The 57,671-nt window shown below is 60.7% G+C and carries 38 protein-coding genes and 1 pseudogene (1 of these 39 running past the window's edge); 20 read left to right on the top strand and 19 right to left on the bottom strand.

The window, feature by feature from the left end; translation table 11 throughout:
* The 3 genes from ACA058_RS16275 to ACA058_RS16265 all read right to left on the bottom strand — a co-directional run.
* On the bottom strand, positions 1 to 1,229 hold the 5' portion of the coding sequence (locus tag ACA058_RS16275) for an ATP-binding protein (protein WP_497634942.1). 442 nt of this gene lie to the left of the window's left edge; 1,229 of the gene's 1,671 nt are visible here — the first part of the coding sequence; the start codon lies at positions 1,227 to 1,229; the stop codon falls past the left edge of the window.
* The gene (locus ACA058_RS16270) at positions 1,226 to 2,728 is read right to left on the bottom strand and encodes an ATPase domain-containing protein (protein ID WP_497634941.1); all 1,503 of its coding nucleotides are present in this window, start codon (positions 2,726 to 2,728) and stop codon (positions 1,226 to 1,228) included. The genes ACA058_RS16275 and ACA058_RS16270 overlap by 4 nt, the downstream gene beginning before the upstream one ends.
* A gap of 267 nt (positions 2,729 to 2,995) precedes the next feature.
* Complete coding sequence (locus ACA058_RS16265) at positions 2,996 to 4,051, bottom strand: tetratricopeptide repeat protein (protein ID WP_497634940.1); 1,056 nt, start codon at positions 4,049 to 4,051, stop codon at positions 2,996 to 2,998.
* Between the two features lie 103 nt (positions 4,052 to 4,154).
* Between ACA058_RS16265 and ACA058_RS16260 the strand changes: the two are divergent.
* Positions 4,155 to 4,301: pseudogene (locus tag ACA058_RS16260) on the top strand (HlyD family secretion protein); the annotation flags it as partial.
* 207 nt (positions 4,302 to 4,508) lie between these two features.
* On the opposite strand, the gene ACA058_RS16255 reads toward ACA058_RS16260, so the two are convergent.
* The 4 genes from ACA058_RS16255 to ACA058_RS16240 form a co-directional block, all read right to left on the bottom strand.
* Entirely contained in the window at positions 4,509 to 5,930 is a 1,422-nt protein-coding gene (locus ACA058_RS16255) for an efflux transporter outer membrane subunit (protein ID WP_497634939.1), read from the bottom strand.
* Positions 5,927 to 9,118 (bottom strand): efflux RND transporter permease subunit, encoded by a 3,192-nt coding sequence (locus ACA058_RS16250; protein WP_497634938.1) that lies wholly within the window; start codon positions 9,116 to 9,118, stop codon positions 5,927 to 5,929. Before ACA058_RS16250 ends, ACA058_RS16255 begins: the two co-directional genes overlap by 4 nt.
* A gap of 15 nt (positions 9,119 to 9,133) precedes the next feature.
* The gene (gene mexE, locus ACA058_RS16245; protein ID WP_497634937.1) at positions 9,134 to 10,387 is read right to left on the bottom strand and encodes a multidrug efflux RND transporter periplasmic adaptor subunit MexE; all 1,254 of its coding nucleotides are present in this window, start codon (positions 10,385 to 10,387) and stop codon (positions 9,134 to 9,136) included.
* A gap of 288 nt (positions 10,388 to 10,675) precedes the next feature.
* The gene (locus tag ACA058_RS16240) at positions 10,676 to 11,311 is read right to left on the bottom strand and encodes a response regulator (RefSeq protein ID WP_497634936.1); all 636 of its coding nucleotides are present in this window, start codon (positions 11,309 to 11,311) and stop codon (positions 10,676 to 10,678) included.
* A gap of 169 nt (positions 11,312 to 11,480) precedes the next feature.
* Between ACA058_RS16240 and ACA058_RS16235 the strand changes: the two genes are divergently transcribed.
* Both ACA058_RS16235 and ACA058_RS16230 read left to right on the top strand, forming a co-directional pair.
* Entirely contained in the window at positions 11,481 to 12,065 is a 585-nt protein-coding gene (locus ACA058_RS16235; RefSeq protein ID WP_497634935.1) for an OmpA family protein, read from the top strand.
* 30 nt (positions 12,066 to 12,095) lie between these two features.
* The gene (locus ACA058_RS16230) at positions 12,096 to 12,473 is read left to right on the top strand and encodes a DUF4280 domain-containing protein (protein ID WP_497634934.1); all 378 of its coding nucleotides are present in this window, start codon (positions 12,096 to 12,098) and stop codon (positions 12,471 to 12,473) included.
* Between the two features lie 16 nt (positions 12,474 to 12,489).
* On the opposite strand, the gene ACA058_RS16225 is transcribed toward ACA058_RS16230, so the two are convergent.
* Genes ACA058_RS16225 through tssF form a run of 6 tightly spaced genes read right to left on the bottom strand, consistent with a single transcriptional unit; the run spans position 12,490 to position 22,208 of the window.
* Positions 12,490 to 13,983, bottom strand: coding sequence for a hypothetical protein (locus ACA058_RS16225; RefSeq protein ID WP_497634933.1), 1,494 nt, complete (start codon positions 13,981 to 13,983; stop codon positions 12,490 to 12,492).
* A gap of 8 nt (positions 13,984 to 13,991) precedes the next feature.
* Complete coding sequence (locus tag ACA058_RS16220; RefSeq protein ID WP_497634932.1) at positions 13,992 to 14,531, bottom strand: DUF4123 domain-containing protein; 540 nt, start codon at positions 14,529 to 14,531, stop codon at positions 13,992 to 13,994.
* Between the two features lie 11 nt (positions 14,532 to 14,542).
* Positions 14,543 to 16,699, bottom strand: a complete 2,157-nt coding sequence (locus tag ACA058_RS16215; protein WP_497634931.1) for a type VI secretion system Vgr family protein — start codon at positions 16,697 to 16,699, stop codon at positions 14,543 to 14,545.
* 16 nt (positions 16,700 to 16,715) lie between these two features.
* Complete coding sequence (tssH, locus tag ACA058_RS16210) at positions 16,716 to 19,361, bottom strand: type VI secretion system ATPase TssH (RefSeq protein ID WP_497639945.1); 2,646 nt, start codon at positions 19,359 to 19,361, stop codon at positions 16,716 to 16,718.
* A complete protein-coding gene (gene tssG, locus ACA058_RS16205; protein ID WP_497634930.1) occupies positions 19,358 to 20,368 on the bottom strand; it encodes a type VI secretion system baseplate subunit TssG in 1,011 nt (336 codons plus the stop codon). The genes tssH and tssG overlap by 4 nt, the downstream gene beginning before the upstream one ends.
* 4 nt (positions 20,369 to 20,372) lie before the next feature.
* Positions 20,373 to 22,208, bottom strand: a complete 1,836-nt coding sequence (tssF, locus tag ACA058_RS16200; RefSeq protein ID WP_497634929.1) for a type VI secretion system baseplate subunit TssF — start codon at positions 22,206 to 22,208, stop codon at positions 20,373 to 20,375.
* A gap of 301 nt (positions 22,209 to 22,509) precedes the next feature.
* Here tssF and ACA058_RS16195 point away from each other — a divergent pair, with 301 nt between their 5' ends.
* The 7 genes from ACA058_RS16195 to ACA058_RS16165 all read left to right on the top strand — a co-directional run bounded on the left by ACA058_RS16195 (position 22,510) and on the right by ACA058_RS16165 (position 28,861).
* Positions 22,510 to 24,504 carry an ATP-binding response regulator gene (locus tag ACA058_RS16195; protein ID WP_497634928.1) on the top strand — a complete coding sequence of 665 codons (1,995 nt, stop codon included), beginning with the start codon at positions 22,510 to 22,512 and terminating at the stop codon, positions 24,502 to 24,504.
* A 151-nt stretch (positions 24,505 to 24,655) separates the two neighbouring features.
* Positions 24,656 to 25,174, top strand: coding sequence for a type VI secretion system contractile sheath small subunit (tssB, locus tag ACA058_RS16190; protein WP_497634927.1), 519 nt, complete (start codon positions 24,656 to 24,658; stop codon positions 25,172 to 25,174).
* A 50-nt stretch (positions 25,175 to 25,224) separates the two neighbouring features.
* Positions 25,225 to 26,715 carry a type VI secretion system contractile sheath large subunit gene (gene tssC, locus ACA058_RS16185; RefSeq protein ID WP_497634926.1) on the top strand — a complete coding sequence of 497 codons (1,491 nt, stop codon included), beginning with the start codon at positions 25,225 to 25,227 and terminating at the stop codon, positions 26,713 to 26,715.
* Positions 26,716 to 26,729: 14 nt separating this feature from the next.
* On the top strand, positions 26,730 to 27,167 hold the full coding sequence (tssE, locus tag ACA058_RS16180; protein ID WP_497634925.1) for a type VI secretion system baseplate subunit TssE: 438 nt from the start codon (positions 26,730 to 26,732) through the stop codon (positions 27,165 to 27,167).
* A gap of 168 nt (positions 27,168 to 27,335) precedes the next feature.
* Positions 27,336 to 27,830: an Hcp family type VI secretion system effector gene (locus ACA058_RS16175; protein WP_497634924.1), complete on the top strand. Its 495-nt coding sequence runs from the start codon at positions 27,336 to 27,338 to the stop codon at positions 27,828 to 27,830.
* Between the two features lie 86 nt (positions 27,831 to 27,916).
* Positions 27,917 to 28,330, top strand: coding sequence for a hypothetical protein (locus tag ACA058_RS16170; RefSeq protein WP_497634923.1), 414 nt, complete (start codon positions 27,917 to 27,919; stop codon positions 28,328 to 28,330).
* Positions 28,331 to 28,408: 78 nt separating this feature from the next.
* The gene (locus ACA058_RS16165) at positions 28,409 to 28,861 is read left to right on the top strand and encodes a hypothetical protein (RefSeq protein WP_497634922.1); all 453 of its coding nucleotides are present in this window, start codon (positions 28,409 to 28,411) and stop codon (positions 28,859 to 28,861) included.
* Between the two features lie 87 nt (positions 28,862 to 28,948).
* On the opposite strand, the gene tssA is transcribed toward ACA058_RS16165, so the two are convergent.
* The 5 genes from tssA to ACA058_RS16140 are packed head-to-tail and all read right to left on the bottom strand — an operon-like array spanning position 28,949 to position 37,381.
* Positions 28,949 to 30,031, bottom strand: coding sequence for a type VI secretion system protein TssA (gene tssA / locus ACA058_RS16160; RefSeq protein ID WP_497634921.1), 1,083 nt, complete (start codon positions 30,029 to 30,031; stop codon positions 28,949 to 28,951).
* Between the two features lie 7 nt (positions 30,032 to 30,038).
* Positions 30,039 to 33,599 (bottom strand): type VI secretion protein IcmF/TssM N-terminal domain-containing protein, encoded by a 3,561-nt coding sequence (locus ACA058_RS16155; protein WP_497634920.1) that lies wholly within the window; start codon positions 33,597 to 33,599, stop codon positions 30,039 to 30,041.
* 7 nt (positions 33,600 to 33,606) lie between these two features.
* On the bottom strand, positions 33,607 to 34,950 hold the full coding sequence (locus ACA058_RS16150) for a DotU family type IV/VI secretion system protein (RefSeq protein WP_497634919.1): 1,344 nt from the start codon (positions 34,948 to 34,950) through the stop codon (positions 33,607 to 33,609).
* A 2-nt stretch (positions 34,951 to 34,952) separates the two neighbouring features.
* A complete protein-coding gene (gene tssK / locus ACA058_RS16145) occupies positions 34,953 to 36,383 on the bottom strand; it encodes a type VI secretion system baseplate subunit TssK (protein WP_497634917.1) in 1,431 nt (476 codons plus the stop codon).
* A 14-nt stretch (positions 36,384 to 36,397) separates the two neighbouring features.
* Positions 36,398 to 37,381: a TraB/GumN family protein gene (locus tag ACA058_RS16140; RefSeq protein WP_497634916.1), complete on the bottom strand. Its 984-nt coding sequence runs from the start codon at positions 37,379 to 37,381 to the stop codon at positions 36,398 to 36,400.
* A 150-nt stretch (positions 37,382 to 37,531) separates the two neighbouring features.
* On the opposite strand from ACA058_RS16140, the gene ACA058_RS16135 reads away from it, so the two are divergent.
* The 6 genes from ACA058_RS16135 (at position 37,532) to ACA058_RS16110 (ending at position 50,032) form a co-directional block, all read left to right on the top strand.
* Positions 37,532 to 38,191: a LuxR C-terminal-related transcriptional regulator gene (locus ACA058_RS16135; RefSeq protein WP_497634914.1), complete on the top strand. Its 660-nt coding sequence runs from the start codon at positions 37,532 to 37,534 to the stop codon at positions 38,189 to 38,191.
* A 172-nt stretch (positions 38,192 to 38,363) separates the two neighbouring features.
* Positions 38,364 to 40,472 (top strand): CHAT domain-containing protein, encoded by a 2,109-nt coding sequence (locus ACA058_RS16130; RefSeq protein WP_497634913.1) that lies wholly within the window; start codon positions 38,364 to 38,366, stop codon positions 40,470 to 40,472.
* Between the two features lies 1 nt (position 40,473).
* Positions 40,474 to 42,225 (top strand): ShlB/FhaC/HecB family hemolysin secretion/activation protein, encoded by a 1,752-nt coding sequence (locus ACA058_RS16125; RefSeq protein WP_497634911.1) that lies wholly within the window; start codon positions 40,474 to 40,476, stop codon positions 42,223 to 42,225.
* 14 nt (positions 42,226 to 42,239) lie between these two features.
* Positions 42,240 to 48,254 carry a beta strand repeat-containing protein gene (locus tag ACA058_RS16120; protein ID WP_497634909.1) on the top strand — a complete coding sequence of 2,005 codons (6,015 nt, stop codon included), beginning with the start codon at positions 42,240 to 42,242 and terminating at the stop codon, positions 48,252 to 48,254.
* 208 nt (positions 48,255 to 48,462) lie between these two features.
* Positions 48,463 to 48,780, top strand: coding sequence for a helix-turn-helix domain-containing protein (locus ACA058_RS16115; RefSeq protein WP_497634908.1), 318 nt, complete (start codon positions 48,463 to 48,465; stop codon positions 48,778 to 48,780).
* On the top strand, positions 48,773 to 50,032 hold the full coding sequence (locus tag ACA058_RS16110; RefSeq protein WP_497634906.1) for a type II toxin-antitoxin system HipA family toxin: 1,260 nt from the start codon (positions 48,773 to 48,775) through the stop codon (positions 50,030 to 50,032). Before ACA058_RS16115 ends, ACA058_RS16110 begins: the two co-directional genes overlap by 8 nt.
* A gap of 80 nt (positions 50,033 to 50,112) precedes the next feature.
* Here the strand turns inward: ACA058_RS16110 and ACA058_RS16105 are convergent, their stop codons facing one another.
* Positions 50,113 to 51,027, bottom strand: coding sequence for a LysR family transcriptional regulator (locus ACA058_RS16105; protein ID WP_497634904.1), 915 nt, complete (start codon positions 51,025 to 51,027; stop codon positions 50,113 to 50,115).
* A 269-nt stretch (positions 51,028 to 51,296) separates the two neighbouring features.
* On the opposite strand from ACA058_RS16105, the gene ACA058_RS16100 reads away from it, so the two are divergent.
* The 4 genes from ACA058_RS16100 to pgm all read left to right on the top strand — a co-directional run bounded on the left by ACA058_RS16100 (position 51,297) and on the right by pgm (position 57,600).
* Positions 51,297 to 52,319 carry a zinc-dependent alcohol dehydrogenase family protein gene (locus ACA058_RS16100; protein WP_497634903.1) on the top strand — a complete coding sequence of 341 codons (1,023 nt, stop codon included), beginning with the start codon at positions 51,297 to 51,299 and terminating at the stop codon, positions 52,317 to 52,319.
* Between the two features lie 567 nt (positions 52,320 to 52,886).
* Positions 52,887 to 54,365 carry a hypothetical protein gene (locus ACA058_RS16095; protein ID WP_497634901.1) on the top strand — a complete coding sequence of 493 codons (1,479 nt, stop codon included), beginning with the start codon at positions 52,887 to 52,889 and terminating at the stop codon, positions 54,363 to 54,365.
* Between the two features lie 67 nt (positions 54,366 to 54,432).
* Entirely contained in the window at positions 54,433 to 55,833 is a 1,401-nt protein-coding gene (locus ACA058_RS16090; protein ID WP_497634900.1) for an aminotransferase-like domain-containing protein, read from the top strand.
* A gap of 120 nt (positions 55,834 to 55,953) precedes the next feature.
* Positions 55,954 to 57,600: a phosphoglucomutase (alpha-D-glucose-1,6-bisphosphate-dependent) gene (gene pgm / locus ACA058_RS16085; protein WP_497634899.1), complete on the top strand. Its 1,647-nt coding sequence runs from the start codon at positions 55,954 to 55,956 to the stop codon at positions 57,598 to 57,600.
* Positions 57,601 to 57,671: the final 71 nt, after the last annotated feature.

The following is a 57,671-nucleotide window of genomic DNA, read 5'->3' as shown; positions in this document are numbered from 1 at the left end:
TTCACCGTGGTGCCTTCGCCGACTTCGCTCTGAATGGCGACATGCCCGCCCGATTGTTTGCTGAAGCCATAGATCATCGATAACCCGAGGCCGGTGCCCTGGCCGATGGGTTTGGTGGTAAAGAACGGGTCGAAGGCTCGATTGATCGTGCTTTGCGGCATGCCGCAGCCATCGTCGGTGACGCTCAGTACCACGTAGTCGCCTGGTTCGAGGTTGCCGTAGGGCCTGGTGAAGTCGGCGTCCAGATGCTGGTTCGAGGTCTGCACCAGCAGTTTTCCTCCATCAGGCATGGCGTCGCGGGCGTTGATGACCAGGTTGAGCAGGGCGCTTTCCAGTTGATTGGGGTCGGCTTCGGCGACCCACAGCTGCTCGCTCAACTGCATGTCCAGATGAATGCTTTCGTTGATGCTGCGTTGCAACAGTTCACCCATGGAGATCACCAGGTTATTCATCTCCACGGGCTTGGAGTCGAGCGACTGGCGACGGGAAAACGCCAGCAGACGGTGAGTCAGGCTTGCCGCGCGATTGGCGGATGTCACGCCGAGGTCGATCAGGCTGTCCAGATCCTCTGTGCGCCCACGGGCCAGTCGCCGGCGCAACAACTCCAGGCTGCCGATGATGCCGGTCAGCATGTTGTTGAAGTCATGGGCAATGCCACCGGTGAGTTGGCCGACCGCTTCCATTTTTTGCGACTGACGCAGTGCCTCCTCGTTGTGACGCAGTTGCGCGGTGCGCTCTTCGACCTGTTGCTCGAGGGTCTCGAGGGTGTTTTGCAGGCGCAGTTCACTCTGGCTCAAGTCGACCAGCCGATCCCTGGCTTCATACTGTCGTCGGCGACCGCGCAGGGCGGTGGCGACCAGGCTGATCAAGGTTTCCGGGTGGAAGGGGCGTTCGAGGAACGTGACATTGCCCAACAGGGGGCCAAAGCGTGACGCCGGATTATGTTCCGGGCCACCATGGTGAGTCAGCAGCACGATCGGCAAATCGGACCATGCCGGTTGCTGCTGAATCAGGTCCAGCAGCGGCTCAAGATCGCTGTGCAGCGAGGCTTCGCTGGACATGAGCAACAAGCCGGCGCCTTGCTCCAGTTCGTGGCAAAGCCCCGGAAGGTCCGTACTGACGACCCCGCCGAAACCCGCTTCATTGAGCAGCATCAAGGCGATCTGACTGTCCCGCCCCAACGGTGCAAGAATGATCGCACGCTCGGACGTCGCTTCATTGACTGTCACGGTATTTCATCCCCAAGCAGGGGATTGCTGGCGCCCAGGTAAGTCGGGACACCGCGCAATACGCCCTGGAAGGTTTCCAGCGGCTCGCCGATGGTCATGCCGCTGGCGCTGATTTTGTATTCGCGGATGGTCGATTCATGGCTGCCGGTGCGTTTCTTGATGATCGAAATGGCTCGGCGTACCTTGCCCACGGCTTCGAAGTAGCGCAACAGAACGACCGTATCGGCCAGGTAGGTGATGTCCACCGGGGCCTGCATGTCACCGACCAGGCCATGCTGGGCGACCGTCATGAACGTCGCCGCCCCTTTGCGATTGAGGTACAGCAGCAACTCGTGCATGTGCAGCACCAGGGCGTTTTCTTCCGGCATCGCCGCTTGATAGCCGTTGATGCTGTCGATCACCACGGTCTTGATGTCGCCCTCATCGACGCAGCGACGAACCCGGTGGGAAAACTCGCCGGGGGAGAGTTCAGCGGCGTCCACTTGCTCGATCAGCAAATTGCCGCTGTCTTGCAGCACACTCAAGTCGATCCCGATGTTTTTCATGCGTGCGAACAGCAGGCCAAGCTCTTCATCGAAGATGAACAGTGCCGCTTTTTCGCCTCGGACCACAGCAGCGGCGGCGAAAATCATCGAGATCAGCGACTTGCCAGTGCCGGCCGGGCCGAGGATCAGCGTGCTTGAGCCCGTCTCGATACCGCCGCCGAGCAACGCATCCATTTCGCGGATGCCGCTGGTCAACTGTTGTCGCAGGTAGTCCCCACGGTGCTCGGCCGCCACCAGGCGCGGGAACACGTGTACGCCGTCGCCCATGATGGTGAAATCATGAAAACCGCCGCGGTATTTCTGGCCACGGTATTTCACCACACGAACGCGTCGGCGCTCGGCGCCATAGTTGGGCGTCAGTTCCTCCAGGCGAATTACCCCGTGGGCCACGCTGTGCACGGTCTTGTCCAGGGATTCGGTGGTCAGGTCGTCGAGCAGCAACACCGTGGCCTCGTAGCGCACGAAGTAGTGCTTGATGGCGAGGATCTGCCGACGGTAGCGCAGCGAGCTTTGCGCCAGCAGGCGAATCTCGGAGAGACTATCGAGCACCACGCGGGTCGGCCTGACGCGTTCGACTGCTTCAAAAATCTGTTTGGTGGCCTCGCCCAGTTCCAGGTCGGAGGAGTACAGCAGTGATTGCTGGTGCTCGGCGGTCAGCAGGCTTTCGGGGGGCGTGAGTTCGAAGATATGGATGTTATCGTCCAGCTCCCAGCCATGGGAGCGCGCACCCTGGCGCAATTCGCGTTCGGTTTCGGACAGGGTGATGTACAAGGAGCGCTCGCCGACTTGGGCGCCCGCCAACAAAAAGTGCAAGGCGACCGTGGTTTTGCCGGTCCCGGGTTCTCCCTCAAGCAAAAACACATGGCCGCGGGACAGTCCGCCATTGAGGATGTCATCGAGACCATCAATCCCTGTGGCGGCTTTTACGCTGATCAACTCGTTGGATGTAGACAAAAAATGCCCTCTCATGACTAGGGGAAGCGAGGCAGCTGGCGACGCGTGACGGGCTGCCTGTTCACTTGACCTTGGGCCGAGATGAGCGTTCACTTTTTGTAGGGGGGCAATCTCAATGACGCCATCGCTGCGATGCTGCGTCCCCTGTAGGAGCGAGCATGCTCGCGATGGACCTGAGAACACCGCGGGGTGTCAGGTGCCCAGCGTTATCGTTGACGACCATCGTCGGAACGCCGCCCGGAGCATGCTCGCTCCTACAGGGATCTGTTAAAGCCCTTGCTGCAACGCGGGATCATCCGGATTCATTTGTTCGAGCTGCGCCAACAGAATCTGCACGTTCTGTAGCTGTCCGCTTTCTTTCCAGTAATTGATCAGCAACACCCGTGCCCGACGATCGTTCGGGTGGCGCTGAACGATTTCCTGCAGCTGTTTCTGCGCCGCTTCCAGTTCCTGTTCGCCATGCAGCGTGGTGGCCAGGTCGTAGCGGTAATCCTTGTTGTTCGGCTCAAGCTCCACGGCCTTGGACAAACCGAGCAGGGCGAACTCGCTTTGACCGTGATGCAGCAACCAAAGCCCCAGCGCATGTTGCAGATAGGCCGAATCGGGTTGGGCTTTCAGTTGTTTGGCCAACAGTTGTCGGGCGGCGTCGCTCTGGCCCAGTTTGTCCAGTACATCAATCTGCATCACCAATGCCGGTAGATTGCCAGGGGCCAGGCGCAATGAGTGTTCGAGCGCCTGTTGCGCCTCTTTCAATTGGGCGTTGTGCAGATGCAGCCGCGCCAGCTGAAAGTAGTTGTCGGCGCTTTCAGGCGCGTTTTTCAGAACCAGCTGCCAGGTGTCGATGGCCTGCTCCAGCGCGCCGAAATACAGGCCAAGATCATCGGGCGACAAGCCTAACAGCGCATTGACGGCGGCCAAGCGCACGTTCTGCTCGCCGTCATCGAGCAACGGCCCCAGCAACAGGCTGCGCTGGCCGCTGGGCACCAACCCGCTGATGCTTTTGATCGCCGCGATACGGACCTCGGGCACCTCATGCTGCAAGTCCGCATCCGCCAGTTTCAGCGCCACGGAGCTGGGGTAGTTGGGTAGTTCGGCATGCAGCCAGACGCGCCGCTTGGACGAAATGTCAGGGCGAGCCAATTGCTGGTAGAGCACCCGCGCGGCCCCCGGTTGGCCGTTTCGGGCCGCCGTCAGTGCTTCGCTATAACCGCGCTTGATCGCTTCGGGCACCACAGGGGTGCTGCTGCGCAGGAACATCCAGGCAAGGCCGATGGCAAACAGGACACAGAGGCTGATGAGCAGGTAGCGGCGGGACTGGGGCATGCAGAATCCGGAAGCTGGCAGGCTTTGGCAAAGCTGTCAGCTTCGGTCAGGCAGGGCCTGGAGTCAAACCCTGACTGCGATACTCAAACCTGTCCAGACCCCGCTGCCGGCGAACATCAACCCTGGCTACACCTGGGTGAAATTGGCGCAGCGGGTGCCGGTACGGATCAGGATCGACGACGACTACGCCGGTAAAGACAAATTGAGGGCCGGAACCACGGCTACAGTAACCGTCAAAGAACACCGCTAACCCTGTAGGAGCGAGCATGCTCGCGATGGTCGTGAACGATAACGCGTTAAACCAGATGCCCCGCGGCGCCCTCGGGTTTTTCGCGAGCAGGCTCGCTCCTACAGGGGGTTCGTTGTTTTTAAGAAAAAAAAGCCCCGCGACCGAATGGGGCGCGGGGCAAAGAATTGGTTGGTTGCGGCCAACCAAAGGAGCTCTGTAAAAAACGTTTTATTTGCTCGCGACCGTCTCTGGCTGCCAGCCGCCACCGAGGGCCTTGTAGATCGCGACGATGCCGCGATACAGGTCGACTTCGGCCTGGGCCTGGGTATCTTCGGCTGCCAGGCGCTCACGCTGGGCATCGAGCAGCACGAGGAAGTCGGCGGTGCCTTCGCGGTAGCGGATCTCGGCGAGGTCGGCAGCAGAGCGGCTCGATTCGCTCTGACGAATCAGCGAAATCACCCGTTGCTGGCGTTTGCCGTAGTCGCTGAAGGCGTTTTCCGATTCTTCCAGGGCCAGCAACACTTGCTGCTCGTAGGTCGCGAGGGCGCCTTCGGCATCGGCGTCCGCGCCGCGTATACGGGCTTTTACGCTACCCAGGTCGAACGCGGCCCAGGTGATGCTCGGGCCCAGTGCCCAGGCGTTGGCCGCCGAGGAACCGATCTGCGAACCACGTCCGGCGGTCCAGCCGAGGAAGCCGCTGAGGCTCACCCGTGGAAACAAGTCAGCCTTGGCCACGCCAATGCGCGCCGTGGCCGACGCCAGTTGGCGTTCGGCACTGCGAATGTCCGGACGGCGTTGCAGCAGCTCGGCGGGATCACCAATCGGCAATGCCTTGGCAATCGCCGGCAAGTCTTTCGGGCTCAGGTCCACGGTCAACTTGTCCGGGCGCTCACCGAGCAGGGTGGCGATGCGATTTTTCTGCCGGACCTGTTCGGCCTGCAACTGCGGCACGCTGGCTTCGACCGAGGCCAGGCGCGCATCGGCGCGTTCCACGTCGAGCTGATCGCCGACGCCGGCATCACGCAGGCTGATGGTGATCTTGCGCGACTCCTGCTGGTTCTGCAGGTTGGCCAGGGCGATTTTCTCGCGCAGCTGCGCACCCCTCAGTTGGCCGTAGGCGTCCACCAATTCGGCAATCATGGTGACTTGCAATTGGTACAGGTCGGCTTCGAACGCCTGTTGCTCGGCGTTGGCCGACTCCAGGTTGCGCTGGATGCGGCCAAACAGGTCGATCTCCCAGGCCATGTCCAGCCCCAGGTCGTAGCGCTCGCTGTTGACCCGGTCGGTGGTCTGGCCAGGGATCTGCCCTTTGCCCAGGTCACTGCTGACCCGGCTGGTGATGGTCGGCATGGCGTCATTGCTGACGTCATCGCGGATCGCCCGGGCCGCCTTCCAGCGGGCGAAGGCGACGCGCAAATCACGGTTGCCCTTGAGGGACTCGGTCACCAACTGGTTGAGGGTCGGATCTTCGAACTGCTGCCACCAGATGCCTTCGAAACGCGAGCGGTCGAAGTTCTTCTGGCCCGCCGCGCCATCGGTGGCGGTGGTGATGTTTGCTGGTTCAGTGGCTGGGGTCTTGTAGTCCGGGCCGACGGCACAGGCGCTCAGCGCCAATGCCAGCAGGCTCGGCAAAAAGGCTTTCAGACTCATTGATGCGACTCCAGTTTCGATTCCAGTTTCAACGCCTTGGCCGCTTTGCGCTCTTCACCGCGCTCCACAAAGTTGCGAATCAGCACATAGAACACCGGCGTCAGCAACAGACCGAAGAAGGTCACCCCGAGCATCCCGGAGAACACCGCCACACCCATGGCGTGACGCATCTCGGCACCGGCACCGCTGGAGAACACCAGCGGCACAACACCCATGATGAACGCGAAGGAGGTCATCAGGATCGGCCGCAGACGCAGGCGGCAAGCTTCAAGCACCGCGGCCAGCGGGTTCATGCCTTCTTCCTGTTTATCCTTGGCAAACTCGACGATCAGAATCGCGTTCTTACAGGCAAGCCCCACCAGTACGATCAAACCGATCTGGGTGAAGATGTTGTTGTCGCCACCGGAGGCAATCACCCCGGTAATGGCCGACAGCAGGGTCATCGGTACGATCAGGATCACCGCCAGTGGCAGGCTCCAGCTTTCGTACTGCGCCGCCAGCACCAGGAACGCCAGCAGTACGCAGAGCGGGAACACGAACAGCGCGGTGTTGCCGGACAGGATCTGCTGGTAGGTCAGGTCGGTCCATTCATAGGTCATGCCGTTGGGCAGTTCTTCCTTGAGCAGTTTCTCGATGGCTTTTTCCGCTTGGCCAGAGCTGTAGCCTGGAGCTGCGGCACCGTTGATTTCAGCGGTGATGAAGCCGTTGTAGTGCATCACGCGATCCGGGCCCGAGGTGTCGCTGACCTTGATGAAGGTCGCCAGCGGGATCATCTCGCCCTTGTTGTTGCGCACTTTCAGCTGACCGATCTGGTCGGACTCAAGGCGGAATTGCTGCTCGGCCTGGACGTTGACCTGATAGGTACGACCGAAGCGGTTGAAGTCGTTGGCATACAGCGAACCCAGGTAAATCTGCAGGGTGTCGAAGATGTCGCTGACGGCCACGCCATGGGTCTTGGCTTTTTCCCGGTCGATGGCGGCATCGACCTGGGGCACGTTCACCGTGTAGCTGGTGAACAGGCCAGCCAGTTCCGGAACGCTGTGGCTCTTGGCAATGATGTTCATGGTTTCCTTGTACAGCTCATCGTAGCCCAGGTTGCCTCGGTCCTCGATTTGCAGGCGGAAACCACCGATGGTGCCCAGGCCTTGTACCGGCGGCGGCGGGAAGATCGCCATGTAGGCTTCCTGGATCCCGGCGAACTGGCCGTTCAACGCACCGGCAATCGCACCGGCGGACATGCTCGGGTCTTTACGTTCGTCGAACGGTTTGAGGGTCACGAACACGATGCCGGCGTTCGGGCTGTTGGTAAAACCGTTGATCGACAGACCAGGGAAGGCCACCGCACTTTCCACACCTGGCTGTTTCAGGGCCAGGTCGGACATGCGCTTGATCACGTCTTCAGTACGGTCCAGGCTCGCCGCATCCGGCAATTGCGCGAACGCCACCAGGTACTGCTTGTCCTGGCCGGGTACGAAACCGGTCGGGGTGTTGGAGAAACCGAAGAACGTCAGCACCATCAGGCCGGCGTACAGCAGCAGGGCGATGCCGCTGCTGCGGATCACGCGAGTGACGGTGCCGACATAACCATGGCTGGCCTTGTCAAAGAAGCGGTTGAACGGACGGAACAGCCAGCCACCGAAGATCTTGTCCAGAACTCTGGAGAAACGGTCTTTCGGCGCGTCGTGGCTCTTGAGCAACACCGCCGCCAGTGCTGGCGACAGGGTCAGCGAGTTAAAGGCCGAGATCACGGTGGAAATGGCGATGGTCAGGGCGAACTGCTTATAGAACTGCCCGGTCAACCCAGAGATGAACGCCGCCGGGATAAACACCGCACACAGCACCAGCGCCGTGGCGATGATGGGGCCGGTCACTTCACGCATGGCGCGCTTGGTCGCCTCAACCGGGGTCAGCCCCATCCCGATGTTCCGTTCGACGTTTTCCACCACCACGATCGCATCGTCGACTACGATACCGATGGCCAATACCAGCCCGAACAGCGACAGGGCGTTGAGCGAGAAGCCAAACAAGTGCATCACGGCAAACGTACCGATCAGCGAAACGGGTACCGCCACCAACGGAATGATCGAGGCACGCCAGGTTTGCAGGAAGAGGATCACCACCAGCACCACGAGGATCAGCGCTTCGAACAGGGTATGAACCACTGCCTCGATGGAGCCGCGCACGAAGATCGTCGGGTCATAGACGATGCTGTAGTCCATGCCTTGCGGGAAATTCTTCTTCAGCTCTTCCATCTTGCCCCGAACTTCGTTCGAGATTTCGATGGCGTTGGAACCCGGGCGCTGGAAGATCGGGATCGCCACCGCCGGTTGGTTGTTCAACAGCGAGCGCAAGGCGTATTGGCTGGAACCCAGCTCGACGCGAGCGATGTCTTTCAGGCGAGTGATTTCTCCATCATCGCCAGAGCGAATGATGATGTTCTCGAACTCTTCCTCGGAAACCAGACGGCCCTGAGTGTTGACCGACAGCTGGAAGCTTTGGGCATTCGGGGCAGGGGGAGCGCCCAATTGACCGGCCGCGACCTGGCGGTTCTGCTCGCGAATGGCAGTGACCACATCGGTGGCGGTCAGATTGCGCGAAGCGGTCTTGTTGGGATCGAGCCACACGCGCAGCGAGTAATCGCCCATGCCGAACAGCTGCACATCACCGACACCGCCCAGACGCGCCAGCTCATCCTTGATGTTCAGGATCGCGTAGTTGGACAGATACAGCATGTCGTACCGTTTGTCCGGCGAGGTCAAGTGCACGACCATCGTCAGGTCGGGCGACGCCTTGTCCACGGTGATGCCGATGCGCGTCACTTCCTCGGGAAGTTTCGGCTCGGTCCGGGTCACGCGGTTCTGCACCTGCACCTGGGCGTTGTCCAGGTCAGTGCCCAGGGCGAAGGTGATGGTCAGGGTGATCTTGCCGTCGGCGGTCGACTGCGAGGACATGTACAGCATGTTCTCGACGCCGGTGATCGCTTGCTCCAGGGGAGCGGCCACGGTTTCACCGATGACTTTCGGGTTGGCACCCGGGAAGTTGGCGCGCACCACGACGGTCGGCGGCACCACTTCCGGATATTCGCTGATCGGCAGCTGGAACAGCGAAATGGCACCGGCGATCAGGATCAGCAGCGACAGCACCGCGGCGAAGATCGGCCGTGAAATAAAGAATTGGGAAAAATTCATCGGAGTCGTTATCCCTTAACCGCGTGGGGTCGCAGCAGCCACTTTCACAACCACACCCGGCGCAACCTTGGCAGGGGCGACTTGGGGCAGGTTGCTGGCTTCCAGCGCTTGTCGTTGTTGGGCCAGGGCCGCGAGGGTTTGCTCGCTGGCCATCGGGATCACTTCAGGGGTGACCGGGGAACCTGGGCGTACCCGCTGCAGACCCTTGACGATGATCGTGTCGTCCTTGTTCAGGCCGTTACGCACGATGCGCAAGCCTTCGATTTTCGGACCCAGCTCCACGGCGCGATAAGCCGTGTTGTTGTCGGCATCCATCACCAGCACGAACTTCTTGCCCAGGTCCGTACCCACCGCCTCATCGTTGATCAACATGGCGTTGTAGGTGCCGCTGCCCACCAGTTTCAGGCGAGCGTAAAGGCCCGGGGTATAACTGCCGTCGCTGTTGTCGAACACGGCGCGACCGCGGATGGTGCCGGTTTTCGGATTGACCTGGTTGTCGACGAAGTTCATCACGCCCTGGTGCGGGTTGCCGTCTTCATTGGACAGGCCCATGTACACCGGGGTGGTGGCGCCGCGTTTGCCCTGGCGGGCGAGCTGGGTGTATTTGAGGAACACACGCTCGTCCGCATCGAAGTAGGCGTAGACCTTGTCGGTGGAAACCACGCTGGTCAGTGGGGTGGTATCGGCGCTCACCAGGTTGCCCGCGGTGATTTCCGCACGGCTGACGCGACCGCTGATGGGTGCGGTAACACGGGTGAAGCTCAGGTTCAGTTTGGCCAGATCAAGCTGCGCCTGCAGGGCACCGACAGCGGCGCGGGCTTCTTGTGCGGCACTGGTCCGCGAGTCGGCCAGTTCGGCAGAGATCGCATTGCTGGTGCGCAGGCGCTCACCGCGTTGGGCTTCGTTTTCGCTGCGGGTGGCATTGGCGCGGGACTGGGCAACCAGCGCTTCGAGGCGACGGACCTCGGCCTGGAACGGACGCGGGTCGATCTGGAACAGCAGGTCGCCTTTCTTGACCAGTGCGCCTTCAGTGAAGGCCACTTCATCGATCTGGCCGGAGACCCGTGGACGAATCTCTACGGTTTCCGGCGCTTCAAGGCGCCCGGTGAATTCGTCCCACTCGTTGACCGGTTGCTCCAGCACCTTGGCCACGCTGACCTTGGCTGCGGGCAGGGTGGCGGCAGTCTCTGGCGCCTTGCCGCAAGCGCTCATCACCACTACGGCCAACACGGCCAACGGCAAGCGCAAATGTTTGAGTGATTGTTCCATGGATGCATCCGCCAATGTATTGAGATTGGGCGAATGATGCTCGGCAGGGTTGTATCGCACGAATCGAATGGGGCGAAGGTAACTATCATTGGGAATGATATGAGAGGCCTGGCCAGCTCTCTAGCCTGCGCCTTGCGCTGGAGCGCTATCAACTCGATTGATGACAATTGTGTGTTGCATTGGGAGCAATAGTCGCGCCTGAAACCTGCGTGGCGTCACCCGCCAGCAGTCTTTACCGCAGGGTTCGGGATAGGGGCCACGTTGCAAACCGAAATACCCTGTGCCCATTCAAAATCGCAACCGGCTGGCCAGCAGGCAAGCACGTAGCTTGGCAGGTGCCAAGGGCCGGGGCAGGCGCGTGGGGTAGTTGGATTCAGAGGTGCAGACTACCGAGAACACCTCGACCACAATCGGCAAGGCCTCGGGCTGCAAGCGATGCACTTGCTCCAGTAGGGCAAGCAACAAATACCGCTCCTGTTGATACAGGTCACAGAGAACCACTTCGTAATGGTTGCCACTGCTCAGAAACGTCGAAGCTTGCACAAGCGACGATGCCCCCTGGACCTCACATCCCCAGGCCTGCAAGAGGTCGAACGTGAATCGCATGGCTTCAGGGTTGTCACTGATGACCAGGCATTTCATGCCCAGCAACCCCAGCGACGGCAGCCGCGAGGGCAAAGGGGCCGTTCTCACGGACGTTTCATTCAAGTCGTTGAGCAGGTTTCCAAGGCTCAGGACGCTGTCTTGCAGATAGCTGAGCACAGGCTTTTGCTTGATCGTCGCACGAGCTTGCAGGCTGTCCAGGTATAATCCCATGGCATGCAGGATCTGGCGCATCTGCTGGGGCGCGTGTTGAGTCTTTTCCGCCTCATCCGGGTGAGCGTCGTAATGCTGCGGTGGTGCAGGTGGGGAGACTGGTTTCATGGCAAAATTTTGCCGACACAGCGGGCGGACGTCGATATTGCGTAGGTTCTATGTGTCCCAGGCAGCGAAATGAAGCCTGTGCGACAGGACTATGCCCTATGGTGTATCGCCAAGTCAGTCCATCGCGCTCAGTATCATCGATCAGGAAGCTCTATCAGGAGTCTTGATCATGACTGCATTTGCGATTTCTCGTGGGCTCGTATTGGTGATGCTGGGCTCACTCATGGGGCCAATCATTGTCGACAAGGCCTGGAGCCAGAACGCAAACAGCTTTTCGGTCGACGAGATGGTGCAACAGCTCAAAGGCGAGGGCGGCAACGACGTGGGTAGCTCCCATACCCGCTCATTGCGTCCGGGTGCTGCTGCCAAGGCGACTACCCTGCCCGCAACGACAACCAGTCAGGAGCCGGCAGGAGGCTTGTTATCACTGCAGGTGCAATTCGATTTTGGTTCGGCTCAACTGTCCCGATCATCCTATGATGTCTTGCAGAAACTGGCCAAGGCGCTGGCGTCCGGGGAGTTGAAAAACTACTCGTTCAGCGTGGTCGGGCATACGGATGCGGTCGGCTCTGCCGGCTACAACCTGGCTCTTTCCCGGCAACGGGCCAGTTCCGTCAAGGCGTACCTGGTCAGTCAGGGCGTTCAGGCTTCGCGGATTACCTCTGATGGAAAGGGCTTCAGTCAGTTACTGGATGCCAACAGCCCGAAAAATTCGATCAATCGCCGCGTTGAAGTGACCGCCAAGCCTTCGTGAGGGCCAGCGCCCGTCCAGGGGAGATCGACCATGTCTTTGCAGGTGGTTCACGGGGCCTTGCTGCGCTGTCCTTTTGCTCTGCCACCAGGGGTGACCAATCTGGTCGTTTTGCCGACGCAACGCCTGTCGTCATCGAGCGTCCCGGTGGCGACAATTCTGGATCACCAACCGCTGTCGAACATTCCCAGCTTCGGCATGTGTTCCAGCCCTGGCAATCCCGGGGTGATTGCGGCAATGGGCTCACCGGTGCCATGCCTGCCAATCACTCCCACGCCCTGGGTGCCGGGCTCTCCCACTGTGCTATTGGCCAACATCCCCCAGTTGAATGATTGCAGCTGTTGTACGTGTGTGAACGGCGGCGTCATCAGCATTGCCTTTGCAGGGCAGGGCACAGTACAGATCCCCTGAACTACGCCAATGTCATTCACTCAGCGGACAACGCCGCCAGCAGCGCGGCCGATTCGTGCAGGTTGCGTCCAAGCAGGCTGGCGCAACGGTGAACTGCCCCTGCTTCATTCGAGGGAGGTGCGCCTGGGGCCTCAAGCGTCTGTACAACCTGTATCAGTGCCTGCAAGGACTGCTCAAGCTCATTCAGAACCGTGCCCGCCGTCGGTGCAGGCAGGTCGGTTTGATCCAGCTGCATGATCAATTCATTCAATGTGGCGACATGCTCATCAAGCTTGAGCGTGGCATTTTTCAATGAATCGATAGTCTGGCCGGGGATCGAGCAAAGGGCGTCATCTTGGCCGGGCCGAACCATGGATTGTTCGATCAAGGTTTCAAGCGACGGCTTGAGCATGCTTTCCAGGGATTGCAGGGCATTGAACAGGGTGGCTTGGGCCAAGGCACTACCGAGCGTATTGCGGCAAAGCAGCGGATCGGCATGAGTCTTCAGCGGCACTACAGCAAGCCCGATTCCTGCACCGAAGTCTTCAGGCAAGCGCGACAAAGTCGCATACCAGACGCGGCTGCCATCATCGTTATCGACCGCTTCGAGCTTTTGTTGCAGCAGTGACTGACGCAGAGCCTCCAGCGCTGGCAGGCAGCCTCGTTCGAGCAGGACACAGGCGATCCGTGTGCAGGCGATTGCGCCAGCAAAGGCCGAAGGCAGGCACGCCAGCAGAAAGTCTATTCGTGCCAGATACGCCTGAGCCTGATCCAGCGCTACAACGGCGCTCAGTGCGGCGTGCTCTTGAGCGTTTTCGAGGGCTGACTCAAGCGCTTGAACCAGGCGCGGCAAAGTATGTCGGGTTTGACTCTCCAACATCTGCCAGCACGCATCGAGAGATCCTGCAGCCTGTGCCGCAGCAGTGACTGCACAAGCCTGCTGCAAATCCACGCTGCAGTTTCGCAGGGACTGGATCAAAGGCGTCAGATTGTCCTGCAAAACCAATGCGTGCCGTTGCAGTCGGGTATCGATGTCGACGGGCAGTGTCGAATGCAGTTGCGACAGCGCCTGCTCAAGCGGCTGAACCACACAGTCGCAAGTCAATTGCCATGTCCTGGCCGCCTCCTGCAATGCCAACTGGCTGCGTAGGCGGGTATCGCTGGCGCCATGGCCCTGACCAAGGATTGCCTGCAGAGTGGCTTGCTCGACCAAGGGACTGCCCGAATGGCTCAGGCACAGCCAGATCTCCAGCAACAACGTCCGTTCCATGGCGCCGATGGCGGGTGTAGCCAGCCAACTGTCCAGGCACTGCCGGGCTTGCGGGTCTGCGTCCTGCTTGAATAGCCACAGACTCCAGGCGGCAATTGCGCGTTGGCTGGGCAAACCTTGGGCGCGCGCCGTCCTGGCCAGGGCGGGAAATTCGTCGCTATTGAAGGAGGTCTGCAGCAGGTATTTTTGCTGCCAGCCAAGCAGCTGTTGGCAGAAGTGCTCGATACCTATCGAGACAAGTTGCTTGCGGTCGAATTGCATGGTTTGCCTCACTGGGTGAGCTGTAACTCACGACCCTCTGTGCCTCGTCCAGGCTCAAAGCACAACGCGGTGTCGACGCTGTTGCCTTGCATGAACCAGGCGCTGATGGGACCGAACAGGGCACTGCGTTGTTGGTGGTTCAAGTGAGGCAGCACGGCCTTGAATGCGCGTGGGTCGTAGAAACGGAATATGGCATGACGACCGCCCGGCAGATCGACCATCAGCAAGCCGCGTAAATGCTGGCGCAAAGCGCCGATATCAACCCGTGCCGGGGTTAGCAGAATCACCCCCCACTGCTTGTTCCAGCCCTCTCGAAGGATCGCTTCGGTCATCGGCTGGTCGCTTGCAAGCATGACAATTTGTGGTGCCGCCGCTTCCAGCATCGGATCAAGCGGACCATCAAACAGACAGGCGCAGGTGACCTGGCTGCTTTTGAGCCACGCCGGCAAGTCTTCGATCTGGCAGCCGTCGAGGATGGCATAAGCCGTGCGCCCGGGATCGGCGAAGAGGTGGCGGCGCAATGCGTGCAACAGCGAATCGGTAGACATGCCTTGGCCTGCTAGTGCTCAACGAAGGGTTGACCGCTGCGTGCTGCGTTGCGCAGGGCTTGGGATTGCGCTTGCGGCCCGGCACTGCCTGGGTCCTGAGCCGCTGTGCCAGCGTTGGGCGCGGGGCCGGCGGCCCGCGCGTCGACATAGGCGATGGGGTTTTGCTTGAGCCGCTCGACGGCGTTCAGCGCGGCGGTGCTGCCCTGGTAATCCGGCGTACTGTCGCCCCCCTGAATTTGAGTGACCTTGCCGAATGCCGTCTTCAACGTGGGAAACAGCTGCTTGAGCGCCGCTTTTGCCGTCGTTGTCACCGCACCCGGACTGCCCCCGCTATTGATGCGTACCATCGGGCCGCTGATGTCGATGCCTGCCGGCGACATCACGATGAAACTGGCGCCGACCTTCAGGCTGATGCTGGTTTTCGCTTCGATGGTGACTGTGCTGTCCGAGCCGATTTCGATGCCGGCCTGTCCCAGCAGCGTCAGTTTTGCCTGACTGGCCTGGACAATGTCCGCGCGGGCGTTGAGGTGGTAGACATCCTCACTGGTGATCTGGATTTTGCCCTTGGTTTCCAGTGTCCAGTTCTCGCCGGTGCTGGTGCTGTGACTGGCGGCGATTTTCACCGCCCGCTCATTGGCTTGCTCGTTGATGGTCTGCTTGACCAATACATTGAGATCACGCTCGCCATGGATGAATATCTGTTCTTCGCCCTTACGGTCTTCGAAGTGCAGTTCATTGCCACCGCCGCCGCCGGGGGTGCTCAAGGTTTTCAGGGTGCTGCGGCTCTGGTGCAGCGGCAGCTCATAGGGCGGCAGGTTGACACCGTTGAACAGGCAGCCGGTGATGATGGGGCGATCCGGGTCACCCTCGAGGAAACTGACCAGCACTTCCTGGCCGACCCGGGGCAAAAAGAATGCGCCCCAGCCATTACCGGCCCACGCTTGGGCCACCCGCGCCCAGCACGAACTGCGTTCATCGTAATGGCCGCGCCGGTCCCAGTGAAACTGCACCCTGACCCGGCCGAACGCGTCGGTGTGGATTTCCTCGCCCTTGGGCCCGACCACAAACGCCGTCTGCGGGCCCTGGATGCGTTGTTTGTGGGTGGTTAGGGGCGAGCGGAAAGGCACCTTCAACGCAATGACCGTGAAGCTGTTGCTGTAGCGCGCCGCGCTGTCGTCATCCAGGTTGTTGCAGCCCTGGTGTTCGACACCGGTGATCAAGTATTCGGTGTTCATCTGCTCGACCGGGTGGTCGATCAGGCTCATGCGATACCCTGGTGTCAGCAGGCGCACGTTACTTTCGCCGAACAGCGTTTCGTGGCGGGTCTCTTCGGCTTCCATCATCAATCGCGCCAAGCGTTCGCCATCCTCGCGCTTGTCGTAGCCGGTGGCATACAGGAAGCGTTCGAAAGGCTGGTTGTCGCCCTTGTGCGCGAGCGTGTCGACCGACACCTGCAAATCGTTGTGCGGCTGCTGGAAATTGAAGTCGCGCATGACGATGCGCCCCGTACGCAGGCTATGCCTGCGTTGCAAACTACTGATGCAGTCTTCTTCCTGAATTTCATCGCTGTAGTGGAAGCGCACCGGCGCCTTCGACAGGGGTTGATACTGGTCGGCGTTGTCGCAAAGAATTAGTTTGCTGCGGGTTTTCTCGTGTTCGAAAAAATAGTGAATACCTTCCTGCTCCATCAGGCGCGCCAGGAAATCCGCGCTGGTCTCCTGGAACTGCGTGCAGTACTCCCGCGCGTTATGCGTATTGGCAAGCCGGGTCTGGTAGTCGTGGAAGGAGAACTCGGCGAATACCTGATCGATGATCTGCGGCACGCTCAATTGCTGGAAGTGCCGGGTGTCCTGGTGATGCAGCAGAAACCAGAGCGGCGGCACCAGCTCGCAACGGTAATGGGTAAAACGCGGGGACCGTCCGCTGCGGGTGAAACTGGCGATTTCGCCGGCCCAGTAGCGCTCTTGACCATTGTCCAGGTCCAGGCTGAGGCTGGCTTTCTGCCTGAGCAATTCGACGACGTCGATATCGTCTCGCTCGGAGCGCAGCTCCAGGGTAAAACTGAACAGCTGTGACAGCGCTTCGCGACCGCTGAAGCTCTGCAGCATCAGTTCGGCGCCCAAGGGGGAGGAGAAGATAAACGGGCGCGATTGCTGTGAGTAGGGCATACAACCTCCGACTGCCTCAGGTTTCGACCCGGGTTACAAATTGATCCTGCGCGTCGATGTCGGCGCTGACCCGGCTGAAGACAAGGCCTTCACCCATCTTCACCAGAACCTGTTCGGCGATGGCGGGCAGCAGGCTGCCCGTTAGGATGTGGTCGATATTGCGTGCCCCCGCATCCACCTCCTTGCAACGCGCGGCCACGGCATCGGCCAGCGCGGGCGTCCAGGTGAATTGCGCATGGTGGTTATCGGCGACCCTGCGGGCGATTTTTGCAAGCTTCAGCTCGACGATCAGCCGCAGGTCGGCATCGGCCAGCGGGTAATACGGGATGACCGTACAGCGCCCCAGGAACGCCGGTTTGAAGCGGGTATTGAGCTCGGGCCTGATCAGATCGTTGAGTTCGTCCACCGAGGGCGGAGTCGGCACATCTCGACAGGCCTGCATGATCAGCTCGGTGGCGGCATTGGAGGTGAGGATGATCAGGCAGTTGCGAAAGTCAATCTCGCGGCCTTCACCGTCCTCCATCGTGCCTTTGTCGAAGACCTGGAAGAAGAGTTCGAGCACGTCCGGGTGGGCTTTCTCGATTTCGTCCAGCAGCACCACGCTGTAGGGCCGCCGCCGCACGGCCTCGGTGAGTACGCCGCCCTCGCCATAACCGACATAGCCTGGAGGGGAGCCCTTGAGGCTGGAAACGGTATGGGCCTCCTGGTATTCGGACAGGTTGATCACCACCATATTGCGTTCCCCGCCAAACAACGCATCCGCCAGGGCAATGGCGGTTTCGGTCTTGCCGACCCCCGAAGTACCGACCAGCAGGAACACGCCCTTGGGCTTGTTCGGGTCTTCCAGATTGGCCCGCGATGTCCGCACTCGCCGGGCGATGGCCGCCAGTGCGTGAGGCTGGCCAATCACGCGCTGCTGCAGTTGCTGTTCAAGGGCCAGCACCGCATCGATTTCGTCGGCGACCATGCGCCCGACCGGAATGCCGGTCCAGCCGGCGATCACATCCGCCACTGCGCTGGCATCGACCAGGGCATGCAACATCGGTGAGTCGGCCTGCAATTCGCTCAGTTGCTGGCGCAGCTGGCTGATGTGTTCGGCGTCGGCCGTGGCGTCGCCACTCTGGGCGGCCGCAGCGTCCGGGCTCTCCACCGCGTCGAGCAGGGCGATCAGTTGCTGGACCAGTTCACGCTCACGCTCCCAGCGCTGCTGGAGTTGCGCCAGTTGTGCTTCGCCCTGGCCACGCTGTTCATCCAGCTCCTCAAGGCGCGGTTGATGCTGGCCGCCACTGGCGGTTTCACGCACCAGCTGGTCGCGCTCGACCGTCAGGCTGTCCAGCAGGCGGCGCAGGCGTTCAATATCGCTTGGGGTGGAATTCTGGCTGATGGCGATGCGTGCGCAGGCGGTGTCGAGCACGCTGACGGCTTTGTCCGGCAGTTGGCGACCGGCCAGATACCGCGAGGAAAGGCGTACCGCACCTTGTACCGCTTCATCGAGAATGCGCACCTTATGGTGCGCGGCCATCGACCGGGCGACACCGCGCAGCATGTCGATGGCGAGGGTTTCGTCCGGTTCTTCGACGCGTACGACCTGGAAACGCCTGGCCAGGGCGGCGTCCTTCTCGAAGTATTTCTTGTATTCGCTCCAGGTGGTCGCCGCGATGGTGCGCATCTCGCCACGGGCCAGGGCTGGCTTGAGCAGGTTGGCGGCATCATTCTGGCCGGCGGCGCCCCCGGCGCCGATCAGGGTATGGGCTTCGTCGATGAAGACGATGATCGGCCGGGCGCTGCGTTTGACTTCATCCACCACTCCTTTGAGCCGGCTTTCGAACTCGCCCTTGACGCTGGCGCCGGCCTGCAACAGGCCGAGGTCCAGGGCCAGCAGACTGACGTTGGCCAGGCTCGGTGGCACATCGTCGGCGGCGATCCGCAGGGCCAGGCCTTCGACCACCGCGGTTTTCCCGACGCCGGGCTCACCGGTGAGAATCGGGTTGTTCTGCCGACGACGGCCAAGAATGTCGATCATCTGGCGGATCTCGCCGTCACGCCCGAGCACCGGGTCCAGCTTGCCGCTGCGGGCCTGTTGGGTCAGGTCGACGCAATAGCGGTCCAGATTGGGCGTGGCACTGGGACGCCCGTCACCGGCCGCTGGCTCGCTGCTGCTGGCGGTATCGCCCAGGGCCATGGCTTGTCGGGCCTCGGCGGATTGCCCGGTGATGGCATGCAGATCACGGCGCAGGGCATCCTTGTCGATGCCCGCAAGGGTCTTGAGCCAGGCCCCGGCCTGGCGGCGCAGGTCATCGCTGGCGAGCAAGGCCAAGAGCAAATGGCCGCTGCGCAGGCGCGCTTCACCGAAGTCGATCGACGCGCAGAGCCAGGCGGCTTCGAGCAGCGCCGGCAGTTGCGCCGATAATGCCGGCGTGCGGTTGTTGCCGCTTTTCAGGCTGTTCAAGGTGCGTTCGAGCTCACGTTCGAGCGCTGAGGGGTCTACGCCGAAATGCTTGAGGATGCGCGACAGGTCGGTGTCCGGGGTGTCGAGCAGCTTGAGCAGCAGGTGCTCGATTTCGACATCGTAATGACTGCGCGCCATGCACAATCCTGCGGCGGCCTCCATGGCGGTCTTGCAGATCGGATCAAGCCGCGCCACCAGTGCACTCAGATTCACCGCCATGATTGTTCTCCAGTTGCATTGAAACGGAACTCGCAATGTTCGGCGGCGCCCTGACGAGGCCTGCCGCCGGGCTGTCCAGCCAGCCAGGTATTCCAGCCAAGACGGGGAGTCAGGCCCAGGCGCAGCGCGGGGACCTGATCCGCCGCCAGGGCCAGGCGAATGCGCAAATCGATGGCAAGGTCGCTGATAAAGCGCGCCAGTTGCGCGGTACCCGATAACCGCGCGCCGTGTCCGGGGGCGCAGGGCAAAAGTGCTTCGAAAGCTTCAAGCGACAGCGGGCCGGCGATCAGTCGCAAGGTGCTCTGGCGGTCCCAGTAATGACTGCCAAGCTGGCAATCGTCGGCCAGGCGAGCTGCGCTTTTGCCCAGGCGTGTGCGTCGGTGCGGCGGAATCTTTTGCCAGGTACCGACACACGACTCGACCATCACCGGTGCCTGCAGCCAATGGCTCATGATCTGCGCAATGCTGCCCGGCCCATGGGGGCGCTGGGCGATCAGGCCGCTGTAGTAACCCAGGGCGGCGGCCTGCAGCCCGGCCGACGCGTGGGCGGCCGATTGCAACAGTGGCGTACCCAGGCCGATCAAGTCGTAGACATGCCCCAGCGCTCCGGGCCCGCGGTTCAATTCCACAGCGATCTCGGCACGGTGGTGGGCCCAGGCGCGCCAGAACAAATCCAGCAAGCGCTGGTTGAACAGGTCGAAAAAATCACTGACCGCGCGTTCGTTGCGCCTTTCCAGCGCCAATTGCCATTCGCTGTAATGGCGCGGCAGCACGCCATTGGGGCCGCTCAATCCGAGAAAGTTGACGCGCAGGCACCAGGTGCCGGCAGGGCTGCGCTCCAGGCTGGAAATCTCACCGGGTGCGAAGGTCAGCCCCGACTGGCTGCTGCAATAACCGTGGTTTTCACTGTGCTGCAACAGGCGCAATGCCTGAAAAAAGGCAAAGCGCCAAGGCTGCTCGTGCAGGTGCGTGAGCGGGGCATGCAGATCGGCGGGCTTCATGGTCTCAGGCCAGGGGATGGGCGCCGACGCGCGCCGCAAACATCACCACCCGCTCTTCCCGCTGGCGACTGTACACACTCAGGCGAGTCCAGGAGTTGGCCGTACAGTAGAGGCCGAAGAACAGATCCAGAACCCGGGCCAACAGGTAGATGCCGCTGCCTACGTAGAGATCCTCATCGAAGGTCAGGGCAATTTCGGTGCCGCGAACCCAGGCCCGTCGTGGCGCCTGGCCGATCAGTTCGAGCCCGGGCGTGGAATGGATGCTGACAATTCCGGCGATCTGCCGGCGCAGGCTCGCCGAGTCGGCGAAGTTGTACAGGCTGAGTATTTCCAGCAGCGGCTCGCGTCCGCCTTCGACAATCGACAGATGATTGAGTGCCAGGTGTGAGATCAGGCGCCATTGATTGGCCAGGCGCATGGGCGCGCGCCAGGTCGCGGAGGGTTTTTTCAGCAGGCGTGCACGGCCCACGGCACCGCCATCCTCGCGTTGCAGCAGGCTGTCATCACCCCCAAATGGCAAGAGCGAGGGCAGGTCGCGATTGGTGCAGGTCAGGGCGATCGAGAGGCTCTCGGCCGCTGGCAGATGCGGGTCCATCTGCCGGTCCACCAGGGCAATGCGCAGATCGCTGGCGTCATCGCCATGCACCGATGGCACGCGCCGGGCGATCCACCAGGTGTCGCGATCGCCCTGATTGTCTTCGCCGGCAGTGCCATGAAACACCGAGTAGAAGGGCAGGTAGTGGGTCAGGGTTTCCTGCTGGGCCGTGCGAGTGTGGCGGCACAGGCTGTCGATGCTGTAGACCTCCAGTCCCAAGGGGCGGCGTACATCGGGGATGACCGGATACTCGTGCAGTTCGTGCGTCAGGCGGATGGGTTCGGCCTGCTGTTTGAACAGGTTGACCACCGGGGTGCAGTGCAGGCGAAAGGTCTCGACACCGACGCCCTGGACCAGTCGCGCCAGCCGCTCGGGGCGTCCGAACGGGCGCAACTCGATATGAATTTCGACGGCGCGCGCAAACCGGCTCAAGTCCAGTTTGAGCAAGTCGATGAACAGGAATTTTTCCGGCAGGGTGAAATATTCCTGGATCAGCCGGTAACCGATAAAGGAGCGCGGGTCGTAATCGAGAATGCCTTCGTCGGCGGCAAAACCGACTGCCTGCAGGGCCTCGGCGTGCAGTATCAAGGGATCGACCTGGGGTTCGCCATCAGCCGCGCTGATCACAATGCGCTCCACGCTATTGAGCAACAGCTCATGAAGGCAATGCACCAGGGCACTTTCACCGTCCAGGAAAAACCGCAGGCGCCCAGGGTTGAGCTGTCCCAGTGTCAATTGACCGCTGGCTTGCAGGCGCAAGCTGATTTTCGCCACGCTGGCGGCAGACACCTTGCTGCGTTGCGCCGAAGTGCAGCTGGCCTGGCTGATGCTGATCGGCCAGACCTCCACGGGCCAGGCGCAACGGTATTTCACCGCCATCCCCTGGACCGGGCGCGTCAGCAAAAGGGTACCGCGCGGGACCGCCTGCATGGCATTGAGCGTTACCCCGAGCGTGGGCAGCAGCTGTGCAATGGACATCGACGGCACGGGCCGCAGGAAATGCGGATAGAGCACCGAGAGCAATGCTTCACTGATTTGTGGGAAGTCGTCGTCGAGTTTTTTGTTGATACGTGCGGTGAGAAAGGCAAAGGATTCGAGCAGACGCTCGACATGCGGGTCTTCGCACACCTCGCCATCGAGCAACAATCGGCTGGCTATTTTCGGGTAACGCTCGGCGAAGTCGCGCGACAGTTTGCGCAACGCGAGCAGCTCTTCCTCGTAGTAGGGCAACAGCGTGTCGAGCATGGTGCGAACTCCAGCAGGCAGCGCTTGACCAGTTCGCACAGTCTAGAGACGCACCTGGCCACGGCCTATTTGCCGAATGGCCTATGCCTGTGGGCGTGAGGCGAAGTCCGCGATAGTTCAAATCGTCCGACGTACGGCGCAAATGCCCGGTTGAGTGGCCATGGATCCAAGGGGTTATTGCACTATATTACTAATGGCTTGTTGATATCACTTTGGCTTTGGAACCCCCGTCAATCTTGCTCCAGTCTATGGGCGATCGGGTCAGGGACACTATCTTTTACCGTGCAGAGGTGCGACGCGCATGGCCGCTCAGTCGGAAGAGGATTCACACGATGCACCTGTGCGCTCGCAAGAAACGCCACAATCGCGCTGGCATAGTCACAGGCAGGCTCTGCGCAGCTGGTTGCTGTCCAGGCCCTTGTACATACGCCTGGCATTGCTGGCGGTCGTACCTTCGTTTATCGCCACCCTGGTGGCCTTGCTGGTCCTTGGCAACTATTCCGAGCACGAACTAACGCGGCTATTGGTCGAGCAGGGCAGCCTGGAGTCGACGTTGCTCGCCACTCACCTGCAAGAACCCATGGCAACGGGGGACGTCCCGCGCGTGGCACGGCTGATTGAAGCTGCCGTGCGCCATTCGCCTTTACAGGGCATCAAGGTACTGGCCGACTCCGGTGAAGTGTTGGCGCAGACCCGGCGCGCCGACGCCAGCGAACAAGAGCTGGTGACCGAATTCGCCTTGCTGGATGCCCAGGGTGCCAGGCAGGGGCAAGTGGTGCTGCAATACAGCAAGGAAGGCATCTTGCTGATCTGCCACAAGCAGGATCAACTTATATTCGCCCTACTCGCAGGCTGGCTGCTGATGATTGGAGGCGTCAGTTGGTGGGTGGCGCGCAAGGTTAGCAAACCCATCAGTATCCTTGCCGATGCCATGGACCAGTTGGACCAGGGCGTTCTTGCCCAGGTCGAAGTCAATGACGAAGCGGACATCGGCCGGTTGCAGCGTGGTTTCAATCACACCGCGCAATCGCTGCTGGAACGCCGGCAGAACCTGCAGGCGCGGGTCGATGCGGCGACGACCCAGCTGATTTACCAGAATGCGCAACTGCAGGCATTGAGCGAATCGAAAACCCGGCTGCTGGCGATGGCCAGCCATGACCTGCGCCAGCCATTGCACGCACTTACCCTGTTTATCGATGCCCTCAAGGTTGACGAAACCGATCCGGTACGGCGCGAACATGTCAAACGCATGCAGGAGTGCGTCGAGGCGCTGGATCGCCTGTTTTCCGAGCTGCTTGACCTGTCGCGACTGGACTCCGGCGTGGTCCTGCCGCAGTGGTCGGTTCAGCAACTCGACACGCTGTTCGACGAAGTCAGTCGCAACTTCAGGCCGATTGCCGAATCCCAGGGGCTGCGGTTGATCGTGCGCAAGACTGATCTGCAGGTGCGCAGCGACTATGGCATGTTGGCGCGAACTCTCAATAACCTGGTATCCAATGCCTTGCACCACACCCTGCACGGTGGCGTCCTGCTGGGCGCGCGCAAGGCCGATGGGAAAATTCGCATCGACATCTGGGACACCGGCGTCGGCATCGCGGCAGAGCATCAGCAACGGGTGTTCGAAGACTTCTACCAGGTGCCCATGAGCCCCACGTCGGCCAACGGCAGCGAGCGCGCAGCGCGTGTCAGTCGTGGTATGGGCCTGGGACTGGCAACGGTGCGGCGCCTGTGTGAATTGATGGCTGTGCCGATTCGGCTGCGTTCAGTCCGGGGCCAGGGAACGGTTATCAGCCTGTGGCTCGAAGACGCCAGTCAATCTGTGTGCGAAGACCGGCGTTTGCCGGTCGATGTCACCTACCCCTTACCGGTGAGTGGATTGCGGATTCTGATCGTCGACGATGAACCGGTGATCCTCGAAAGCTTGAGCATGGTCCTGAACAACTGGGGCATGATCGTCGAAGTAGCGTCCAGTGTCGGCGAGGCTCTGGAACTGGCCCGGGCCTGGCAGGAACCGGCCGACATCGTGTTGACCGACCTGTTGCTCGGGGATGGCGATGGCCTCGATGTGCTGCGCGGCATCCAGGAGCTGGAGAATGTTCGCGGTCGACCCCCGGCGGGGCTGATGGTCACCGGGGAAACCAAACCCGAGCGTTTGCACGCAGTAGCGCAGGCCGATATCCCGGTGTTGCACAAGCCGGTCTCGCCACGGGTGATGCGCGAAGCCATCGTCGCCTCGCTGTTTCACCATCGCGGTAAATTCGCCGTGCAGATGTTCGGCGAACGGCGCAAGGGCTGAATCGCGCCGCCCGGGGTTCGCCCGGGCAGGTTAATAGAGCGAATTGCCTATATCCAACTGGCCGTCCGGCCAATACCCGCGGCAGGCACCACGACCTAAATTGAGGCAAATGCTCCGGCGTACCGCCCGGGCGTTCGCAGAGGTCGCTCCCATGGCAAAGGAAAGTACCCAGCATAAACTCGACAGGGTCCGCGCACCGCGTGTGCAACTGACCTATGACGTGGAAATCGGCGACGCCATCGAAAAGAAAGAACTGCCCTTCGTGTGCGGTGTACTCGGCGACTTCAGCGGTCAGCCGCAGGAGCCACTGCCCAAGCTCAAGGAGCGCAAGTTCGTCAACCTCGACAAAGACAACTTCGACGACGTGCTCAAAGGCATGAAACCGCGCCTGCAGTTCCAGGTAGACAATCGCCTGACCGATGACAACAGCCGCATCGGCGTGCAATTGCATTTCTCCAGCCTGGCCGACTTCGAACCCCAGGGCGTGGTGCAGCAGATCGAACCGCTGCGCAAGCTTTTGGAAGCGCGGCAGAAACTCGCCGACCTGCGCAACAAAATGGCCGGTAATGATCGCTTCGAAGAGTTGCTGGGCGAGGTGTTGAACAACACCGACCAGATCGCCCGCCTGAGTCGCGAAATGGCTGCACCGGTAAAATCGGAAGAAAGCTGACGCCGGCCACGCGCCTGCCCGCAAGCCTGAACCTCACAGGAGAGCACGAGATGGCCGATACACAGACTGAACCTGGCAGCGCCGCAGCCCCCGTGGCCGCCAGCGAGGCGCCGTCGTTACTCGACAGCATCCTGGCGCAGAGCAGGGTGGCCCGTACCGACAGCGAAAAAGCCCGCGCTCGCGACCTGATCGCCGAGCTGGTGGCGCAGGTGAACGAGGGCGAGATGAGCATCTCCAACGACGCCATCGCCTCCATCGATGCGCGCATCGCCCAGCTCGACGGCCTGCTTTCCGAACAACTGTCGACGGTGATGCACGCCCCCGAGTTTCAGAAGCTCGAGGCCAGCTGGCGTGGGCTCAAGTACCTGGTGGACAGCAGCGAAACCAGCACCAGCCTGAAGATCAAGGTGCTCAATGCGAGCAAGAAGGACCTGGTGAAAGATCTCAAGAGCGCTTCGGACTTTGATCAGTCGGCGCTGTTCAAGAAGATTTATGAGGAAGAGTACGGGACCTTTGGTGGTGCACCCTTTGCCGCCCTGGTTGGCGACTTTGAATTTGGCCGTCATCCGGAAGACATGTACCTGATGGAGGAAGTGTCGCACATCGCGGCCGCTGCCCATGCACCGTTCCTGTCGGCGGCATCGGCGGAGATGTTCGGCTTCGACAGCCACACGGAGCTGTCCGGCCCACGGGACCTGGCGAAAATCTTCGACACCGTGGAATACGCCAAATGGAAATCCTTCCGCGCCTCGGAAGACTCCCGCTATGTCGGCCTCGCGTTGCCCCATGTGCTCGGCCGTTTGCCCTATGGCCCGGACACGGCCCCGGTGGAGGCATTCAACTTTCAGGAAGACGTCTCGGGCAAGGACCACGGCAAGTACCTGTGGACCAATGCTGCCTATGCGCTCGCGGCCCGCACCACCGATGCCTTTGCCCGCTACGGCTGGTGCGCGGCGATTCGTGGCGTTGAAGGTGGCGGCCTGGTTGAAGGCTTGCCCACCCATACCTTTGGCACCGACGACGGAGAAGTGGCGCTCAAATGCCCCACGGAAATCGCCATTACCGACCGCCGCGAAAAAGAACTGGCCGACTTGGGTTTCATTCCCCTGGTGCACTGCAAGGACACCGACTACGCGGCGTTCTTCTCCACCCAGTCGGCGCAGAAATCCAAGCAATACAACACCGATGCGGCTAACGCCAATGCGCGGTTGTCGACCCAATTGCAATACATCTTTGCCGTCAGCCGAATTGCCCATTATTTGAAATCGATGATGCGCGACAAGATCGGCAGCTTCGCTTCCAAGACCAGCGTCGAGAGTTTTCTCAATACCTGGATCGCCCAGTACGTGCTGCTGGATGACACCGCTTCGCAGGAGCGCAAGGCGCAGTTCCCGCTGCGTGAAGCGCGCATCGAAGTGGCCGAGGTTGCCGGCAAACCCGGGGTGTTCAAGGCGGCGGCCTTTCTGCGCCCACACTATCAACTGGACGAATTGAGCGTGTCGTTGCGCCTGGTGGCGGAACTGCCGAAGTCAGCGCGCTGAAGGTTCGGTGAGCGATGAGCAGCCTGATTGATCGCCTGCAGGAACAGGCAAGCGTGCCCCCAGCGGGGCGCGTGGACCATGTGGCGTTGCGCAACGCGGTGGCGCGCGACCTGGAGTTCCTGCTCAACACCCGCTGCGAAGCGATCCGCCTGATCCCGAACGGATTTGTCGAATGCCGCAAGTCATCGCTGACCTATGGCATTCCGGATTTTTCCGCGCTGAGCCTGCACAGCGCCAAGGACCGCGACAGCATCCGTCGGGGCCTGGAACAGTCGATTGCCTTGCATGAGTCGAGGCTGACGCGAGTGCGTGTGAGCCTTGAACCGCTCAACGAACAGCGGCGGATTTTGCGCTTCAAGGTGGAGGCATTGTTGTCCCTGGGCGGTGAGCGGCAACAGGTGCAGTTCGATGCGCAGCTGCAATTGCATACCCAGACTTATGCGGTCGCCTGAGGCCACCGCGACCTTGGTCCTAACTCAAACAGCCGACGTTATTGATGAATGCTTTCTACCGAATGCCCACGCTGGTTAGACCATCCGGGGAATGTTCACAAGTTCCAGGCATTTCTACACTGAATCTCACACCGCCGGCCCCTAGTCCGGCTATTCAGGAGCACTGACATGGCATTCGACGCATTTATCCAGCTTGAAGGCATCAAGGGCGAAAGTACTGATGACAAGCACAAGGACTGGATCGAAATCCATAATTACGGCTTTGGCGCCTCGCAAACTTTATCCAGTACGGCTTCATCGGCGGGTAATTTGAGTTCGGCTCGGGTAGACGTTCATAATTTCATATTCACCCATAATTTGGATCTGGCCAGCGTTAAGTTGTTTGAGTACTGCTGCACCGGCCAACACGTTCCTAAAGTTACTGTAACTTTGAATCGCTCGGGTGGCGATAAAGCTAAGTACATGGAGTACAAAATGAGTGATGTCCTCATCAGTTCGGTGAGTCGTGGGGGAGATGCTCAAGGAAATGAGGATGTGCCTGTAGAGAGTGTGAGTCTTGTTTTCGGGAAACTCGAAATGACCTACACAAAAATCGGTATCGACGGAAAAGCAGCCGGGAATGCCTCGGCCGGCTGGGATCGCAAAGCGAATAAAAAAGTTTGAATATTTTTTACAGGTGGGCGGGGCATGAATTTTAAAGGCGGTTTTTGATGAGTCAGGTTGGTATAATACAACTTGGAGTGAAAAAAATGTCTGAAGTCTACTTTCAAACAGTCGAGGTTAACTCGGGTCCAAGGCCTACTGGTGGTATGTCTAATTTTGGGTCAGGTGTCGCGGCTGGCGTTAAGCTACTTCAAAAATCCTTGGTATGGCTTAATGGATGGGGGCTGTCACGTTATGTAAATCAAGAAATAGACAAACTTATGCCCCAGATCTTGCCTAGACTTGTACGTGGGCGTGGAGTTTTGTTATGCGTCGGAATCCAGGAGTGGAATCAGGAATTTGAGGGTGCGAAAATGCAAAGCTTTCTAAGCGTTCATGTGGCGGCTGAGGGTGTTGATCCACAAAGTTGTCTTCGCGAGTACTTATCACAACCGCAATTAAGTCAGGGTGCACCAAAAGGCTGGATCAGAAAAGATGTTTTTATATGGGTGTCACATTAAACTTGAGTGCGTCGGGCAAAGTTATGAATGTTTGATTATACCCATGAGTCCATGACTCCATGGGTTCATAGGAGTTCAATGGTGATGCCTATTTGGGACTGGCGCGACGAAGGTTTTATGCTTGAGCCCAAGCGCGTTGTGGTCGGTCATTTTTATACTCTCTATCGTGTCTGGGGTGGTGTCTCAACGGAAATGGGTAATCCGGCTCGCCCAGGTGTTTGCTTTTCACTTGAGTGTCCGAATACGAGAAAGGAAGCGGAAGCGTTATTTTCTATTGCGGAGTGGGGGAATAGTTGTCGCTATGTTACTAAATTTCAAGTGCGTCCAGGCGCAGTGGTGTATGTGGAGAAAGTGCATCCTGGTGATTTCCATGGGTGCGAAATGGGATATCCTGGCACTCAGGTTTTTATTGAGACGCGTCAAGTGACGTTGTTCGTTGCGAAAATTGGTAGTGCTCGTTTACTCATTGATGACCTTGGTTCTCACGTTATCGTTCCAAATGACGATCCAGGAGAATACCTTTCATCTTGAGTCTAGGCTTAGCGAAATTGTCACTTGAGTTTCGCACTATTACACCTCAAGATCGAAGTTGCAGAATTGATCAAGTCAGTCGAAATTTCATGACCGTACTACCCCAATTTTCTCCCTAATCCTCCCCAACAACCCCTCATCATCCACTACCTCGCTCAACCACTGATCCAGCGGCATATCCGCCCAAGCCACCGCCCGTTCAACTAAATATGCCACCGGACTATGTGGTTCGCTGTGGCGGAAGAACTCCGCGATTTCCTTTAATTGCCGCAAAGCTTCTTGTTTCGTCGTCAGATTGCGGATATTCAACACCGGTGCGACAGCGCTGGGCTGCTCAAGGTTGAGTGAGCTGCTCATTGTAGCGGGTGTCGAACTCACTTCGGTGGGGACATCAACAATCGTCGGCGCCTGTATTCCCAGCTCTTGCGCCACCTTGAGCAACACCTGGCGCGCCTGACCCAATGTTTCACCCAAGCCGGCCAGACTAGGCGCCTGACGACGGAAACGCGCATTGACCTGCGCATTCAAGCGCTGGTGTGTGGTCTGAGCACGTTCAATGGCGGCAAGGGTGGCCGCGACCGAGTCACGGCCGCTTTTGCGCAGGGCTTGATCGAAGGCTTCGCCATCGGGTTTGCCTTCGTCAATTGCACTCTGCCAAGCCTCGCGATTTTGTCGGGCGAGGTTGTCCACTTCGCGGGAGGTTTGCCAGTCGTTAAGGCTCATGGCCGGCTCGCCACTGGTGAGCGGCGCCTTGCGCAATGCCAGGGTCGCGTACTGGTTGAACCAGGCCAGTCGCGAGGCGCGTTCTTCCAGATCATCGCCCTCGGTCAGTGGATATAGGCCATCCCAGAAATTCTCCAGCAAGCCATCGAGCAGATCACAGGCATCGGCCACCCCGGCAAGGCCATCGCGGGCAATCAGGGCTTCACCCAGCCAGACCGCCGCTTGCAGGTCTTTGCTTTGTCCGCTTAGTACCTGGCTGCTGAGCTCTACGACGTTGCGCCAGTTCGCCGTCTTCAGCTCCGTCTGCCAATCCCCTTGCGACAAACTCGGATCATCGGCGCGCCGCTCTTCGCGAATACGGTCGTAAACCTCGGAAAAACTCACGTCGTCGCCACAGGGAGCCGATTCGCTCAAGGGTTGCAGCAGTGCGGCGATGTCGATGGCCATGGCAGTCTTACTCCAGGATAGAGGTGGGCACGCTGGTGGGCGTGTTGCGGGCGCTGAGGAAACGTTTCAATTCGTCCGAGGGCTGGATACTCAAGTACACCCGCACGTTGGCCAGCCCCGCCAGTTGCGGTTGCAGGGTCTGCCACTGGGCGGCGCTGTAGGCGCCGCGAAAGTCGGCGATGCGCAGGCTGCGCGAACCGTCGCGAAATTCGTCGAGCAAGCGCACGAAGCCATCGGCGCCACTGTAGACCCGAGTCAATCGGGCGCCAGGCGCGGGTTGGGCGGCGGGCGCAGGCGCGGGGCTGGTGGCGCTGGCTGTGGCTGCCGGGGCAGCGGCGGCAGGCGGTGGCGGCGGTTCCGGTTGGGGCAGGGCAATGCGCAGGCGCGCTTCCGGGCATTGCTCGGGGGACCAGTACACCCGCGTGCGTGCATCGGCCAGGGACTCGGCCTTGCTGGTGGCGCTGTACACGCGGTCTTTGCAGTCCACCTCCAGCTGGGTGCCTTGCGGACCTTCGTCGACGCTGCCGAACTGGCTGGCGCGGGTGAACTGAAAGTTGCCGGCCGGGAAGGGCGCGCGGCCATTGAGCAACGGTTGCAGACGCTGTTCGCTGGCGATCATCGCGCTGTAGGACGGGCTCAAGGGCAGGGCCAAGCCGGCCACTTGCAAGGGCGCCCGCTCACCCTGGCTGACGAAGGGTGCCAGCCAGTCGTGAACGAAGGCGGCCAGCTTGCCCTTTTCGCCATACAGGGCATCGAGCTGTTGCGCCGGTGGCAGGTTGTGCAAGGCGCCGAGCACGCTGTCCCGCCAGCGTTGCTCGATGAATTCGCCGGTGCGGCGCAGGGTCAGGAACAGCAACAGGCGCGCCGGGCCGTTCATCACTTGCCAGGCGGCCATATCGGTGGCGCTGAAACGCTTGGCGTAGGTCTCGTCGGGTTTGTCGAAGCGCTGCAGCAGGGTGGCGTACTCACCTTGTTGGCCGTCGTTGCGAAACAGCTCGGCGGCTACCCGATACAACTCCTGATCGTTGCCTTGCTGCTGCAGGCGCAAGTAAGCGCTGGCGAATTGGCTTTCCTGGTCACGCAGTTGCGGCAGCGCGTGCTGTTGCGCCAGCCACCACAGCGGAGCGTCGAGCAACTGCTCATTGGCGAACCAGCCATTGAAGGTCTCGCCGACAAACGCCCCGAGCGGGCGCCAGGCGTCCAGCCAGTCCAGACGGGCGCTGGCCCAGGCCCGTTGCCAGCGTGCTGCCAGGGGTTGGCGCAAAGGCAAGGCGGCGAGGTTGCGCTGGCTTTCGCGAAACAACAGTCGGTAGGGGTTTTCATGGCTGGCGGCGCGGCGGGTCAAGGCCTCATAGCGCCCGCGCCACAACTCGACCCCGGCAAAGAACTGACTCTGAAAACGCGCCCACTCCTGCAGATAATCGCCCAGGTAAGCGTTGCGAAACCCCTCCAGTGCGGCGGCTGCCGAGGGGGCGTTGGCCTCGCTGGTTTCGAGCATCGGCGCCAGTACTGCGCTCCAGACCGTGGTGGTGAAGGCCGCCGCGACTTTCGGCAAGGTGTCCTCGTCGACCCCGACCACCTGGTCGGACGGCAGCCAGAACCCGTTCAACAACAAGGCGTCATAACGTTTGCCGGCCCACTGGCGGACGTCGTCCGGAGTCGGCTGGTAGAGCGCCAGCAAGCGGGTCAACAGGGTCTTGAGGCGATTGGCTTCGGCGTCGAGCAGCGCCGGTTGCTGCCAGCGCAGGTAACCCAGGTACGTGGTGAGCAAGTCCGCCGCGTGCGCGCGGTCGGCCTGGGGGTCCAGCTCACCCGAAACGAAAGGGCCGAATAGCCGCCCCTGGGCATCGAACGTGACATTGCTGGTCAGTTCGTCCGTACACGCAGCGCTTCGTCGCCGGCAGTGTTCCAGCAGGCGCAGGCGCTGGTTGAGCGCCAACAGATGTTCGAGCCCGACCTGGCCACGGCCCAGGTCGGATTCGAGCAACTGATCGTAGGGCGCCAGGATCAGGTTGGAAAACTCCTTGAGCACCTGGCTCTTCAAGCGGCCGATATCGCTATCGGCCCGCCGCAGGCCCAGGCCGATGCCGCTGGCGGCGGCGCTTTCGAGCTGCTCGATGGTGCGCCCGCAGCGTGCCAGCCAGCCGATGCGCGCCGTTGCGCCGTGACTGCTTTGTTCCTGGCAGGCCAGGCGGGTTTGCTGCAGCAGCCGGCCGTCGTCCTTGTGCACATCGGATAGTCCGGCACTGAAGATCACCGACAAGCCCAGCAACGCCAGCACGCCGACCCCGGCGATGGTCATTCGGCGGGTGTTGCCGCGCAGGCTCGGGCTGGCCAGTGGCTGGTCCGCCGGCAGCAGGCGGGTGAACAGGTCGCTGATGAACGCGCCCTGCGCCGGCAGCCCGCTGCCATTGGTACCGGCGGCGGTGAAGTACAGCCCGCGCCATTGCGGCGTGCGCTGGAATGGATTGTCCTCCAGCATCAGCGTCACAAGGCTTTGCAGGCCGGGGCCTAAGTTGCTCAGGCTTTCGACGAAGGACCAGATGGCGTGGCGCCCCTGCGCGTCCTGCTGCTCGCGCAGCACGCTCATGCGCAGGGCTTGCAGGCGCTGGACGATGGGTCCATAGAGTTCGTCGAACTGCTGGCTGGTGGCGGCGCTGATCGTGGCATTGGCGGGCAGGCGGTGACCAAGTGCGCGATCCAGCGCCTGGGCCGGCAATGCCGCGCAAAACTGCCGACAGCCGGGCAACTGTTCCAGGCCGGTGACCAGTAGATAGATGGGCATCTGGATTTGCAGGTGTTCCAGCGCTTCGTCGGTCAATCGGCGCAGGCGCATAGCCACGGCGCGTATCGCGTCCGGCTCCTGCAGCAGCGTGCTGACGCCGACGCATACCACCAGGCCGTTCAACGGCAAGCGGTCACGGTCGTTGGCCAGCAGTTGCAGCGCCTGGTACCACAGGCCGCGTTCCAGTCGTTGGTGGGAATCGCTGACCAGGCACCAATGGCTTTCAATGGCGATCATCGATTTGAAGAACCACCAGTACCAATGCGGATCATTGGCGTCGGACTCACGCTTGGGCGCGGGGAAAGGTGACACCTTGCCGGCGCTGGCGAGCAAGGCCGCGACCTCGCTCTGCTGATCGCCGATGAACAGAAACCAGGGGGTGCGATACAGCGGGTTGCGCCCCCGGGCGATATCGGGAGAACGGGCAATGATGTGCCGGGCGTGGGCCAGTTCCTGTTGCATGCGCTGCAAGGGCAGGCGTTCGTCTTCGGGGTTGCCCGGTCCGAGGTCGCCCAACTGACGCCGGGCTCGCCCGTGTTGGGAGAAACGCCGGGCGCCACGCAAGAACCACCAGAGTACGGCGAGCGCCGTCAGGCAGAACGCGCACAGGCGCCAGAAACCGGCCGGCAGCACCGGCAGGGCATAGCGCACCACCCAATAAAGGCCGAGCAACCCGGCGATCAGCAGGAACAGGGCCGCCCCCCGGTAGGCAGGCGGACGACTCAAGCCCGGCAGGCGGGCCAGGCGGGCGGCATTGCGCTCAAGTTGCTGGGCGATGGTCATGGTTGGGTCACCGCTTGGCTTCGGTTTGCAGGAACAGGAAGTCGGAAAGCAGGCTGGCATCGTCGTGCCGTGCGCCGAGCAATCCACGCAGGTAGGGCAAGTAGTCCGAGGCAGGTTCGAATTCCGCGCGCTCGGCAGGGTAGAGCGGTTTGCCGACGGCTATCACGCTGATCATTTCCTGGCCGAACGGCGGGCCGACTTCCCAGCCTTCGGCGATCCGCTCACCTACCGTGAACACTTCACCGGCCTTGATCAGCCGGCCGCTGTCGGGCTCGCGGCGGTTGGGGTAGAGGTGGATGACCTGGCCGTCGACGGTGTAGTAGTCGACGTACAGGTAACCGTCGAAATCGGCCTGGTGCAGTTTGACAATCACCCGTTCGCCCTCGCTGAACAGCGCCGCGTGTCCGGCCCGCGGCGTGACCGCCAGGCCTCGGTGATCGGCCAGGTTGCGTTCCCGCCAGGGCTTGAGCAAAGCCGCCGCCTCGCAATGTGGCCAGATGTGCACGGCGAGCTCGAAATTGGCCTGTTTGACGCCGTCGAGCGCCTGGATGTCCTGGGTCAGCCGTGTGACATCCTCACTGCGCTGCAGGTAGCCAGTGACGCGAGTGTTGCCGTCTGCGTCAACCTGCGCCGACAGATCGGCGCATGAGTAGCCCTGCAGTTGCCGGTCGACGCGCTCGGCCAGTGTCGGCCCGCGTTCCTCGGGTGTCGCCAGGAGCAGCCAGCCCAGATAGCCCAGCGGGATGAGCAGGGCCAGCAGCGCCGCGCCCTGGAGCAGTAACTGGTCCCACTGCCTGGGATAGCGTGGCCCGGAGGGATCTTTTTCGCCATAGGGCTGGGCAGTGATGCCGCCTTCAGCCACGGCATGCAGGGCCACCGGTGCCAGCGGCAACTGCCGCGCATGCAGCTCCTTAAGCTTGGCCAGTTCGCCGTGCTCGCTGGTTTCGTAGTAGTACTGACCGACGAAACCCAGCAGCAGGATGTGATAGTAAAGCTCGCGAACTTCGTCCTCTTCGCTGCGCAAGGAGGAGAGTTTTTCGAAGAATTCATTGCCGGCGTTATTGGTGTTGAACAGCGACACCTGCAAGGGCGTGACGGTATGCCACCAGCTCGGATTGCGGGTCAGGATCTCGTCGAACCAGGCGACCACGGCGAACGCGGCGCGCTCGACCTGTTCGGGCAGCTTGCCGGCGGCCAGGGCGCGACTGCGGGCCTGATTGAGCAATTCGCGCAGGCTTTGCTGGAGTTCGCTGGCCTGTTCCTTGACCGTACTGGCGGCAATGCGTGCGTCCAGGTCCAAGCCGAATGACAGGGCTTTGGCAAAATAGTCGAGCAGGCGAAGGCGGGCCATGGTCACTCCTGTACCTGTACCGGAAACAGCTTGATGACCAGCGAGTCCGGTGGCAGGTCGGTGAAGACGGCAATGCTGCGGCGCTCACGGATAAGCTGCCAGAACGGATGATGGGTATCGATCATGAAGTAGGTGGTGTTCGAGCTACGTTGCGGCAGCTCTTCAGGCGCCACCGCCAGCAGGTCGATCTTCAGGCCGAACAGCGCAGCCTGCAGCAGGCGCGGCATTTCATCGAGCGAAGCGATTTTGCCGGTGCGCTGCAAGCGATCGGCCAGTTCGACACCCTGCAGATCGCATTCGAAGGCCAGGTAGAAGCGGGTCTTGTCCGAGTCGAACAAGGCCGGCGAGAGGTCCGCTTTATAGTAATGGCCGTCGTGCGCCAGCGTGATACCGACCTCGGCGCCGACGGTCAGGGCCTTGATCAGGCTTTCTGCCCGGGCGAAGACATTGGCGAAACAATGCCGCAGGTCCTGGTGGTCATAGGTCGGCAGCTCGCTGTCACTGCGCCCGCGCAATTCCCCGCTGTAGCCGATCTCTTCGGAAAACACCGAGAACTCGGCCACCAGCCGCCGCAGGTCCAGGTACAACGCCCAGGGGCAGACGGACTCCAGGCGCACCAGCTCATCGAGCAGGGGAATGTAGCGGGCGAAGGTTTGCATCATCAACACGCGCATGACCTCCTGCGCGCTGGTGGAGGCGGCGCGGATGCCGCGCTGGCGCTTCAGCGAGGCAAAGTCATTGCCCCGCGAGAGCAGCAGATCGTGCAGGTTACGCGTCCAGCGGCTGAGCACACTGGAAGCGCCGAGGGCGGTACAGGCCGGAATGAAATCGCCGGACACGCGAAAGCGGCCAGGCCCGTTGGGCAGGATTTCCGCTACCTTGAAGGCCTCGCAATGACGCAACAGGCCCGCGGCGTTTTCATCCAGGCTGGTGATGATGCGCGGCTGATACACCAGGTAATCGACGTCGGCTTCGGGGGCCTGGGTATCATAGGGGTCGGGCACTCGATCGCTGCGCAACGCATGCCTGGCCGGCAGTGCGCTGTCATGGCTGGCGGGCGAGGACGCGGCCGAAAATCCCGCGAGATGTTTTTCCCCGGCCAGTACCAGGTACAGGCTGATCGGCTCGTTCGAGCTGATTGCCAGGCTGCCCAGGGAGCGTTCTGGCAGATGGGCGTTGCCCGGTTCGCCGGCGTTTTGCGAGCCGCCGCTGATCCATTCGCCGCTGCGACTGAGCAGGCTGAATCCAAGTATGTCGAACACGCCGTTGTCGAGACCTTCGAGGTTGATGCGCAAGCTGCAGAACCCGCTGGGGTAGGGGCTGAACTGACGGTGCAGGCGCAAGCTGTAGTCTTGCAGCCAGGCGTCCTGTTGCTGCAGGTGCTGAGGGGCGAGGAAGGCACCTTGACCCCAGAAGACTTGAGCATTGGCCATCATGTTCTCCCGGCTTACAGGGTTTCTGGATAGACGGAGTAGCCCTGGCGACGCAGCCCTTCGAGCAAGCCCTGAGGACCGGTCAAATGCAAAGCGCCGACCGCGACGAACACCCCTCCCGAACGCAATTGCACCGCCAGTTGTTGTAGCCAGCGCGCGTTACGGCTTTCCAGCAGGCACTGGCGCGCGCGTTGTTCCAGGGCAACGCCCTGGCTGTCCAGCCCCGTGGGTGAGTTGACTTCATCGAGCCAGGCCGGGAGGTTGCGCGCCCGGTAATAGCCCAGCACCCGGTTCGCCTGCGCATGGAAGTCGTCCGCTTGATCGAGGCGTTGGCGCAGGACCAGGGCCTGCTCCCTGGGGGGGACGCAGTCGAGTGCGGCAAATTGCTGCTCGAGGGTTTCCAGGGCGCGCACTTGCAGACGCGCCTGGCGCGCCCAGTGTTGCAACTCATCATCGAGGGACGTTTTGCTCGGGTGCTCACCCCGGGCTTCGAGCAAGGCCAGAACCACCCAGGGCCGCAGATGTTGGAGTTGCTCGCGCGGCACCCGGGGCAAGAGCTTGCAGAGCATGTTAAAGCGCTGCGGCCCGATCAGGTCGGACAGGGCGCTGTCGCCATCGAGCAGACGATAGCGTTGCAAATCCTGTTGCCAGGGTTCGGCGCTATCCACTTCGGCGACAAAGGTGTGCATCTGGCGGACCTTCTGCTGCAGCCTTTTGGGGACCAAATCGAGCTCCTGGGGCGAACCGAAGTGCAAGGTGCCCAGCAGCAGACTGTAGGCCGGGGAAGGTGGTTGAGTCCTGTCCGGCGATGACTGTTGGCCGGGGACAACGCGGAACAAAATGCCCTTGTCTTCACGCCAGTCCTCGTGCAATGCCTGGAGTGGCGCAGTGGCTGCACGGACGAGCGCCGCCTGGGCGTTACCGTCGTCAATCAGATGTCCGCCATATCCCAGACCGGCTAAGAGTGCCCATAAGGCCAGGCGCTGGCTTGTGTCCATGCTCAGCGATTCCAAAAGTGTCTGTGCGCATTCTTTCAGGGGGTCAAGGCCACTCGCTATATTCCAGATGGTGTAGGTGGGGTGGCCTATGCTGTCAGTCGCAAGCACGGGTTAAAGTAAGCCCCACTAGCCTTTTGAAGGTCACCAACGATGAAGATCCTGATTGCAGATGATCATGCTCTGGTGGTTTCAGCCGTACAGGCCAAGCTGGCTCAACTGGGAGGTGAGATCGAGTTTCGTTGTGCATCCTGTGTCGAGCAATTGTTCCAGATGGCGGGCGATGACCTGGACCTGGCCCTGGTCGATCTGGCGATGCCGGGAGCGCAGGGCTATGCGCATATCACCCAGTTGCGTCGCCAGTTTCCCGCCTTGCCCCTGATCGTATTGTCCGGCTCCGACGATGTGCGAGTGATGCGCGCGGTGCTGGATCTCGGGGTGCTGGGCTTTATCCCCAAGGCCTATAGCGCCGACGTGCTGTTGTCGGCGGTGCGCCTGGTGTTGGTCGGCGGCATCTATATCCCGCCGATGCTGCTCGGTGCGCCGGGCACCTACAGCAATGCCACGCCAGCGCCGCCCAGCGCCCACACGCAACTCAGTCCTTCCATGGAAACCCTGAGCCAGCTGTTGACCGAACGCCAGATGGACGTGCTGCGCCTGCTCTCCCAAGGCAAGCCGAACAAGTTGATCGCCCGCGAACTGGGGATCAGCGAAGGCACGGTGAAGATCCATCTGGCGGCGGTCTTCCGTGCGCTCAACGTGCGCAACCGCACCGAAGCCGTAGTCACCGCCAGCACCCTCGAAGGCATCTGACGAACCGGTATTCGAAGGTTCGTCGCCCCTTGAACCATTCGTTCTACCCCCTTTAGCCAGTGGGCCAGGTGGGTTCCTGCTCCTAGACTTCCTCAGCATACCGGGGCCGGCAATTTGCCTGGCTCAGCGGCACACGTCAGCGCGTGCCCCGTGCACTGAGAGATAGGCGCATATGCAAAAGATCCCTGGCTTGCAGACGGTGTGTATTTCCCTGACGTTGCTGGCAACGGTATGGACCCCGCTTTCAGTCGCCGCTGACAAGCCAGGTGTCGAATCGGCGGTAGCCGCGGTCTCCGCTTCATCACTTGCAGATGCCGACACCATGCTGGGCCTGACGGAGGAGGGCGCCGTGCTCTATCAGCAGGACCCGTTGAAGCTCAGTGGTTATCAGTATTGCAGCCAGGCGGTGGCCCTGGCCGAGAGCGGCGAGTTGCGCCTGAGCGCGCGGGCTTCGGGTAAGGCCCTGCACCTGGCCAAAACCAATAACGACCCCAACCTTCAAGCCGTGGCCAGTCGCGACCTGGCGATCGCCTTCAGCTATGCCGGGCAACTGGACAAGGCCGAATCGTTCGCCCGCGAAGCGCTGCGCCTGCCCGCCAAGGATCCGCAGAAGGTCGTCGGCCCGGCCTACAAAGTCATCGGCGACGTGCAAGCCCGAAGAGGCGACTATCGCGCCGCGATCGCCAGCTACGAGCAAGCACTGGCGGGGGCATCGGAACGTTATAAACCCTTGATCCAGGCGTCGCTGGTCAATGCCTTGATCGATTCGGGCGACCTGCCTCGGGCCCGTCAGCTATTCAATTCGCTGAACAAACCCGCAGAACCTGCCCAGGCCGCGCAGCTGCAACGCACCGAGGCGCGACTGCTCCTGGCCGAGGGGCAGCCGCGTCAGGCCAGCGCACTCTATCGGCAATTGGCCGAACACCCGCCCAGCATGGACAGTGCTTATTACCGTGTCTGGGCCTGGGACGGCGTAGCGCGCAGCGAGACCTCGCTAGGCAACAAGCAGGCGACCGCCGAGGCCTATGGCAAGGCGCTGGAGGAGCTCGATGGCATGCGTGCCAGTTTCCATAGCGACGAATTCAAGATGGGTTTGTTCTCGGATGTGCAAAGCATTTTCGAGCGGGCCATCGGCTTCTATGCCGACCAGGGTGACGATGCCAGCGCCTTTCAGACCAGTGAACGCAGCCGTGCCAGAGCATTGCGCGATGCGGTGCGCGAGCGCTCGCCAGTGCCCGAGGACATGACTCGCACACAGAGCCTGGCGCAAATGCAGGCAGCCTTGAAGGCGGATGAGCGGGTGGTGCAATTTCATGTGCTGCCCGATCGGCTGTTGAGCTGGACCGTGGGCCCCACCATGCTGGAAAGCCACAGCCTGGCGATCGATTCCAAAAGCTTGACGCAGTTGGTCGAAGCCTTTCGCGACGCCTTGGCCAACGGGCGCCAGAGTGCGGTGGCCGTGGCCGACAAACTGGGTGGGGCGATGCTCGGGCCAATGCAGCTCAAGTCGGGCCAGCGTTTGATCATCGTCCCCCATGGCCCGTTGCACTACTTGCCGTTCCAGGCATTGCGCGTCGATGGGGCCTGGTTGATCGAGCGCCATCCGCTATCGCTGGCGCCCTCGACGAACATTGCCCTGGGTCTGGCCCAGCGCACCCCGAAAGTCCACGCCAGCCTCACCGCATTTGGCAACCCACGGGTCGAGGACAGCCTGGACTTGCCGGGCGCCTCGCGGGAAGTCAAGCAGTTGGCCCAACTGTTCCCGCGCAATCAGTTGTTCATCGGCGCGTCGGCCACCAAGACCGCGTTTCGCGCCGAGGCCGATGGCTCACCGTTGCTGCACATGGCCGCGCACGCCCAGGCGGATCGTCTCGACCCGCTGCATTCGCGCATTCTGCTGGCCAACGAAGGCGGGCAGCGCAGCTTCCTGGAAGTCAGCGAACTCAGTGGCATGAACCTCTCCAATACTGCGCTGGTCACGCTATCGGCCTGTGAGTCGGGTCTGGGTCGGGTCGATCGCGGCGATGAAGTGCAAGGCTTTCCCCGCGGTTTTTTGATGGCCGGATCTTCCGCCTTGATCGCCTCGTTGTGGCCAGTCTCCGACGATGCCTCCGAGTTGCTGATGCGCACCCTGTATAGCGAACTGGCCCGGGGCAAGGATCTGCAGCGGGCGATGCAGGCCGGGCAACTGGCGGTCATGCACCAATCAAGCACCGCCCACCCGTTTTTCTGGGCACCGTTCAACCTGATCGGTAACTGGCGACTGACCGTAGGAGAGTGATATGCACAAGCGTGTGAAAGGTGCCGCTGGCGCTTGGCGAGACCAGTCCTCTGCGCTGTCGCTGGGCAGGCTTGAAGGGCGCTGGGCGACCCTGGCCTGCGTGAGCCTGCTCAGTTGCCAGCAGGCGTGGGCTGCAGAGCTGCCGCCTAACCAGAGCGACCTGCAACAGCTGCCCGGTTCAAACCTTTGTGCATCGTGCAATCCCGGCCAGAACCTTGAGGCGCCGACCAGCAAATCGGCGCCACCGGCAGCCCCGGCCAGCGCCGGACCCACCGTGGTACTGCGCGAAATCCGCTTCAACGGCGCCCGGCAAATCCCGCCGCAACGCCTGCAGGCGCTGGCAGCGCCCTATATCGGGCGCCCGGTCGGGCTGGCGCAACTGGACGAACTGGCGCAACAGGTGACGAACCTGTATCACAGCGAAGGGTATTTCCTCGCCCAGGCCATCGTACCTGCGCAGAAAGTCAGCGGTGGCGTGGTGGAGATCACCGTGCTCGAAGGACGCCTGGGCAAAGTACTGCTGCATGTCGACCCCAATGCACCCCTGTCCGAGGAGTGGGTGCGCAAATACCTGGCCCCGCTTGAGCCAGGCCAGCCAATGCGGGCGGACAGCTACGAGCGGGCGATGCTGCTGCTCTCCGACCAGCCCGGGGTCAAGGTCCAATCGGGCCTGCAGGAGGGCGTGGAGCCCGGCACCACCGACCTGGTGGTCGAAGTCGCCCCCGCCGCACGCTGGTCCTTTGGCCTCAATGCCGACAACAACGGCACAAAAGAGAGCGGCAGGGCGCGGGCCGGTGGCTCGGCGCGCTGGGCAAGCCCCTCCGGAGTGGGCGACAACCTCGACCTCAACGCCTTGTTTTCCAACGGCAACGGCGTCAACTACGGGCGCATCGCCTATGACCGGCCGTTGAATGGCAGTGGCTTGCGCGCAGGCGTGGGCTTTTCCCGGGTCGAGTACGACCTGGGTGGGGCCTTTTCCGAGCTGGGCGCCACCGGCACGGCCTACGTCACAGAAGCGATGCTGAGTTGGCCGCTGCTGCGCCAACGCTCACAGAACTTGTTGTTGCGCACCCGCATTGAACAGCGGCGCCTGACCGACGAATTCGACGCCTTCGATTTCGAGAGTCGCAAGGAGATCTATGGCATCGGCCAGGGCTGGGGCTGGGAACGTCGCGACAACTGGCTGGGTGGCGGCTATTGGTCGAGCAACGGCGAACTCTACTACGGCCACCTGCGCTTTCGGGACGACGTCGCCGAGCAACTCGACAGCGGGCCTTTCGGCCTGCACACCGCCGGTGACTTCTTCAAACTCAGTGGCAGCCTGGCGCGCCTGCAAGGGCTGACCGCGACCCAGAGCCTGTATTTCTCCATCGGCGGCCAGACCGCCAGTCGCAACCTTGACTCCTCGGAAAAGCTCGCCCTGGGCGGTGCCCACGCGGTGCGCGGCTATGCCACCAGCGAAGTCCTGGTCGACGACGGCATGCTCAGCACCATCGAATGGCGCTGGTCGGTCACCGAGCTATTGACCCCCTACCTGTTCTACGACTACGGACGCGGCAAGCAACTGCACGACGCGCCGGTCGCCGTGGACAACTGGCAAGACCTCAGCGCCGCCGGTATCGGCCTGGTAGTCGCCAGGCCCGCCGACTTCCTGATCAACATGTCACTGGCCTGGGGCCTTAGCGGCCCAGGGGTAACCGACGGCGGCGACCGCCAGCCACGGTTCTTCGTGGAATTACAAAAATGGTTCTGAATGCGGAGGCGATCATGAAGCAAGGTCACAGCTGTGCCACGCCAGTTTGCCCTGGCCATTGCCGACGGGTGAGCGGTCACTTTGCTCTGCATCCACTGGCCCTGGCCCTGGCGTGCCTGGTCATGCCGGAGTTGGCGCTGGCCTTGCCGGAAGGGTTCAATCCAGTGAGTGGGCTGGTGAACCAGAACCTGGCGACACCCGGGGTGATGAACCTGCAACAGGGTAGCGATCGCGCCATCGTCAATTGGAACTCGTTCAACATCGGCCCGACGGAAAGCGTGAATATCAGCCAGCCGAATGCCAACAGCGCCATGCTCAACCGGGTGACCGGGGGAGTGTCTTCTTCCATTGCCGGCAGCCTGACCGCCAATGGCCGGGTGTTTCTGGTTAATCCCAGTGGGGTGGTGTTTGGCGCCGGTTCGCGGGTGAGTACCGGTGGATTGGTGGCTTCGACGCTGGATATTTCCGATGATGATTTTAATAACGGGCGGTGGAATTTCAGTCGGGCCGCCGGTAATCAGGCAGCGGTCACCAACCTTGGAGATTTACAGGCCGGACCAGGCGGTACGATTGCCTTGATGGGCGCTGTGGTGCGCAATGAAGGCAGCATCAAGGCCGATGGAGGTACTGCAGCACTGGTGTCCGCACGGCAGGTGTCGCTGGACTTTTTTGGCGATGGCTTGACCAACTTCACTGTCCCCCAGAGTGGTATTGGTAGCCAGGCTCTGATTGAAAACACTGCGACTGGCTTGGTCCAGGCGGATGGCGGGCGGGTCAAGATATTTGCTAATAGCAACGCAGTAGCACCGTTGGTGGTCAACCAACAGGGCGTACTGCGCGCACGTTCATTGGAGCAGCATGGGGGAGAAATTATCCTGGCAGTCGCCACCATGACAGACCCTGCTGCAGTCGGTGGCAACCGTGTCGAGATAGGTGGCACGCTGGATGCCAGCAGTATTGGCAGTCTACCCGGCGGTCATATCAGTATCGCCGGTGCTGGTTTGTACTTGAATGACACGGCTGTGCTTGATGTAAACGGTGCGTCTGGCGCTGGCCACATCGATTTGGTGTCGACAGAGTCGATGGCGCTGGCCATAGGTTCCAGTCTTACCGCTAATGCCCTTGTCGATGGCAAAGGTGGCACATTGAACGTGCAAGGTGGAAGAAGTTTGACAGCCCATGGGAGCCTTCAGGCGCGAGGTGCAGGCAGCGGAGCCGGAGGTGCGATCGAAACGTCTGCGCTAGCTGTGAATCTTGCCGGATTGAGGGTGGACGCAGCTGGTACTATTGGAAACCCAGCTGGAACATGGGTGATTGACCCCGTCAATATCCGCATTTCGCACGATTCAGGTGACGGTTGCTGCCTCCTGGAAAACCCCTTTGATTTAGTGACAGCAGCAAATTCCGTAGTGTTGGATAGTGCAATTAATGCATCGATTAACAATGGCAGTAGTGTGCGGATTCATACGACCCCGATTAACTCTACAGATGTTGGAAGTAATATTGTTATCAATGAAGGAGTTTTAATACATCGCACTCAGGGCGGTGCTCCAGTGGAGTTGCGTTTCGAAGCGGACGACAGCATAACGGGGAGTAATTTTTCTATAGTGTCTGATTTGGCACCTCTTGGAGTGGTGTTTAATGCCAATGCAAATGAATCCAGGGCAAGAGGTGGGGGAATTACTCTGGATTCTGCTATCGATGATGACGGCACTTCCACAAGCAGGTCTGCTATTAGTACGCATGGTGGCAGTGTCGCTTTTTACGGTGGGAAAAACCCTGATAAGGCTGTTCCTGCAAGCGCTATGGATCCAGAAATATTTCTAGGTGGAATCGATATAAATACGAGTGATGTTGCACCTGTCAGCAGCGACTCGGTGTTTATGCGTGGGTACTCTGATGGGAGCGGCATTGAGCTGGATGATATCGAAATTCACATTGGAAACGGAGATTTAATACTGTCTGGCGGTTCCCCTGAAGGATCCGGGGTTATATTGGTAGACAGTAATGTTCTTGTGGATAAAGGAAATGTAACCATCGGAGGAGAGGGTGGGGCTGGTGTAGAAATTAGCTCCAGTGAAGTTCGTGCGGTCGAAGGGGGAATTAAAGTTGCAGGGAGCGCAAATAAGTTTGAAGGAGTGCTTTTGTCCGAAGCAAATATCTCTGCCGATCGCGGAAATATTAATGTCAGTGGCAATGCTTTTACCGAGGATGGCGTTGTCAGTAATGCAGAGCATTTTGGGATTAATGTGGATGGAAGTGTGGTTAGGGTGGGCGATGGCAACCTAACAATGAGTGGTTTTTCGTCCGACACGGCAGGAGTGTTTTTTGCGGATACGAACATAAACGTTGACAGTGGGAGTATTCAAATCGGCGGAAGTTCTGGGGCGAACGATGGGACTGAGACTGACGGCATTGGTGTACGATTTGAAGATGGTGCAATTAATATGGGGAGCGGAAATTTTATATTGAGCGGGTTATCCGACGGTTCATCGGGGGTATTTTTGCAAAATGCGAGTGTCAATGTGAGGAACGGAAGTATTCAAATTAGCGGTGCCTCTCAAGGAGGTGGAGGGGGGAATACTATGGGGCTACAGGTGGAGAACAGCAGGATTCATGCGGGTGGCGGAGATGTGCTACTTTCAGGTAGTTCTATCGGTGACATAGGCGTGTTGTTGTTTGAAAGTAATGTAGCAGTTGATGGCGGAAATTTATTTGTTGTGGGTAACGGATCTGATGGGGGGGAGGGTATAGAGTTTAACTCTAGTGACGTTAGTGCGGTGGGCGGAGGTGTTAACCTGGCTGGGAGTTCAGATAGTGATGCAGGGGTATTTTTGGAGGGTTCCAATATAAGCGTCAGCCAGGGAAGCATTAGTATCACAGGAATCACGCTTACAGGGGATGCAGGTGTCGAAGTCGATGGATTTTTGCCTAGTAATCACATTAGTGCTGTTAGTGGAAACATTACTTTAGTTGGATTGGCCGGTCAAAACTCCAGAAGTATCACAGATCGGTCTGGCTTGATTCTGCATGGGGGTACTAACATTACCACCGATACCGGTAATATTGATCTACTCGGTCGCGTATCGTCGGCTGAACGCGGCGCCGGGATATTGTTTGATCTAGACGGTGGCAAATTATCCATCAAATCGCAGACAGGAGATGTCAACCTCGCGGGTGAAGCAACTGGTCGTAGTTTTACTAGTGGCTTGCTGGTCGTAAAGTCGTCGCCTGAGGCTACCGGTACAGTGTCCGCCGGTAACCGCCTGGGTATACGCGCATCTGCCAGCAGCACAAATCAATTGGCATTCGACCTCGGTGATATGTCACTGACAGGTATTGTGCAGACAAGCCTGCGGCCGGGAGGAGTGGATGTTAACGGCAAACTGACCGAGAACAATACGACTCCCATCCAATTGGGCGACGGTCCTGACGGCTTTACTCCGGTCAGCAATTTCGTCGTCAATCAGGCAACCATCGATCAAATCACGACCCCTCGGCTGGTCATCGGTAGCGAACTGCATAGCGCACCTATAGTCAGTGTCGGGGGTCTCATAGTAGGCAGCGCCACGCAGTTGACCTTGCAAGCCGAAGGCAATGGCGGCTCAATCGATCTACGTGCCCCATTAACCGTGACAAACGGAACGCTATCCCTATTAGCCGATGGCCAAATCAGTCAAAGCAACACCGGCACCCTCACTTCCGAACTACTGCTGGCAATCTCACGCAACAGCAGCGTACTGCTGAACAATCCAGCCAACGCCCCCCACGTAATCGCCGGCCGGGCCGCCGGGGACTTTTCCTTCACCAATGTCGACGACCTGAGCATCGGCACCGTCGAAGGCACCTCCGGGGTACAGGCCGGAACTGTGTCCATCAACACTCTGGAAGGTAATTTGAGTGTCGATCAGGCGGTCACCGCAACGGCCGGCAGCGGCGTGCTCAACAGCGCCGGGACGTTGGATGTCAACGCACCACTGAGCGTGGCCAATGGCACCCTGGCGTTATCGGCTAATGGGCAAATCAGCCAGAGTGATACTGGCGCGCTGACTTCTGAACAGCTGGTGGCGATCTCACATATCGGCAGTGTGTTGCTGAACAACCCGGCCAACGCTGCCCATGTACTCGCCGGCAGCGCCGCGCAGAACTTTGCCTTCACTGGCATCGGCAACCTGAGCGTCGGCAGCGTAGGTGGCAGCTCGGGGTTGCAGGCTGGCACTGTGTCGCTGCGCAATCTGGCGGGGGACATGAGCATCGATCAAGCGGTCACGGCGGCGGCCGGCACCGCCACGATCGACAGTGCGGGCTCGCTCAATATCGCCGCCCCCTTGAGCGTGGCGAATGGCATGCTGACGTTAACGGCCGTTGGTCAAATCAGCCAGAGTGACAGCGGTACGCTGACCTCGGAGCAACTGCTGGCGATCTCTCGTAACGCCAGCGTGCTGCTGAACAACCCCGCCAACACTTCCCATGTACTGGCCGGCAGCGCCGCCCAGAACTTTGCCTTCACAGGCGCCGGCAACCTGAACATCGGCACCGTCGGTGGCACCTCCGGGTTGCAGGCTGGCACTGTGTCCCTGCGCAATCTGGCGGGTGACATGAGCCTCGATCAGGCGGTCACGGCAACCGCTGGCACTGCGACGCTGGATAGCGCCGGTTCGCTCAATATCAGCGCCTCCGTTAGTACGGCCAATGGCACCCTGACGTTGGCGGCCGATGGCCCAATCAGCCAGGGTGACACCGGCACGCTGACCTCAGAGCAACTACTGGCGATCTCGCGAAATGGCAGCGTCCTGCTGAACAACCCGGCCAACGCTTCCCACGTCGTCGCTGGCAGCGCCGCCCAGGCCTTTGCCTTCACCGGCGCGGGCAACCTGAACGTTGGCACCGTCGGTAGCACTTCCGGCGTACGGGCCGGGACCGTGGCCCTGCGCAATTTGGCCGGAGACATGAGTCTCGATCAAGCCGTCACCGCCACTGCCGGCAGGGCCGTGCTGGACAGCGCCGGCGCGATTGCTCTCAACGCGCCAGTCAGCGTGCCCAATGGCACCTTGTCACTAACCGCCAATGGGCAAATCAGCCAGACCGAGAGCGGGGCGCTGACGTCCGAACAGTTGCTGGCGGTTTCGCGAAACGCCAGCGTGCTGCTGAACAATCCCGCCAATGCTCCCCACGTGGTGGCGGGGCGGGCTGCCGGGGACTTCTCCTTCACCAACGCCGACAATCTGAGCATCGGCACCGTCGATGGCGTTTCCGGGGTCCAGGCCGGCAGTGTGTTCATCCGCAATCTGGACGGCGACCTGACCCTGGATCAACCAGTAGCGGCCACCGCAGGCAGCGCGGTCCTGGTCACCGGAGGGCGCTTGCAGAACCCGAGCGGGCAGAGCATCTCGGCCAGCACCTTCTGGCAAATCTGGGCCAACACCTGGATTGGCGAGAACCGTGGCGGGCTGGTCGGGTCCGGGCGCCTGCCCAATCTCTATGGCTGTGCATTCGGTGGCAACTGCGCCAGTGCGGCGGGGCTGGCGACGACCGCGGGTGACAATCACTTCCTTTACCTGCAGCAGCCTACGGCGCAGGTCACCATCGCTTCCGGCTCCGGCCCTTTTGGTGTGGTTCCGCAGTTTCAAACCAGTATCAGCGGCTTGATCCTCGGGGATAGCGGCAATGGCATCAGCGGTTCGCCCGACAGCGCGTTCTCGCAGATTGCTCGCCCCGGGACCTTTTCCGTCGGCGGCACTTTCACTTCGGCTGAGGGCTACTTGTTGACGGTGGTGCCCGGCACTTGGACCAACTACCTGTTCGGCGCCGTGGACGCGCGACCAGACTGGACGCGCGAGCGCCCGGATACCTGGCTGTATGACCACAACATGGGCGGTACGCCCATGTGTGCCGCGCCCGGCGTCACCGTGGCCAGCGCGGTCCAGCAAGGCGATGTACTGGCGCGGGAATGGTCACTGGTCAAGTCGCGACCCAAGCTGAGTTCCTGCGTCGCCAGTGACAAGCAGAACGGCTGTTCCGACTTCTAAACCTGTGCACTCTGCACGCCCTAGGCATTGCCAGCCCCGGGCGTGCATGGCTTCTCACTATTGAACAGCGCTAACTCCAGCATACTGTTGTTTATGCGCCCGATATCCAGATAAACCACAATAGAAGGGAATTATCTTCCTTGAATGGGGTTGTGGTTAATTCTATAATTTTGGGTGTTAAGGGCTGTTTATCGACGGAAGACACATTATGTTGGATTTAAGCCTCATCAGGCCGGGCGAGATCGTCAAGCGACTCTGCGAGCGCCTGCGCACGGAGCGGCTGGCTCAGCAGATGACGCAAGCCGATGTGGCAGGGCGGGCCGGTATCGGCACCAATACCGTGTCCAACCTCGAAGCCGGGCGCAATGTCGGGTTCGAGAATGTGGTCCGTGTGGCCATGGTTCTTGGACGAGCCAAAGAGCTTGAAGGACTATTCTTGCCAAAACTCGACAGCCTTCAAGACATTCGGCGCTACGAAAACAGTGCCAATCGCCATCGTGCCAAGAGGAAGTCTGACAATGCTTGAGCAGGTGGACGTCTACTACGAAGGATGGGGTGAACGTTGGTTGTGGGGCACGCTGGTGTCTACCACAGCTATCACCGGTCGCCCACAGATTGTGTTTGAGTACAGCACTGAAGCGAAAAGCAGGGGCCTGGAACTGTCATCCTACACACTTGCATTGGAAGGGCCGCGTTTACGCCGAGGATTCCCGCTTCACCAGCTGGGCCTGCCAGGGCCTGTGTATGACTCCTTGCCTGACGGTTGGGGCATGTTGCTGATGGATCGTTTGTTCCGGCGCCGCCGCCTCAATACAGCACGCATCGGACCTCTGGAGCGGCTTGCCTTTATTGGTAACAATGCCATGGGGGCAATGTCGTTCGAGCCCGTTGCGCCTGAGGGGCAAGCGTCGAAAACGCATATTCCACTCGAGATGCTTGCCGCTGAGGTTCAGCAAGTTCTGCAGGGTGACGGAGGGGAGTTTCTGCAGACCTTGCTGCTGGTAGGGGGTTCGCCTCAAGGCGCCCGGCCAAAGGCGTTGGTCTATCGCGATCGGCAAACCGGCACCTTTACCACCGCCGCCAGGCCGGGGCTTGAAGCCTGGATGATCAAGTTCCCGGCAAAGGAAGAACATGTCGAGGTGTGTGCGATCGAAATGGTCTATGCCGATTGCCTGCGCAGGTGCGGCATCCAGACCCCGGACACGCAGTATTTCGATCTGCCCAATGGCCTGGCGGCCTTCGCCAGTAAACGCTTCGATCGTCTGGACGGTCAGCGCATTCCCATGCAAAGCCTTGCCGCCTTTACCGGCGCCGACTACCAGTCGCCGGGGGCCCTGGACTACGTCAACTTTTTGCGTGCGACACAGTTGTGTACCAACGATGTGCGACAGAAAGCGCTCGCCTTCGAACGTGCGGTCTTCAATGTCGCGTTCAACAACCGGGACGACCACCCGAAAAACTTCGCCTACATCATGTCTGCGTCCGGTGCCTGGCAACTGGCACCGGCCTACGACGTGACTTTCTGTGAGGGCCCGGGCGGTTATCACCAGATGGATGTGATGGGGGAAGCCCTGGAGATTGACCGCAAGGCGATGCTCGCACTGGCAGACGAAGCAGAGGTCTCGGCGCACACTGCTGGCGCCATCATCGACAGAATCTGCAACGTCGCCAGCCAGTTTACGGCCATCGCCGAGAACCTGTATCCAAGCGTGGTCAACCAGGACACTCTGAATACCATTCAAGGCCGAATCGACGAAAACATCGACCTGCTGCGCTGACGCCACCTGCACCGCAGTGGTATTGACCGCCCGGCGCAGGTGAAACGGCCGGGCCTCGAAGCCTTGGGTCTGGCGCAGTATCAGAGACTGTCCGGATCCCCGAAAAACATCTGAATCCTCGACCTCAGCCAACGCTCCCCCGGATCATTATCCTGGGACCCACGCCACGCCATGTGCAATTCAAAACTGCGCACTGGCAGCGGTGGGTCTTCGGCCCGCACCCCGCCGGCTGCCGTCAGCGCATCCGCCGTATAGTCAGGCACGGTGGCGACGATATCAGTACCGCTCAACAGCGTGCTCAACCCGTTGAATTGCGGCACCGCCAGCACCACGTGACGTTTACGCCCGAGCTTTTCCAGCTCTTCATCTACAAAACCGCTCAGGTCACCCGCGAACGACACCAGCGCGTGGGGTCGTGCACAATAGTCATCCAGGCTCAACGGACCCGGCACGGTGTCGGCACGCAACAGTTTCGGCTGGCTGCGGCGCAACACTTTGCGCTTGGCATTGGCTGGCAGATCGGTGGTGTAGCTGACGCCGATGGAAATTTCGCCGGAGGCCAGCAAACCGGGCATCAGGATGTAGTTGACCCGCCGCACCACCAAGACGATGCCCGGCGATTCGGCGCGCAGGCGCTTGAGCAGCATGGGCAGCAGGGCGAATTCGACGTCGTCCGACAGCCCGATGCGAAACACCGCGGTGCTGGTGGCCGGGTCGAACTCGGCGGCACGGCTGACGGCGGTGGAAATCGAATCCAATGCCGGAGAGAGCAGGGCGAAGATCTCGACCGCCCGCGCGGACGGTTCCATGCTGCGACCGGTGCGCACGAACAATGGGTCGTCGAACAGCCCGCGCAAGCGTGAGAGCGCCGCACTGATGGCCGGCTGGCCGAGGAACAGCTTCTCCGCGGCGCGGGTCACACTGCGTTCGTGCATCAGGGTTTCGAATACGATCAACAGGTTCAGGTCGACACGACGCAGGTCATTACGATTCATCTTGAGTCCTGGCAGAGTCAGCAAACTTGACGTGAGCGGCCATATGGGAACAATGGCCAGCAGGAATATTACGGGGAAAGGCTGGTACTCTGCACCGAGTAATTCAATTTTCCCACACCGGCTACTACGGTTTCCTACGTCATTTGACGATGGTGCTGCAGCTGCGGAATCAATGACAGGCATGTCGACTATTAATAGCCACTGATAGTGTTGGGTTGAAAGCCCAGCTAGAGTTCAAGGCATTAGAGGTTCAATTGGCGAGGTTTGCGATGTCCCGCACGATCCGTTTTCACAAGTTTGGTCCAGCCGAGGTGCTCAAATGCGAAGAGCATGCGGCGGCTCTGCCTGCTCCGGGCGAAGTGCAGGTGCGCGTCGAAGCCATTGGCATCAGCTGGTACGATACACTCTGGCGCCAGAACCTGGCGTCGTCCCACGCTCGTCTGCCTGCCGGTATTGGCCAGGAAATGGCCGGTATCGTCACCGCTGTCGGTGAGGGTGTCGATGACCTGGCGGTCGGTGACAAGGTCGCCAGTTTCCCGGCCCAAAGCCCGAACGATTATCCGGTCTACGGCGAGCTGATCGTGCTGCCGCGCTCGTCGGTGTCCCGTTACCCGGACGTGCTCAGCCCGATCGAAGCCAGCGTGCATTACACGCCGCTGTTGATTGCCTATTTTGGCTACGTCGACCTGGCGCGGGTCAAACCCGGGCAATTTGCCCTGGTCACCGACGCCAGCCACTGCGCCGGCCCTTCGTTCGTACAACTGGGCAAAGCCTTGGGTGTTCGAGTGATCGCCGCGACCAAAACCGCGGAAGAGCGTGAGTACCTGCTGTCGCTGGGTGCCGAGAAAGTCATCGTCACCGAGGAAGAGGATCTGCTGATGCGGATCAACAAGATCACCGACAACCGCGGTGTGGATGTGGTGTTCGATGGTTTGGGTGGCCCGCAAATGTCGTTGCTCGGCGACGTACTCGCGCCTCGTGGCAGCCTGGTGCTGTACGGCCTGCAGGGCGGCAACCAGACGCCATTCCCGGCGTGTGCGGCGTTCCAGAAGAACATTCAGTTCTTCGTGCACTGCATCGGCAATTTCACCGGCAAGCCGGAACTGGGCATCATCCAGGACCAGGTCGCGCTGCAACGTGCCTTGCGCGACATCAACCAGATGACCGCCGATCGCGTGCTGCTGCCGCTCAAGACCCGAGTCTTCCCGTTCGCCGAGTTTGTCGAAGCGCACCGCTACATGGACGAATGCCCATGCCGCGAAAGGGTTGCCCTGCAAGTCGAACCTGCTTGACCCCTCCCAAAGAGTCCGTGCCTGCACGGACTCTTGCATTTTGAGCTCTTTGCCCCCGACATGAGACGTCCCACCAGCCTGAAGGTGGGTCGGTTCAGCAACTGAACCGGTTTTTGCTCTCGATCTGTAGCTTCTAATCAACATCCAAGTACTGATAATTGCATGATTACTTTCATCTCAAGGAATGAGTCATGGCCAGGTATCTAGCCGATACTTTTCAATGCGCGTCGTTGACGCCTGTTCGACAACTAGCGATTTGTTGTGTGGTCGTCACATTATTACGAGAAGCTACTTTCCTCATTTTTTGTATTAAATGTCTGTGGGACGCTGTCGGACATTTCCTAGGATGTCGAAGTCAGTCGAAACAAGCCCCCGCCAAAGCCCTGTGCGTCAGCCCTTGTGTGCCTGCCTAGCTTGTAGCGATCATTTATTTCAAATGATGACAAAAAACTTAATTGTTAGCATTTGGTAATAAAGTTCAGTAATTAATCTCCCTTCGGGCATCCCTTGCGCTTTGCGTGCAGTTGTTTGCGCTGTATCGAACTTTTGAATATCAGGTAAATAGAAATGACCCATATCCATGATCAGGCGATGAACTATGTCTATCAACAAGTGCTGCAACGCTTGTTGAGTTTTTTTTCACGCGCCGAGCGCACGGCATTGCAGTTGTTGATCCAGCGCCTGGCTGTCGCCGCCGGAGGGATGGAGCGGATTGGCGACTTCAAGGTATTGGCGGTTCAGTGCGGATCGCGTGACAGTTGCTACACCCTGGCGCTGCTGCGGGCCGCACAGTTGACGATCGCCACTCGGGCACCCGCGACATTCCAGTTGCGGGTGGCGACCCTGCGGCTTAATGGCATGAGCCAACTGGCGCTGGATAACATACATCGCAGCTACAACGCCTTGTTCGTCTACGACGATCCCCGGGTCGAAGTGCTGATGGTTGATAACAGAGAGGTGCTGGCGTTCGATCACCAGGCATCTGTATCCAGCGCCGGACGTGAATCCAATCGGATGAACCTGCTGATGATCGGCCATCGTCGCGTCGTGGACGGACCGCTCGACCTGTGGGATGACGGGTACCTGGCCACAGGCGAGTTCCATGGACAAATCGCCCGCTGGAACAATGGCGTCGATGCCTTGGTCAGTGGCGACTCACCGCGCCAGCAGAAGCGGTTCATCGAAGGGCTCAAGCGCGCGGCCGCCAAGGCTGGCCTCGCGACGTCGAGCCGTCACGAGGCGGATTACGGTGGGTTGTTCATGTTGCTCGATGAATTTGGCAGCGACTGTTATCAGGCGATTTATGCCGACTACGGCCAGGAGGCCTGGCGTCCGGCAGAACGGTTTGAAGCCTGTCGTCGCACGACCTACATCGATATTCACGACGTGCTGGTCAGCCACCTTGAAGAGCGCTGGCCGCTACTGACCGAGTTTCTCGGGTTCCAGGCCGATGAACTGGCGGCTCATCTTGGCGAAAATCAATACGTCAGCGTGGCTGTCTCGGCGCACCTGCGGGGATTGCAAGCCTGCTTCGTCCAGGGCGGCACCTATGAGGCAGGCGTTGCACACTACCTGCAGCGCGCCCTGGTGATGATGCGTCGTAATCAGCTACCGGAACGCTTATGTGAGCGGGCAGACGAGGCGTATGGCAACCCACACAAGCTGGCCGGTCAGCGCGCACTGATCGCCGACGAGGCTCAGCAGAGCTTTGGCCTGAACGAGGCGCAATGGGTGTGCCTGCTGTTTGCACCTTTTGTCGAGCAGGGTGCGGCCCTGGAGCGCTTCCTGCGCCAATGTCACCCGGGCATGCTCGTGGCCATGCCCGAGTTGCATCGGGCCATGCAGGGGCATCCGGTCGCGGAGCAGATCCTGCAGTGGATGGTCGATGTCAGCGGCTTGCCTGTCAGCCTGATCGGCACGCTGTATCGCATGGGGCCGGTGGTGCAGGAGGGCAATTCGATGAACCCGCCCGACAGCCATGCTTCGGCGTCCGTGCAAGCAGGCGACGAGGTGTGCGTGACCGGTGAACGGTCGGCAGGACGTTGAACGTGCGCACGTTGCCGGCCTCTTCGAGTGTGCGTGACAGCCACCGCCACGCAAGTGGTCCCCTGCCATGAAAGGACAGCGTGAAACCGATTTCGCTTATCAGGCGGTTTACCGCTACCTGACCAGCCTGATCAGCGAACCCGTGAGCGACAGCCGTGTACGTCTGCCATCCTTGCGTGAACTGGCCGAGCGCCTGAGCGTCTCGATCTCGACCATACAGTATGCCTACTCGCTCCTGGAAAAGGAGGGGCGGGTTTATTCGGTGGCCAAGTCCGGTTACTACGCGCTGCCGGTCGCCCCCAACAGTACGCTCTACGATGGCAGTGACTTGCTCGAGAGTGTCTATGTCAACGCCCGTCTTCCCGGCATGCTGGTCCTGAGCGCGGATGAGCCAGCCTTGCTGCAACCGCTCGACAGCCCACTGTTGCTGCTGGAAAGGGAGCTGCTGCGTCAATACCCGCGCCAGCCGCAACCGTCTGCGCAGCCCTGTGGCGAACTGGAGCTGCGTACCGCATTGGCGGCGCGCTATACCACCTCGCCGGTGCGCTGCTGGCTTGCCGATGATGTCTACATCGGCGCCGATCTTCGCGGCGTGCTGGAAATCCTGATCGTCGTGTTGGGTCTCAAGGACGCCGCGGTGGTCGTCGAGTCGCCCTGTGACTGGGCAATACTGCGCTTGTTTCAGGCGGCCGATGTGAAGGTGATCGAATGGCCGCTGCTGGGCGACGGTAGCCTGGACTGCAAGCGCCTCAGGGACCTGCTGGAAGCGGAGCCGATACGCTTGGTGATGGTGTCGTCCGGGCTGAACATGCCCCGAGGCAGCGAGGCACCCGATGACAACCGGCAAGCGATCGCGCACTTGCTGGAACGGCATGGCAGTTGGGTGCTGGAAAACGATTGTTATGGCGAACTCGGGTTTGAGCCCGATCAGCGGCGATTTCGCGATCTGTTGGCCCCGGAGCGCTTGATGGTGTTTTCCACGTTCGAAAAGATCATCGGTCCGGAAGCTCCTTATGGCTATCTGCTCTCTCGCCATATGAGCAGCGAGCTGCAACGACAATTCCTCTTGCGCGCCTTTCGCCTGTCGCCGATTCGCCAGAAAGCCATCGCCCGCTTGTACAGCAACGGACGCATCGATCAACACCTGCACGTACTGCGCCGACGCCTCAAGGACGGCAAGGAGCAAATGACCCGGCTGCTCCAGGAACGCCTGGGCGACGCCTTGCAATTCGTCGAGCCCCAGGGCGGGGCGACGATCTGGCTGCGCTCGCTGCGCCGGGTCGATATGAGCCGGGTGTTCCAGCGGTTGCTCAGGCAACAGGTGGTCGTTGCGCCCGGCGAACTGTTCAGTCTTCAAGGCCTGCATGGGCAACACTTGCGCTTGAGCCATGGCTTTGGTAACGACCAGGAACTGGCCGTCGCGCTGGGCTTGCTGGGGGACGCCTTGCGCCTGGAAGCCATCGATTGAGCCTGGGCAAAATGACGCCAATGATCGATTGCATCGAGATAAGGTCAAACTGCATCGCGCTAAGGTCAAACTGCCAGTAAACTCCGTTGCAATTCCTGAACTCGATCTCAGAGGTTTCGCATGACACTCAGTCCTTTTGCGGGCAAGCCGGCACCGGCAGAATTGTTGGTAGACATCCCGCGACTGGTCACGGCCTATTACACCGGCCAGCCCGATGCCGCCATTTCGACCCAGCGGGTGGCCTTCGGCACGTCCGGGCACCGAGGCAGCTCGTTCGACTTGAGTTTCAACGAATGGCACGTTCTGGCGATCAGCCAGGCCATCTGCCTGTACCGCGAGGCCCAAGGCATCGATGGCCCCTTGTTCGTCGGCATCGACACCCATGCATTGTCCACGCCGGCCGGCGCCAGCGCCCTGGAAGTGCTGGCCGCCAATGGTGTGACGGTGATGATCGCCGAAGGTGACGAATACACGCCGACTCCAGCCGTCTCCCATGCGATCCTGTGCTACAACCGCGGCCGTACCTCGGGCCTGGCGGATGGCATCGTCATCACCCCGTCCCACAACCCGCCGCAAAGCGGGGGCTACAAATACAACCCGACCAATGGCGGCCCGGCCGATACCCACATCACCAAGTGGATCGAAGCCAAGGCCAACGAACTGTTGGCGAACAAGCTCGCCGGGGTCAAGCGCATCAGCTACGAGCAGGCGCTGAAGGCCAGTACCACCCATCGTCACGATTACCTCAACACCTATGTCGCCGACCTGATCAATGTGATCGATTTCGACGCCATTCGTGATGCCAAGCTGCGCCTGGGCGTCGATCCGCTCGGCGGGGCAGGCGTGCGCTATTGGTCGGCGATTGCCGAGCACTACCGTCTGGACCTGGACGTGGTGAACCGGCAGGTTGACCCGACTTTCCGCTTCATGACCGTCGACTGGGACGGCCAGATTCGCATGGATCCATCGTCCAGCCACGCGATGCAGGGGCTGATCGGCCTGAAGGAACGTTTCGACGTGGCCTTCGCCTGCGACCCGGATCACGACCGTCATGGCATCGTCACCCCCTCTGGCGGCCTGCTGGCGCCGAACAACTACCTGGCCGTGTCGATCGATTATCTGTTCCAGAACCGCCCACACTGGCGAGCCGATGCCGCGGTGGGTAAAACCGTGGTCAGCAGCGGCTTGATCGACCGCGTGGCCAAGCGCCTGGGACGCCGCCTGTATGAAGTGCCGGTCGGCTTCAAGTGGTTTGCCGATGGCCTGTTCGACGGCTCCCTGGGCTTTGGTGGCGAAGAAAGTGCGGGGGCTTCGTTCCTGCGCAAGGACGGCAGTGTATGGTGCACGGACAAGGACGGGCTGATCCCGGCCTTGCTGGCGGCTGAAATGACCGCACGCACCGGTCGCGACCCAAGCCAGGCCTACCGGGCCCTGACCGATGAACTGGGAGAGCCGTTCTCGGTGCGGGTGGATGCCAAGGCCAACCCGGAACAAAAGGCCCTGTTGAGCAAGTTGTCGCCGAATCAGGTCACCTCGACCGAACTGGCGGGCGAACCGATCCAGAGCATCCTCAGCCACGCACCGGGTAACGACCAGGCCATTGGCGGTCTGAAGGTCATGACCGAGAATGGCTGGTTCGCGGCGCGTCCGTCGGGGACCGAGGATATCTACAAGATCTACGCGGAAAGCTTTGTCGGCGACGACCACCTCAAGCAGTTGGTGGCTGAGGCTCAGACCCTCGTGGATGGCGCCATTTCAGCGAAATGATTGAGGGCCCCATCGCGAGCAAGCTCGCTCCCACAGGATTGTGTACGACCTGTGGGAGCGAGCTTGCTCGC

It is taken from the genome of Pseudomonas sp. LBUM1649, from assembly GCF_059716155.1.
The sequence above is the reverse complement of the archived record's forward strand: the minus strand, read 5'-3'. Positions and strand labels throughout refer to the sequence as shown.

Excerpts from the sequence above, each read along its gene's own strand:
- ACA058_RS16265 (WP_497634940.1), bottom strand. The coding sequence starts at position 4,051 with ATGCCCCAGTCCCGCCGCTACCTGCTCATCAGCCTCTGTGTCCTGTTT.
- ACA058_RS16255 (WP_497634939.1), bottom strand. The coding sequence starts at position 5,930 with ATGAGTCTGAAAGCCTTTTTGCCGAGCCTGCTGGCATTGGCGCTGAGC.
- ACA058_RS16250 (WP_497634938.1), bottom strand. The coding sequence starts at position 9,118 with ATGAATTTTTCCCAATTCTTTATTTCACGGCCGATCTTCGCCGCGGTG.
- mexE (WP_497634937.1), bottom strand. The coding sequence starts at position 10,387 with ATGGAACAATCACTCAAACATTTGCGCTTGCCGTTGGCCGTGTTGGCC.
- ACA058_RS16240 (WP_497634936.1), bottom strand. The coding sequence starts at position 11,311 with ATGAAACCAGTCTCCCCACCTGCACCACCGCAGCATTACGACGCTCAC.
- ACA058_RS16235 (WP_497634935.1), top strand. The coding sequence starts at position 11,481 with ATGACTGCATTTGCGATTTCTCGTGGGCTCGTATTGGTGATGCTGGGC.
- ACA058_RS16230 (WP_497634934.1), top strand. The coding sequence starts at position 12,096 with ATGTCTTTGCAGGTGGTTCACGGGGCCTTGCTGCGCTGTCCTTTTGCT.
- ACA058_RS16225 (WP_497634933.1), bottom strand. The coding sequence starts at position 13,983 with ATGCAATTCGACCGCAAGCAACTTGTCTCGATAGGTATCGAGCACTTC.
- ACA058_RS16220 (WP_497634932.1), bottom strand. The coding sequence starts at position 14,531 with ATGTCTACCGATTCGCTGTTGCACGCATTGCGCCGCCACCTCTTCGCC.
- ACA058_RS16215 (WP_497634931.1), bottom strand. The coding sequence starts at position 16,699 with ATGCCCTACTCACAGCAATCGCGCCCGTTTATCTTCTCCTCCCCCTTG.
- tssG (WP_497634930.1), bottom strand. The coding sequence starts at position 20,368 with ATGAAGCCCGCCGATCTGCATGCCCCGCTCACGCACCTGCACGAGCAG.
- tssF (WP_497634929.1), bottom strand. The coding sequence starts at position 22,208 with ATGCTCGACACGCTGTTGCCCTACTACGAGGAAGAGCTGCTCGCGTTG.
- ACA058_RS16195 (WP_497634928.1), top strand. The coding sequence starts at position 22,510 with ATGGCCGCTCAGTCGGAAGAGGATTCACACGATGCACCTGTGCGCTCG.
- tssB (WP_497634927.1), top strand. The coding sequence starts at position 24,656 with ATGGCAAAGGAAAGTACCCAGCATAAACTCGACAGGGTCCGCGCACCG.
- tssC (WP_497634926.1), top strand. The coding sequence starts at position 25,225 with ATGGCCGATACACAGACTGAACCTGGCAGCGCCGCAGCCCCCGTGGCC.
- tssE (WP_497634925.1), top strand. The coding sequence starts at position 26,730 with ATGAGCAGCCTGATTGATCGCCTGCAGGAACAGGCAAGCGTGCCCCCA.
- ACA058_RS16175 (WP_497634924.1), top strand. The coding sequence starts at position 27,336 with ATGGCATTCGACGCATTTATCCAGCTTGAAGGCATCAAGGGCGAAAGT.
- ACA058_RS16170 (WP_497634923.1), top strand. The coding sequence starts at position 27,917 with ATGTCTGAAGTCTACTTTCAAACAGTCGAGGTTAACTCGGGTCCAAGG.
- ACA058_RS16165 (WP_497634922.1), top strand. The coding sequence starts at position 28,409 with ATGGTGATGCCTATTTGGGACTGGCGCGACGAAGGTTTTATGCTTGAG.
- tssA (WP_497634921.1), bottom strand. The coding sequence starts at position 30,031 with ATGGCCATCGACATCGCCGCACTGCTGCAACCCTTGAGCGAATCGGCT.
- ACA058_RS16155 (WP_497634920.1), bottom strand. The coding sequence starts at position 33,599 with ATGACCATCGCCCAGCAACTTGAGCGCAATGCCGCCCGCCTGGCCCGC.
- ACA058_RS16150 (WP_497634919.1), bottom strand. The coding sequence starts at position 34,950 with ATGGCCCGCCTTCGCCTGCTCGACTATTTTGCCAAAGCCCTGTCATTC.
- tssK (WP_497634917.1), bottom strand. The coding sequence starts at position 36,383 with ATGGCCAATGCTCAAGTCTTCTGGGGTCAAGGTGCCTTCCTCGCCCCT.
- ACA058_RS16140 (WP_497634916.1), bottom strand. The coding sequence starts at position 37,381 with ATGGACACAAGCCAGCGCCTGGCCTTATGGGCACTCTTAGCCGGTCTG.
- ACA058_RS16135 (WP_497634914.1), top strand. The coding sequence starts at position 37,532 with ATGAAGATCCTGATTGCAGATGATCATGCTCTGGTGGTTTCAGCCGTA.
- ACA058_RS16130 (WP_497634913.1), top strand. The coding sequence starts at position 38,364 with ATGCAAAAGATCCCTGGCTTGCAGACGGTGTGTATTTCCCTGACGTTG.
- ACA058_RS16125 (WP_497634911.1), top strand. The coding sequence starts at position 40,474 with ATGCACAAGCGTGTGAAAGGTGCCGCTGGCGCTTGGCGAGACCAGTCC.
- ACA058_RS16120 (WP_497634909.1), top strand. The coding sequence starts at position 42,240 with ATGAAGCAAGGTCACAGCTGTGCCACGCCAGTTTGCCCTGGCCATTGC.
- ACA058_RS16115 (WP_497634908.1), top strand. The coding sequence starts at position 48,463 with ATGTTGGATTTAAGCCTCATCAGGCCGGGCGAGATCGTCAAGCGACTC.
- ACA058_RS16110 (WP_497634906.1), top strand. The coding sequence starts at position 48,773 with ATGCTTGAGCAGGTGGACGTCTACTACGAAGGATGGGGTGAACGTTGG.
- ACA058_RS16105 (WP_497634904.1), bottom strand. The coding sequence starts at position 51,027 with ATGAATCGTAATGACCTGCGTCGTGTCGACCTGAACCTGTTGATCGTA.
- ACA058_RS16100 (WP_497634903.1), top strand. The coding sequence starts at position 51,297 with ATGTCCCGCACGATCCGTTTTCACAAGTTTGGTCCAGCCGAGGTGCTC.
- ACA058_RS16095 (WP_497634901.1), top strand. The coding sequence starts at position 52,887 with ATGACCCATATCCATGATCAGGCGATGAACTATGTCTATCAACAAGTG.
- ACA058_RS16090 (WP_497634900.1), top strand. The coding sequence starts at position 54,433 with ATGAAAGGACAGCGTGAAACCGATTTCGCTTATCAGGCGGTTTACCGC.
- pgm (WP_497634899.1), top strand. The coding sequence starts at position 55,954 with ATGACACTCAGTCCTTTTGCGGGCAAGCCGGCACCGGCAGAATTGTTG.